The 54057-nt window shown below is 62.4% G+C and carries 54 protein-coding genes, 1 tRNA gene and 1 pseudogene (1 of these 56 cut by a window edge); 24 read left to right on the forward strand and 32 right to left on the reverse strand.

All coding sequences use genetic code 11. The features are described from left to right. Nucleotides 1-58 precede the first annotated feature (58 nt). From DDIC_RS03645 to cobT, 3 genes are all read right to left on the reverse strand, one after another. Complete coding sequence (locus tag DDIC_RS03645) at nt 59-481, reverse strand: hypothetical protein (protein WP_136399192.1); 423 nt, start codon at nt 479-481, stop codon at nt 59-61. Nucleotides 482-1980: 1499 nt separating this feature from the next. Further along, nucleotides 1981-2958, reverse strand: coding sequence for an ABC transporter ATP-binding protein (locus DDIC_RS03650; protein ID WP_136399193.1), 978 nt, complete (start codon nt 2956-2958; stop codon nt 1981-1983). Continuing rightward, a complete protein-coding gene (cobT, locus tag DDIC_RS03655; protein ID WP_136399194.1) occupies nt 2952-4058 on the reverse strand; it encodes a nicotinate-nucleotide--dimethylbenzimidazole phosphoribosyltransferase in 1107 nt (368 codons plus the stop codon). The genes DDIC_RS03650 and cobT overlap by 7 nt, the downstream gene beginning before the upstream one ends. Nucleotides 4059-4191: 133 nt before the next feature. On the opposite strand from cobT, the gene DDIC_RS03660 reads away from it, so the two are divergent. The 5 genes from DDIC_RS03660 (at nt 4192) to DDIC_RS03680 (ending at nt 8042) form a co-directional block, all read left to right on the forward strand. Next, nucleotides 4192-5622 (forward strand): trypsin-like peptidase domain-containing protein, encoded by a 1431-nt coding sequence (locus tag DDIC_RS03660; protein ID WP_136399195.1) that lies wholly within the window; start codon nt 4192-4194, stop codon nt 5620-5622. Nucleotides 5623-5838: 216 nt separating this feature from the next. Continuing rightward, on the forward strand, nt 5839-6027 hold the full coding sequence (locus DDIC_RS03665; RefSeq protein WP_136399196.1) for a ferredoxin: 189 nt from the start codon (nt 5839-5841) through the stop codon (nt 6025-6027). Nucleotides 6028-6329: 302 nt separating this feature from the next. After that, entirely contained in the window at nt 6330-7001 is a 672-nt protein-coding gene (locus tag DDIC_RS03670) for a YkgJ family cysteine cluster protein (RefSeq protein WP_136399197.1), read from the forward strand. Nucleotides 7002-7023: 22 nt separating this feature from the next. Then, nucleotides 7024-7416, forward strand: coding sequence for a hypothetical protein (locus tag DDIC_RS03675; protein WP_136399198.1), 393 nt, complete (start codon nt 7024-7026; stop codon nt 7414-7416). Next, nucleotides 7413-8042, forward strand: a complete 630-nt coding sequence (locus DDIC_RS03680; RefSeq protein ID WP_136399199.1) for a tetratricopeptide repeat protein — start codon at nt 7413-7415, stop codon at nt 8040-8042. Before DDIC_RS03675 ends, DDIC_RS03680 begins: the two co-directional genes overlap by 4 nt. A 146-nt stretch (nt 8043-8188) precedes the next feature. Here the strand turns inward: DDIC_RS03680 and DDIC_RS03685 are convergent, their stop codons facing one another. Together DDIC_RS03685 and DDIC_RS03690 are read right to left on the reverse strand one after the other, a co-directional pair. Continuing rightward, nucleotides 8189-8827, reverse strand: coding sequence for a YigZ family protein (locus tag DDIC_RS03685; RefSeq protein ID WP_136399200.1), 639 nt, complete (start codon nt 8825-8827; stop codon nt 8189-8191). Then, the gene (locus DDIC_RS03690; RefSeq protein WP_136399201.1) at nt 8824-9372 is read right to left on the reverse strand and encodes a cupin domain-containing protein; all 549 of its coding nucleotides are present in this window, start codon (nt 9370-9372) and stop codon (nt 8824-8826) included. Before DDIC_RS03690 ends, DDIC_RS03685 begins: the two co-directional genes overlap by 4 nt. Nucleotides 9373-9533: 161 nt before the next feature. On the opposite strand from DDIC_RS03690, the gene DDIC_RS03695 reads away from it, so the two are divergent. The 5 genes from DDIC_RS03695 to proC all read left to right on the forward strand — a co-directional run bounded on the left by DDIC_RS03695 (nt 9534) and on the right by proC (nt 14521). Continuing rightward, nucleotides 9534-10028, forward strand: a complete 495-nt coding sequence (locus tag DDIC_RS03695; protein WP_136399202.1) for a rubrerythrin family protein — start codon at nt 9534-9536, stop codon at nt 10026-10028. 452 nt (nt 10029-10480) lie between these two features. Beyond that, nucleotides 10481-11809 carry a S41 family peptidase gene (locus DDIC_RS03700; protein ID WP_136399203.1) on the forward strand — a complete coding sequence of 443 codons (1329 nt, stop codon included), beginning with the start codon at nt 10481-10483 and terminating at the stop codon, nt 11807-11809. A gap of 48 nt (nt 11810-11857) precedes the next feature. Beyond that, nucleotides 11858-13300, forward strand: a complete 1443-nt coding sequence (locus DDIC_RS03705) for a divergent polysaccharide deacetylase family protein (protein ID WP_136399204.1) — start codon at nt 11858-11860, stop codon at nt 13298-13300. A gap of 2 nt (nt 13301-13302) precedes the next feature. Beyond that, on the forward strand, nt 13303-13719 hold the full coding sequence (ndk, locus tag DDIC_RS03710; RefSeq protein WP_136399205.1) for a nucleoside-diphosphate kinase: 417 nt from the start codon (nt 13303-13305) through the stop codon (nt 13717-13719). A gap of 4 nt (nt 13720-13723) precedes the next feature. Then, nucleotides 13724-14521, forward strand: coding sequence for a pyrroline-5-carboxylate reductase (proC, locus tag DDIC_RS03715; protein WP_136399206.1), 798 nt, complete (start codon nt 13724-13726; stop codon nt 14519-14521). A gap of 158 nt (nt 14522-14679) precedes the next feature. Here proC and DDIC_RS03720 read toward each other — a convergent pair whose 3' ends face one another. Continuing rightward, a complete protein-coding gene (locus tag DDIC_RS03720; RefSeq protein ID WP_136399207.1) occupies nt 14680-15423 on the reverse strand; it encodes an AMIN domain-containing protein in 744 nt (247 codons plus the stop codon). Nucleotides 15424-15464: 41 nt separating this feature from the next. Continuing rightward, nucleotides 15465-16181 (reverse strand): tetratricopeptide repeat protein, encoded by a 717-nt coding sequence (locus DDIC_RS03725; RefSeq protein ID WP_136399208.1) that lies wholly within the window; start codon nt 16179-16181, stop codon nt 15465-15467. A gap of 294 nt (nt 16182-16475) precedes the next feature. Between DDIC_RS03725 and DDIC_RS03730 the strand changes: the two genes are divergently transcribed. Together DDIC_RS03730 and hypB are read left to right on the forward strand one after the other, a co-directional pair. After that, complete coding sequence (locus DDIC_RS03730) at nt 16476-16829, forward strand: hydrogenase maturation nickel metallochaperone HypA (RefSeq protein WP_136399209.1); 354 nt, start codon at nt 16476-16478, stop codon at nt 16827-16829. A 119-nt stretch (nt 16830-16948) separates the two neighbouring features. Then, complete coding sequence (gene hypB, locus DDIC_RS03735; protein ID WP_136399210.1) at nt 16949-17617, forward strand: hydrogenase nickel incorporation protein HypB; 669 nt, start codon at nt 16949-16951, stop codon at nt 17615-17617. A 129-nt stretch (nt 17618-17746) separates the two neighbouring features. On the opposite strand, the gene DDIC_RS03740 is transcribed toward hypB, so the two are convergent. Then, nucleotides 17747-18742 (reverse strand): peptidoglycan glycosyltransferase, encoded by a 996-nt coding sequence (locus tag DDIC_RS03740; protein WP_136399211.1) that lies wholly within the window; start codon nt 18740-18742, stop codon nt 17747-17749. Nucleotides 18743-18950: 208 nt separating this feature from the next. On the opposite strand from DDIC_RS03740, the gene DDIC_RS03745 reads away from it, so the two are divergent. Further along, nucleotides 18951-19709 carry an SPOR domain-containing protein gene (locus tag DDIC_RS03745; protein ID WP_136399212.1) on the forward strand — a complete coding sequence of 253 codons (759 nt, stop codon included), beginning with the start codon at nt 18951-18953 and terminating at the stop codon, nt 19707-19709. 20 nt (nt 19710-19729) lie between these two features. Here the strand turns inward: DDIC_RS03745 and DDIC_RS03750 are convergent, their stop codons facing one another. Next, nucleotides 19730-20269 carry a hypothetical protein gene (locus tag DDIC_RS03750; RefSeq protein WP_136399213.1) on the reverse strand — a complete coding sequence of 180 codons (540 nt, stop codon included), beginning with the start codon at nt 20267-20269 and terminating at the stop codon, nt 19730-19732. 28 nt (nt 20270-20297) lie between these two features. Then, the gene (locus DDIC_RS03755; RefSeq protein ID WP_136399214.1) at nt 20298-21749 is read right to left on the reverse strand and encodes a DUF1254 domain-containing protein; all 1452 of its coding nucleotides are present in this window, start codon (nt 21747-21749) and stop codon (nt 20298-20300) included. Between the two features lie 215 nt (nt 21750-21964). Between DDIC_RS03755 and hlyD the strand changes: the two genes are divergently transcribed. From hlyD to DDIC_RS03775, 4 genes are read left to right on the forward strand one after another with little or no spacing between them, the layout of a single operon-like run. Continuing rightward, nucleotides 21965-22957 (forward strand): secretion protein HlyD, encoded by a 993-nt coding sequence (hlyD, locus tag DDIC_RS03760; RefSeq protein WP_136399215.1) that lies wholly within the window; start codon nt 21965-21967, stop codon nt 22955-22957. A gap of 2 nt (nt 22958-22959) precedes the next feature. After that, entirely contained in the window at nt 22960-24831 is a 1872-nt protein-coding gene (locus DDIC_RS03765; RefSeq protein WP_136399216.1) for an ATP-binding cassette domain-containing protein, read from the forward strand. Nucleotides 24832-24881: 50 nt separating this feature from the next. Next, on the forward strand, nt 24882-26015 hold the full coding sequence (locus DDIC_RS03770) for an ABC transporter permease (protein WP_247647546.1): 1134 nt from the start codon (nt 24882-24884) through the stop codon (nt 26013-26015). Beyond that, nucleotides 26015-27157 (forward strand): ABC transporter permease, encoded by a 1143-nt coding sequence (locus tag DDIC_RS03775; protein ID WP_136399217.1) that lies wholly within the window; start codon nt 26015-26017, stop codon nt 27155-27157. The genes DDIC_RS03770 and DDIC_RS03775 overlap by 1 nt, the downstream gene beginning before the upstream one ends. 49 nt (nt 27158-27206) lie before the next feature. On the opposite strand, the gene DDIC_RS03780 is transcribed toward DDIC_RS03775, so the two are convergent. Then, nucleotides 27207-27953: a potassium channel family protein gene (locus tag DDIC_RS03780; protein WP_136399218.1), complete on the reverse strand. Its 747-nt coding sequence runs from the start codon at nt 27951-27953 to the stop codon at nt 27207-27209. Nucleotides 27954-28081: 128 nt separating this feature from the next. Between DDIC_RS03780 and DDIC_RS03785 the strand changes: the two genes are divergently transcribed. Next, nucleotides 28082-28570, forward strand: coding sequence for a hypothetical protein (locus DDIC_RS03785; protein WP_211088892.1), 489 nt, complete (start codon nt 28082-28084; stop codon nt 28568-28570). An 18-nt stretch (nt 28571-28588) separates the two neighbouring features. Next, nucleotides 28589-28681: pseudogene (locus DDIC_RS14125) on the forward strand (transposase); the annotation flags it as partial. A 174-nt stretch (nt 28682-28855) separates the two neighbouring features. On the opposite strand, the gene DDIC_RS03795 reads toward DDIC_RS14125, so the two are convergent. The 4 genes from DDIC_RS03795 to DDIC_RS03810 form a co-directional block, all read right to left on the reverse strand. Further along, a tRNA-Thr gene (locus tag DDIC_RS03795) sits at nt 28856-28931 on the reverse strand. A 107-nt stretch (nt 28932-29038) separates the two neighbouring features. Next, entirely contained in the window at nt 29039-29635 is a 597-nt protein-coding gene (gene yjgA / locus DDIC_RS03800) for a ribosome biogenesis factor YjgA (RefSeq protein WP_136399219.1), read from the reverse strand. Between the two features lie 10 nt (nt 29636-29645). Further along, entirely contained in the window at nt 29646-30539 is an 894-nt protein-coding gene (locus DDIC_RS03805) for a UbiA-like polyprenyltransferase (RefSeq protein ID WP_247647547.1), read from the reverse strand. A gap of 9 nt (nt 30540-30548) precedes the next feature. Continuing rightward, a complete protein-coding gene (locus DDIC_RS03810; RefSeq protein ID WP_136399220.1) occupies nt 30549-31382 on the reverse strand; it encodes a MogA/MoaB family molybdenum cofactor biosynthesis protein in 834 nt (277 codons plus the stop codon). 224 nt (nt 31383-31606) lie between these two features. On the opposite strand from DDIC_RS03810, the gene queF reads away from it, so the two are divergent. The 5 genes from queF to DDIC_RS03835 all read left to right on the forward strand — a co-directional run bounded on the left by queF (nt 31607) and on the right by DDIC_RS03835 (nt 37720). Then, a complete protein-coding gene (gene queF, locus DDIC_RS03815) occupies nt 31607-32110 on the forward strand; it encodes a preQ(1) synthase (RefSeq protein ID WP_136399221.1) in 504 nt (167 codons plus the stop codon). Nucleotides 32111-32177: 67 nt separating this feature from the next. Then, complete coding sequence (gene murJ / locus DDIC_RS03820) at nt 32178-33932, forward strand: murein biosynthesis integral membrane protein MurJ (RefSeq protein ID WP_136399222.1); 1755 nt, start codon at nt 32178-32180, stop codon at nt 33930-33932. A gap of 33 nt (nt 33933-33965) precedes the next feature. Next, on the forward strand, nt 33966-35126 hold the full coding sequence (locus DDIC_RS03825) for a hypothetical protein (RefSeq protein ID WP_136399223.1): 1161 nt from the start codon (nt 33966-33968) through the stop codon (nt 35124-35126). 25 nt (nt 35127-35151) lie between these two features. Then, a complete protein-coding gene (gene ftsY, locus DDIC_RS03830; RefSeq protein WP_136399224.1) occupies nt 35152-36525 on the forward strand; it encodes a signal recognition particle-docking protein FtsY in 1374 nt (457 codons plus the stop codon). 70 nt (nt 36526-36595) lie between these two features. Next, nucleotides 36596-37720 (forward strand): glycerol dehydrogenase, encoded by a 1125-nt coding sequence (locus DDIC_RS03835; protein WP_136399225.1) that lies wholly within the window; start codon nt 36596-36598, stop codon nt 37718-37720. A 101-nt stretch (nt 37721-37821) separates the two neighbouring features. Here DDIC_RS03835 and clpB read toward each other — a convergent pair whose 3' ends face one another. The 17 genes from clpB to DDIC_RS03915 form a co-directional block, all read right to left on the reverse strand. Beyond that, on the reverse strand, nt 37822-40425 hold the full coding sequence (gene clpB / locus DDIC_RS03840; RefSeq protein WP_136399226.1) for an ATP-dependent chaperone ClpB: 2604 nt from the start codon (nt 40423-40425) through the stop codon (nt 37822-37824). 76 nt (nt 40426-40501) lie between these two features. Next, nucleotides 40502-40819: a chaperone modulator CbpM gene (locus tag DDIC_RS03845; protein WP_136399227.1), complete on the reverse strand. Its 318-nt coding sequence runs from the start codon at nt 40817-40819 to the stop codon at nt 40502-40504. 104 nt (nt 40820-40923) lie between these two features. After that, nucleotides 40924-41898 (reverse strand): DnaJ C-terminal domain-containing protein, encoded by a 975-nt coding sequence (locus DDIC_RS03850; RefSeq protein ID WP_136399228.1) that lies wholly within the window; start codon nt 41896-41898, stop codon nt 40924-40926. A gap of 219 nt (nt 41899-42117) precedes the next feature. Then, a complete protein-coding gene (locus tag DDIC_RS03855; RefSeq protein ID WP_136399229.1) occupies nt 42118-42693 on the reverse strand; it encodes a hypothetical protein in 576 nt (191 codons plus the stop codon). After that, nucleotides 42684-43289, reverse strand: coding sequence for a GNAT family N-acetyltransferase (locus DDIC_RS03860; protein ID WP_136399230.1), 606 nt, complete (start codon nt 43287-43289; stop codon nt 42684-42686). Before DDIC_RS03860 ends, DDIC_RS03855 begins: the two co-directional genes overlap by 10 nt. 35 nt (nt 43290-43324) lie before the next feature. Next, entirely contained in the window at nt 43325-45367 is a 2043-nt protein-coding gene (locus tag DDIC_RS03865) for a hypothetical protein (RefSeq protein WP_136399231.1), read from the reverse strand. After that, on the reverse strand, nt 45358-45765 hold the full coding sequence (locus tag DDIC_RS03870) for a phage tail assembly chaperone (protein ID WP_136399232.1): 408 nt from the start codon (nt 45763-45765) through the stop codon (nt 45358-45360). The genes DDIC_RS03865 and DDIC_RS03870 overlap by 10 nt, the downstream gene beginning before the upstream one ends. Next, entirely contained in the window at nt 45753-47600 is a 1848-nt protein-coding gene (locus DDIC_RS03875) for a hypothetical protein (protein WP_136399233.1), read from the reverse strand. The genes DDIC_RS03870 and DDIC_RS03875 overlap by 13 nt, the downstream gene beginning before the upstream one ends. A gap of 41 nt (nt 47601-47641) precedes the next feature. Continuing rightward, entirely contained in the window at nt 47642-48232 is a 591-nt protein-coding gene (locus tag DDIC_RS03880; RefSeq protein WP_136399234.1) for a hypothetical protein, read from the reverse strand. A gap of 102 nt (nt 48233-48334) precedes the next feature. Next, a complete protein-coding gene (locus DDIC_RS03885; protein WP_136399235.1) occupies nt 48335-48778 on the reverse strand; it encodes a hypothetical protein in 444 nt (147 codons plus the stop codon). Between the two features lie 105 nt (nt 48779-48883). Next, nucleotides 48884-49873, reverse strand: coding sequence for a major capsid protein (locus DDIC_RS03890; protein WP_136399236.1), 990 nt, complete (start codon nt 49871-49873; stop codon nt 48884-48886). 67 nt (nt 49874-49940) lie between these two features. Further along, on the reverse strand, nt 49941-50468 hold the full coding sequence (locus DDIC_RS13860; RefSeq protein WP_211088893.1) for a hypothetical protein: 528 nt from the start codon (nt 50466-50468) through the stop codon (nt 49941-49943). Continuing rightward, nucleotides 50449-50805 carry a hypothetical protein gene (locus DDIC_RS03900; protein ID WP_136399237.1) on the reverse strand — a complete coding sequence of 119 codons (357 nt, stop codon included), beginning with the start codon at nt 50803-50805 and terminating at the stop codon, nt 50449-50451. Before DDIC_RS03900 ends, DDIC_RS13860 begins: the two co-directional genes overlap by 20 nt. Then, entirely contained in the window at nt 50805-52685 is a 1881-nt protein-coding gene (locus DDIC_RS03905) for a portal protein (RefSeq protein WP_136399238.1), read from the reverse strand. Before DDIC_RS03905 ends, DDIC_RS03900 begins: the two co-directional genes overlap by 1 nt. A 1-nt stretch (nt 52686) precedes the next feature. Continuing rightward, a complete protein-coding gene (locus tag DDIC_RS13935) occupies nt 52687-52896 on the reverse strand; it encodes a hypothetical protein (protein ID WP_247647548.1) in 210 nt (69 codons plus the stop codon). 16 nt (nt 52897-52912) lie between these two features. After that, complete coding sequence (locus DDIC_RS03910) at nt 52913-53467, reverse strand: GNAT family N-acetyltransferase (RefSeq protein WP_247647549.1); 555 nt, start codon at nt 53465-53467, stop codon at nt 52913-52915. Continuing rightward, a protein-coding gene (locus DDIC_RS03915; RefSeq protein WP_136399239.1) for a terminase large subunit domain-containing protein crosses the window boundary here: on the reverse strand, nt 53467-54057 show its 3' end. Its footprint extends 771 nt past the window's final position; only the last 591 of its 1362 coding nucleotides appear in the window; its start codon lies off the right edge, out of view; it ends in the stop codon at nt 53467-53469. Before DDIC_RS03915 ends, DDIC_RS03910 begins: the two co-directional genes overlap by 1 nt.

Genomic DNA, 54057 nt, shown 5'->3' on the forward strand with positions numbered 1-54057 from the left:
TGGGCCTGACTGCGTTAGAATCCTGTTTTTGATGCTCACGTACATGAGTACGCTGCGCTCAAAAACAGGATTTTTCCTTGTCAGGCCGAAAAATGCGTATTTTGCAAATAGCCCAACACCAGCCATCGCCTTCGCGTTGCTCCGGCGAGTATAAGGAAGGCGGCGCGACGACCTGCTTTTGATGGCGAACGAATTTTTCTAACTTGCCAGTTCCCCGCTGCTCATGGTTGAGCTGGGTGCAGGCCGGGGCAAATATCTGTGGGCAGATGGTAGAAAAAGACTGAGAAAGGGCAGGGAGAGCGTCATCAGCGGGTGTGTGAGCCCGTCGGGCCGATTTACGCAAACCCGACTTTTTTGGCCTGAACTGCGTTAAAATCCTGTTTTTGATGCTCACGTACATGAGTACGCTGCGCTCAAGAACAGGATTTTTCCTTGTCAGGCCGAAAAATGCGTATTTTGCAAATAGCCCAACACCAGCCATCGCCTTCGCATTCGCTCCGGCGAGTATAAGGAAGGCGGCGCGACGGCCTGCTTTTGGTGGCGAACGAATTTTTCTAACGTGCCAGTTACCCGTTGCTTATGGTTGGACTGGGTGCAGGCCGGGGCAAATATCCGTGGGCAGATGGTAGAAAAAGACTGAGAAAGGGCAGGGAGAGCGTCATCAGCGGGTGTGTGAGCCCGTCGGGCTGATTTACGCAAACCCGACTTTTTCGGCCTGAGCTGCGTTAAAATCCTGTTTTTGATGCTCACGTACATGAGTACGCTGCGCTCAAAGACAGGATTTTTCCTTGTCAGGCCGGAAAAATGCGTATTTTGCAAATAGCCCAACACCAGCCATCGCCTTCGCATTCGCTGCGGCGAGTATAAGGAAGGCGACCCGACGGCCTGCTTTTGGTGGCGAACGAATTTTTCTAACGTGCCAGTTACCCGTTGCTTATGGTTGGACTGGGTGCAGGCCGGGGCAAATATCCGTGGGCAGATGGTAGAAAAAGACTGAGGAAGGCCGGAGAGCGTCAGCGGCGGGGTGGGTGAGCCCGTCGGGCCGATTTACGCAAACCCGACTTTTTTGGCCTGAGCTGCGTTAAAATCCTGTTTTTGATGCTCACGTACATGAGTACGCTGCGCTCAAAGACAGGATTTTTCCTTGTCAGGCCGAAAAATGCGTATTTTGCAAATAGCCCAACAGCAGCCATCGCCTTCGCATTCGCTGCGGCGAGTATAAGGAAGGCGACCCGACGGCCTGCTTTTGGTGGCGAGCATCTTTTTTAACTTGCCAGTTACCTGCTGCTTATGGTTGAGCTGGGTGCAGCGAGAGTGGGAAAAGTCAAATTACTGCAGAAAAGGGTAGAGAGTCTTGCAGCGTGGGTGTCTCCGTCGGTTTGATTTGGGTTGGGCTGCGGGTAGCCGCGAGAGAGGTGCATGCCGCGTAGCTTTTTGCTCGTCGCTTGAAGATATATGTGTGACGCTAGAACGTAAAATGGAAGGGGCGGAGGGGGCGAAGCATTATTCTCAACCCGCCACTGCACCAATGGTATTCGGCTGAAGCGGACTTTGATCAGAGCGGAAGCAGGGTATGGCATTACGCGTCGCGGAGGGAGATCACCCGATGGAGCGTAGCGAGTAAGGGAAGCTCCCGCAGCAGAAGACGCGTGCCCTCGTCGTTTGGCGGCAATTGAAAACGCTCTTTAGGGGGTGCTTCGGGGGGGATGCAAGGGGGGCCGCGCAGGGGGCGTAGCCCCATAACCGGCCCCGCCTTGCCGCGCGCCGCGCAGGCGTCCCAACTTCGCCGGAGGGCGAAAAATGCCGTGCCCGAAGGGCGGCAAAAATTAATCAGCCCGCGCCGCGCAGGCGTCACTTCACCATTCAGACGAAATCGCGCGCCGCGCAGGCGTCCCAATCGCCTGTTAGGCGAAAAATGCCGTGCCCGCAGGACAGCAAATTCTAGTTAACCCCGCGCCGCGCAGGCGCAAATCCCAGTCCCTACGCCAACCAACACCTCACCCGCCAGCCGGAGCCAAGCTCCTTCCACTGCGGGGCTTCATGGCGACAAATATCCTGAGCCTTGGGGCAGCGCGGATGAAAACGGCAACCCGCGGGCGGCGCGAGGGGGCTTGGCAGCTCGCCTTCCAGAGCGGGAATGAGCTCGCCGCGCCGTTTGCCTGTGGGCATGGCTGCCATGAGGGCCTGCGTGTAGGGGTGGCCCGCGCCGTCAAAGATGGCTTCGGTGGGGCCTTCTTCCACGATTTGTCCCAGATACATGACCAGAATATGGCGGCACAAAAAGCCCACCACCGCGAGATCATGCGAGATAAAGAGATAGGCGGGGCCAAAGTGCTCCTGCACGTCGCGCAGCAGGTTGAGGGTCTGCGCCTGCACAGAGGCATCAAGGGCGGAGACCGGCTCGTCGCATACAACAACGTCGGGCCGGGTGATGAGGGCCCGGGCCACGGCTATGCGCTGGCGCTGGCCGCCCGAAAATTCGTGAGGGTACCGGTTGCCCATGCCCGCAAGGCCCACGGTCGCCAGCATGTCCTCGGCCTTGGCAGTGCGCTCTGCACGGGGGATGTTGCGGGCTGCCAGAGGTTCCGCCACCGAGCTGCCCACAGAGAGGCGGGGATTGAGGGAGGAAAAAGGATCCTGAAAGACCATCTGTATGCGCCCGGCTGCCCAGCTGTCGGCCCCGGCCGGAGGCAGGGGGCGGCCGTCAAGCAGCACCTGCCCCTGCGAGGGGGTCAGCAGGCCGCAGGCCATCCGTCCAAGTGTGGATTTGCCGCAGCCAGATTCGCCCACAAGGCCGAGGCTTGCGCCCTTGGCGAGGCTCAGGCTTACGTGGTCAACGGCGACAAGCGAACTCCTGTCGCCAAACAGACCGCGCTTGATGTCAAACACGCGCGAAACGTCCTCCAGCCGCAGCAGGACGGGGGCAGAAGATTGTTCCGGCGCAGGTTGGTTCAGCATGTTTTTTCCGCCACGCCCGCAGAGCTGAAGGTGGCCATGCCGTTGTACACGGCGGCGGCGCAGCGCAGCAGATGGTAGGCCACAGCGCCTCCCGTGCCTTCGCCCAGGCGCATGTTCAGGTGCAGCAGGGGGGTGTTGCGGGTGTCTCCGCCGGTCAGCCTGCGCAGGGCGCGCACGTGACCCGGCTCTGCCGAGGCATGCGAAAGCACGGCGTAGTCCGCCAGCTGGGGGCAGATATGCAGGGCCGCCACGTAGGCCGCGCTGCAGATAAAGCCGTCAACCAGCACGGGCAGGCGGCGCGAGGCGGCGCCAAGCATGAGCCCGGCCATTTCAACTATTTCAAACCCGCCCAGGGCAGCCAGCGTGCTTATGGGGTCGCCGTCGCGCAGCATGGGCTCGTTAACTTCCAGCGCCTTGCGCACAATGCCGGTTTTGTGGTGCACCATGTCGGCATTGGCGCCTGCTCCGGGGCCGGTAATCTGCTCGGGGTGAAGGTGCAGCAGGGCGCAGTACAGGGCCGTGCCCGAAGTGCTGTTGGCAATGCCCATTTCACCCACGCCAAGGCAGCGGTAGCCCTCGTCGGCAAGCTGTTGCGCCAGCTCAACGCCCATGCGCAGGCCCTTGAGGCAGGTTTCGCGGCTCATGGCCGGGCCCTGGCTCATGTCGGCCGTGCCGTCGCCAAGGCGGCGCTCGATCAGGATGGCGTGCGGTTCATAGGGACCGCCGTCGCAGCCTGCGTCTACCACGCGCAAATCCATTCCCGAAGTGCAGCACAAAACATTGACCGCCGCGCCGTTGTTAAAAAAGTTTTGCACCATCTGCCGGGTCACGGCCTTGGGAAAGGGCGAAACCCCCTGATCTGCCACGCCGTGGTCGCCCGCAACCGTCAGCATGATGGCCGGGCTGACGCTGATGGGCGTTTGCCCGCCGCTCATGGCATAGAGCTTTTGGGCGAGGTCTTCAAGGCGGCCAAGACTGCCCTGGGGCTTGGTGAGATCGTCCAGATGGGTCTGGGCGGCGTCCAGATCTTTTTCAAGCAGGGGGGCGATGCTCAGACCGGGCAAGATCAGTTCCAGCAGGTTGGATTGGGTGGTATTCATGCCGTTTGTTTATCCTTAACGGCCCCTGTGCGCAAGGCGGAGCGTCCCTTGTGCCTGCTAATGCGCCGTGGGGTACTTTACGATTTTTAGAGCGTGCTTATGTTAGCGGCTAGCTAACAAGCAAGGATGATGTATGAAGACCATACCCAACCATATACGCAATGGATATGCCCGGCCCCGCCCCCTGCGGGCCGCTGCGGCAGAGTTGGAGGGCGGGTTTGCCATCCGCCTGCTGTTTTTGGCGCTGGCAGCGGCCCTGCTGCTGTGTCTGCCCGGCAGGGCCGGGGCCGTTGCGCCCGACAGCCCTCGCATGACTCCCGTGGTGCGGGCTGTGCAGTCGGTTGCCCCGGCTGTTGTAAATATAACAAGCACCCATATTATTGAAGGGCAGAGAATTTCACCCCTGGAGCAGTTTTTTGGTCCGGGGTTTCCCGGCTTCCCCGGTTTTGAAGTGCCGGGATCGCGCAGCGTCAAGCAAAAGCGCGTCAGCCTGGGTTCGGGGGTTATTGTCGATGGCGACAAAGGCCTTGTGCTCACCAACGCGCACGTGATCGCCGGCGGCGACGAAGTAATGGTGCATTTGCTGGACGGCAGGGAATTTTCTGCGTCCGTCAAGGGTGCAGACCCCGATTTTGACATAGCCGTGCTGCAGATCAGGGGCGCATCCAAACTGCCTGCGGTAAAACTGGGCGATTCGAGCGACATTATGCCCGGCGAAACCGTCATCGCCATAGGCAATCCTTTTGGTTTTAACCATACGGTGACCACGGGCGTGGTGTCCGCGCTCGGGCGCACCATCCGCAACAAGGGCGGCGCGTTTACCGATCTTGTGCAGACAGACGCCGCCATCAACCCCGGCAACAGCGGCGGCCCGCTGCTAAATATCGAGGGCGTGCTCATCGGCATCAATACGGCGGTGGACGCCCGGGCCGAGGGCATCGGTTTTGCCATCCCCATCAACAAGGCCCGCCGGGTCATGCACGACCTCATGAGCGCGGGGCGGGTGGCCCCCCTGTGGCTTGGGCTTGACCTGCAGGACGTGGACGGGCGCACAGCCATGGCCCTGGGCCTCAGGGACGCGGGCGGCGTGCTGGTTACGGCGGTGTTTCCCGGTTCGCCCGCTGCCAGGGCGGGTATTGCGGCGGGCGATATACTTGAGAGCATCAATGCCTCGCCCGTGCGCGACCGGCGTGATTATCTCGACATATTGCGCAACCAGACGGCGGGTACGGCCCTGCGGCTGCAGCTGCTGCGCGAGGGCGGCCCGGTGCGTATCGAGGCGACGCCAGAACCCTTTGGCGATGCGGAGGCCCGCGCTTTGCTTGAGCGCAGGTGGGCATTCAGCGCCGCGCAGACCGCGCAGGGCGTGGTGGTGCGTCAGGCGCGCGCCGAAGGCCCCGCAGCGTTTCTGCGCCAGGGCGACCGCATAACGGCGGTGGGCTCTGCGGAAATACGCACCATGGACGATTTTTTACAGGCTTTCAGGCGCGAGCGCATGTCCGGGCAGGTTTTGCTGCAGGTTGTGCGCAACGGCAAGGGGTATTACGCGCGGCTGGTTCCATAAAACGGATTGTTGCGGGTAACATGTTGGCGAGGCAATATTTTTTTAAACAGACATTCCGTATGCCAGGGAAAGTCGGTGCGAAATCCTGTAAAAATTGTCTGGTTGCCTATTTCCGAACCGACACTTGACAGGGTGGGAGCCTAAAGCTATCCATTGCACAAGCGGAATTTAGCCGCTTGAAAAATCAAGCAAGTCAAAGCTAATTGGGAGGACACCATGGGTTATAATGTTAATGTCGACACCGACAAGTGCGTGGGCTGTGGCGAATGCGTGGACGTGTGCCCTGTTGAAGTTTACGAAATCAAGGACGGCAAGTCCGAACCCGTGAACGCCGAAGAATGCCTGGGCTGCGAATCCTGCGTGGAAGTTTGCGAAGTCAGCGCCATCACCGTTGAAGAAAACTAGGGATTGCATGGATGCCCGAGCGGCATTCCGTAGCTGACCCGTTCAAAGTTTTCATTGTGCCGCCCGGCGCGCACGCGCCAGGCGGCATTTTCATAAGGTACAGGGCGCTTTGCCGCTAGAGCATTCCGGCGTTGAGACTGTGCGTTCTCAAAGTTGCAAGACGTCCGCTACGGCGCGTGGCAGCGCGTGCAAATGGCGCTTGCGTCTTTGTGGCAAACGTCTGCTCATGCAGCCGGCAGAGCAGTTTCAAGGTGAAGTTGCTCTGTTCTCCCCCATGTCTTCCGCACTACCGCAGGATAACCATGATCCCTGATCTGAGTTCTATTTTTACCCGCTATGAAGCATTGCGGGCCGAAGTTGACGACCTTTTCGGCAGGGTGCGCGGGGCTTTTCCCCAGTGCGTAGTCTGCAAGGAAGGCTGCAGCGATTGCTGTCATGCGCTTTTTGATCTTTCGCTTGTCGAAGCCATATATATCAACAGGGCTTTTGAGTCCTCCTTTGGGTACGGGCCGCAGCGTTCCGGCATTCTCGAGCGGGCCTCCGAGCTTGACCGCCGCGCCACGCGCATCAAGCGCGAGCTGTACCGGGCGGAAAAAGACGGCGAAAGCCCCGAGGCCATCATGGAGCGCGCCGCGCAGGTCAAGCTGCGCTGCCCTCTGCTGGACGACAACGACCAATGCCTGCTGTACCACGCCCGGCCCATCACCTGCCGCGTGTACGGCGTGCCCACGGCCATTGCCGGGCAGGGGCATGTGTGCGGCTTTTCGGCTTTTGAAAAAGGCAAGCCATACCCCACCATCCATATGGACAAGATCCAGAACAGGCTTGAAGACCTGAGCAGGGATGTGGCCACCACCGTGCAGAGCCGTTTTAAAGAATTGCACGAGGTGTACGTGCCTTTGTCCATGGCTTTGCTGACCCGCTACGATGAGGCCTATCTGGGTATTGGCCCGGCCAAGAAAGAAGAGGCCTGATCGGGCGCGAAAGGAGTTTGAAATGTACGGCAGCATTCCCGCCACCGTCTTTCGCGATGGAACGCCGCAACAGCTTACTGATGAGCAGGAAGTGCTCAAGCGCGAAATTTATGACCGCATGAATCCGCGCCGACGCAAATTTGTGGACCGCATCGGCTACGACAACTGGGATCCATTCCAGAAGCCTAACGAACCACTTGATATGCGCACTGACGTGTCCCAGCGCACAACGCAGCAACTGGTTAACGCATTTTTGAAAGACGCGGCCCAAAAAGGGCCGTATGGCAATGCCTACAGCAAGGGTGCTACCGAATGCGCCCTTGGCGTGGTCAATAGGGACGAAAAGTACATGGGCATTTTTGACTTTTGCCGATGGTACTATGATCTTTTGAAAAAAGAGGGGCACATAGCATGAAAGCTCGCTACGATGACCTGGATGAATACATCGCCGACCTCAAGGCAGAGATAGCCCAGAACGAGCAGTGCGCAACGCACTACTACAATCTTGGGCTCGCCCTGCTGACCAAGCGCGACTTTGTGGCCGCCGAAGAGGCGCTGCTCAACGCGGTGCGCAATTCGCCCCACCTGGCGGAAGCCTACGTGCAGCTGGGCGGCATATGTCTTGAACGCGGCGACCTTGACGGCTGCCTGCGCTACAACGAAGAAGCCGCCAACTGCCGCGCCAAGTTCCCCGTGCCGTGGAGCAACATCGCCTTTGTGCACCTGCAGCGCGGCGAGCCCGACAAGGCCATCACCGCCCTGAACAAGGCCCTCAAGTGGGACCCCAATTTTGTGCAGGCTAAAAACGCCCTGTCCACCGCCCACTACATGAAGGGCGACTTTGCGGCCTGCGAAGCAACTTGCAAGGACGTGATCAAGCAGCAGCCCGGCTTTGCCCCGGCCTGGAACAACCTTGCCCTGGCCCAGTTTGAAATGGGCCAGTACGCCGATGCTGCGGAATCCGCCAAAAAGGCGCAGGCCCTGGGCTTTGAAGTGCCCGAAGGCTTTGTGGAAGAGCTCAAGACCAAGGGCGCGGCATAGCAGCCCCACAGGTGTCAATGTCCGTCAGGGCCGCTGGAGTTTTCCGGCGGCCCTGTTTTTTTGTGCGGCGAGCTGCGGGGCGTAAAAAAGGCCCTGCGAAAATTGCCGCCGGGCCTGGGTGCGCTTTTGCCAAAAACTGTGTACTGTCAGTCAGCCTCTTCATCCGTAAGCACACGGCACTGGGCCGCGCCGTTGCTTACGCCAGCGAGCGCTGCAGTAAAGGCCTCGATATGCTCCGCAGGCAGGCGCAGCCGCAGGCGGGCGTCTGCCTGATAGTCTTCGCTTTCAAGCCTGGCTTCAAAGGTGGGCAACATGCGGCGCAGGGCATCCAGGTGCGCATAGCCCACGGTAAGGCTCAGGCTGCTTTCCGGCACGCGCTGTCGCACGGCCAGGCTGGCCAGGTTTTCGCGCACGCAGTCCTGATACGCCCGCACCAAGCCGCCAGTGCCCAGTTTTACGCCGCCAAACCAGCGGCTCACGACCACGCACAGTTCGCCAATGCCGCTGTGCAGCACAATCTGCAACATGGGCCTGCCAGCGGTGCCGTGGGGCTCGCCGTCGTCAGACGAGCCTATCTGCGCCGTATCCCCCGGCGCGCCAGAGGCGTATGCCCAGCAGTTGTGCGTTGCATCGGCGTGCCGACGCCGTATCTGCTCAATAAAGGCGCGTGCGCTTGCGGGGTCTGGCGTGTGAGCGCACTGGGTAAAAAAACGGCTGCGCCGGATGACAAGCTCTGTGCAGTGCGGATGCTGCGGGGCAACATCGGGCACGGCATATCGGGTCATTCGTCGTCACCGCACCTTCTGCATGCCTCGCGCTGTGCATCGTTCAACGGGGGACAAAATTCGCGGATGCAGTCCTTGGCCATGGGATAGCGCAGGGTCAGCTCTTCGGGCTGGCCAAGGCGCAGGTCTTCCATGTCAAAACCCGGCGATACGGTGCAGCCCACCAGGGTAAACTGCGTGCCGGGCGCAGGGGTTGCGCCGAACCAGCACCCGCCGGGAACGGTAAACTGCACGTGCTGACCGGCAAGGATATCCTGCCCCAGCATTACCTCGCGCGGATACCCGTGCGTATCTATGCAGGCAAGGCGCAGGGGGCCGCCCATGTAAAAGTGCCACAGTTCGTCCTGGCGTATGCGGTGCAGACGCGAATAATGCCCCTGTTCGAGCAAAAAAAGTATGGCGGTGGAAACAGGGCGAGGCCCCATAAACCCGCAAGGCATTTCATCCACCGAAAGAATTTGCGGGGCTTCATAGGTGCGACGAAAGAACCCCCCTTCGGGGTGGGGACGCATGCCGAAATGGGATATGATTTCTTGGGCGTTCATAGGTACCTTTTAGCTTGTCATACGTTTCTGCGCAACGGGAACAAAGGGGGAAGGGCGGGTCATAAATCTTATTTTTTAAAAAAAGCTTTACAAGGGCAGTTGAATCCTTTAATTAGGAATTGTTACCAATAAGAATAACTTCTTTACCAAGGAGACCCAAAATGAGCACCACCCAGGAAAATCTCATGGCCGCTTTTGCGGGCGAATCTCAGGCCAACCGTAAATATCTTGCATTTGCCGCCTCTGCCGATAAAGAAGGCATGCATCAGGTTGCCAAGCTGTTTCGCGCTGCTGCTGCGGCCGAGACCGTTCACGCCCATGCCCACCTGAAAAACGCCGGCAAAATCGGCAACACAGTGGCCAACCTCAAGTCGGCCATTGAGGGCGAAACCTACGAATTCACCACCATGTACCCCGATATGATCAAGCAGGCCCAGGCCGAAGGTCAGGCTGCCGTCGCCAAGTACTTTGACTTTGCCAACCAGGTGGAAGAAATCCACGCCAGCCTGTACAAAAAGGCTCTGGAAAATCCCGCCGGTCTGCCCGCCACCGATTATTATGTGTGCAAGGTCTGCGGCTATACGCACGAGGGCCCTTGCGATGCATGTCCCGTATGCGGCGGCGGCGCGGCTGCCTTTTTTAAGGTTGAAGGCTAGCAGGTCGGGGCGTCCAGCCTAAGGAGGCAGGCCCTGACCGGGCATGCGTCTGCCGGGACAATACGGCGGCAACCAGAGCAATCGCCATCGGTCGTATTGCTATGAGGGGTTGAGATTCTGCACAAGCTGGGAGCCGCCGCGCTCATGCCGAGCGCTCCATGTGCGCCGGGCAAGCTGAAGATCTTTCGGCGGTTTGCCCGGCGCATATATTTTCTGCGATCCGCTGCGGCTCGGGCGGGAGAGGCGCAGCCCCATGACGCCGAAAAGCCGTGCCGCAATGGCCCGCCAGCGCGCAAGATGCGCCTTTTGGCGTTGCAATTTAGCGTGAAAAGGGTCAATATCCGGCTGGTGCGCGGCCCCCGCTCTGGCTGGCGCTGCTGCACCCCCTGCGCTGTGGCTTTTGGGCTTGCGGCGCTATATTTGTTCATTACGTCCGCGTGGAGATCGTTGTTATGCGTCTTCTTGTCCGTCTTTGTGTTCTCGTGCTTCTGCTTGCCGTGGGCGGCATGGTTGCCGCGCCGGGTGCGCCCCAGTGCGCCGAAAAAAAAGAAACGTCCAAGGAAGCCCCCAATAAGTTTGATGCGCTCAAGCGCTTCAGCCAGGTGCTTGATCTGGTTGAGCGTTATTACGTGCGCGATGTGACGCAGGGCGACCTTATCAACGGCGCGGTAAAGGGCATGCTTCAGGGCCTTGACCCGCACTCCACCTTTATGAACGCCGATGAATACAAGGAAATGCAGGAGACGACCTCTGGCGAATTCTTTGGCATCGGCATCGAAATTTCGATGGAAAACGGTCAGGTTACCGTGGTGACCCCCATTGAAGACACCCCCGCCTACAGGGCCGGGCTCAAGCCGGGCGACATCATCCTGTCCATCAACGGTCAGCCCGCGCAGGAGCTCTCGCTGCAGGAAGTTGTCTCGCGTATTCGCGGCCCCAAGGGCTCCGACGTGGAGTTGGCCATTCTGCACAGCGACGCCAAGACCCCCCAGACCGTGCGCATCGTGCGCGACGCCATCCCGCTTATCAGCGTCAAGTCCAAAAAGCTTGATGACGGCTTTTACTGGATACGCCTCACGCGGTTTTCTGAACGCACCACCGAAGAGCTGAGGGACGCCCTCAAGGCTGCGGATAAAGAAACCAAAAATTCCGGCGGCATCAAGGGCATTGTACTTGATCTGCGCAACAACCCCGGCGGGCTGCTTGACCAGGCTGTGAGCGTTTCCGACACGTTTTTGGACAAGGGCGTTATCGTCTCCATCAAAGGACGGCGCGACAACACCGACCGCGTATACGAGGCCAAAAAGCAGAGCGACGACGTCCACGCCCCCATGGTGGTGCTGATCAACGCCGGCTCCGCCTCCGCCTCTGAAATCGTGGCGGGCGCTCTGCGCGACCAGAAGCGCGCCCTCACTGTGGGCGAGCGCTCGTTTGGCAAGGGCTCGGTGCAGAACATCATTCCGCTTTCCGACGGCTCGGGCCTCAAGCTTACGGTTGCCCTGTACTACACGCCCAGCGGCAGCTCCATTCAGGCCGAGGGGATCGTGCCCGATGTGGAAGTGCCTTTTGAGGCTCCGCGCACAGACGACAAGGACAACGCCCGTCTGATGGTGCGCGAGCAGGATCTGAACCGCCACCTTGAAAACGGCAAGGACAAAAAGTCTTCCAAGGCCAAAAGCGGCAAGGAAGAAACCGCCGAGCAGCTCGCGCGCGACAACCAGTTGCGCATGGCCCTGCAGATGGTCAAAAGCCTGCCCAAGATGCGGGAAATCAGAAACTAACCCCGCACCGCTTCAGGGCGGACGGGCAAAAAACACAGGGTGTTGCCGTTGCGCGACACAAAGTTATCAGACAGCCCTTCGGCCAGACCCTTGCGGCCCGCCGAAGGGCTGTCTGCGTCTGGGCAGCTGGCTATTGGCGGCGTGCTGTGGCTCGTGCTCAGCTTCGCATTGTCCTGCTGGGTGTACTGGCGGTCGCTGGGGGCAGACCCGCAGCCGCAGCCTTTGTCCGGCGTCGCGCAGCCCGTGTCCGTGCACGCGCCGGGGCTTGCGGCTTCGCATGCTGCCGGGCCGTTTTTTGACAGGGCCCTGGCGCTGCAAACCGTTGACGCCCTGGTGGCGCACCTTTTGCCTCTCGCATTGCCCGAGGCCCAATGGCAGCTGGCAGCGCCGCCGTACGGCAGCGGCGACAGGACGGGGCAAAACCCGTATGTCCAGGCTGCGGCGAGCCCGGCAGCAGAGACTTCTGCTCTCCCTCCGGCGACAGATACCCTTGCGGCAACAGGGCCTGCTGCTGCGCCCGGCGACGACAGCCTTCGGCAGTATGTCGTCAGCGGCCCCTGCGCGCCCTTGCGTCTGGGGCTGGCCCTGCTTGAAGGGCTGCGCGCCCGGCAGGATGCCCTGCAAAGCGCCGGTGCGCGGGCTTCAGTGCGCTGGTCGCCACAGGCAACCCTTGAAGTTTTATTGAATAACAGTGTATGTTGCGTGTTCGCCTTTCCGGGGCGTGAGGGGCAGCTGGCCGACCTTGCCCAGCCCTTGCCTGCGGCGGCCCTGGCCGTGATTATCGACGACATGGGGCAGAAAACTGCGGCTGCGGATGAAGCCGCAGCGCTGCTGTTTCCCGTGACGTTCGCCATCTGGCCCAAGGCGCCGCACGCTGCGGAAACAGCTGATATCGCGGCCTCGCGACGGCTTGACTGTCTTTTGCATCAACCCATGGAAGCCCTGCCAAGGGCTGACCACCGGCGGCCCGATCCCGGCCCCGGAGCGCTGCTCACAAGCATGAGCGCGCAGCAGATCAGGGCGGTTGTTGAGGACAACCTGCGGGCGGTGCCCACGGTTATAGGGCTGAACAACCACATGGGATCGGCATTTACGGGCGATATTTCACTGTGCGAGGTTCTGGCGGGCATGCTGGGCGAGCGCGGCCTTGCCGTGATCGACAGCGTTACGCGGCCTGATCCGCAGCTGGCCGTTGCCGCCAGAAGGGCGGGGCTGGTGGCCCTTGCACGCGATGTTTTTCTGGATACGCGCCGCGACGCCGCAGCCATTAGCCTCGCACTTGACGCGGCGGCAGCCCGCGCCCGCGCACACGGCATGGCCGTGGCCATCGGTCACCCTCATCCCGAAACCCTGCGAGCCCTGCGTGACTGGCAGGACAAGGATGGCGTGGCGGTTGTGCCCCTGCGGCGCATTATCTGGAAGCTGGCCCAGGACAGCGCCGCTATTGCGGGCAGTCCTTATCCCCCCCACATCAACATGGAAAAGGAGTAAGCATGCAATCCACTTTCGCCATTATCAAGCCTGACGCAGTTTCGCGCAATCTGACCGGGGAAATTCTGGCTGCCATGGAAGCTTCCGGCCTCAAAATCGTGGCTCTCAAGCGCTTGCGCCTTTCCAAGACCCAGGCGGCCGGCTTTTATGCCGTGCACAAGGAACGCCCGTTTTTTGACAGCCTGACCGACTATATGTCTTCCGGCCCGGTGGTTTGCGTCGTGCTGCGCGGCGATGACGCCGTTCCCCGCTGGCGTGCCCTCATGGGCGCCACCAACCCGGCCCAGGCCGAGCCCGGAACCCTGCGTCACAAGTATGGCCAAAGCCTGGAAGCCAATGCTGTTCACGGCTCGGACGCCGCTGAAACCGCGGCTTTTGAAATAGGCTACTTCTTCAGCGGCCTGGAAATCACGGAGTAGTATTATGGCGCTCACTATCGGCTGTGTCGGATGCGGCAACATGGGCGGGGCCATTATGGCCGGTCTTGCCCGCAAGGGTGGATACAATCTGTGCGGTTACAACAGAACAGCCGCGCGCATGCGCCCGCTTGAAGAGCTGGGCGTGCGCCCGCTCGAAAGCCCCCTGGCCGTGGCGCAGGCCGCCGACGTGCTGGTGCTGGGCGTTAAGCCTTATCAGGCTGCGGACGTGTTGGGGCAGATGCGCCCGGGGCTGACGGCGGATAAAACCCTGGTGTCAGTCGCTGCAGGCGTGAGCCGGCAAAAGCTGACCCAGGCAGTGGAAAGCCGCTGCCCTGTGGTGCGCTGCATGCCCAACACCCCCGCCCTGGTGGGCAAGGGTGTTTTTGCCCTCTGTTTTGAAGATCCCGCCCTGCCCGATGCCCGCAAGGGCGACGTACTGGCGCTTTTTAACGCGCTGGGCGTGTGCGTGGAACTGCCGGAAAGCAAGTTTACGGCTTTTTCCGCCCTTATTGGCGCGGGCCCGGCCTATGTGTTTGCCATGATGCAGGGGCTGGTGCAGGCGGGGGTTACCCTGGGCTTTCAGCACCGCGAATCGCGCGAGATGGTCACGGCCCTGTTTGCCGGATGCGCCAAAATGGTCGAGCAAAGCAGCGCGCCGCTCATGCAGCTGCGCGATGACGTGTGCTCGCCCGGCGGGCTGACCATTGCGGGCGTGAACGTGCTCGACCGCGAGGGGCTAGTGGGCCTGCTGGTTGATTCCGTGCTGGCCGCCAATACCCGCGGCAAGGAAATGGAAAGCTGACCACATTTGCTCAAAACCGCCCCGGTTCGCCGGGCGCGGCATAAAAAAACCGGCTGTTGCGCAACAGCCGGTTTTTTTATGGTCTGTAATGGGGACCCTGCCCAGCAGGCCGTGTGTTCAGCTAAACGCCGTACCTGGCCGTTTGGTGCCGAACAGCGCTAGTGGTCCAGCCGGATATCCAGGGTGTGTCCATCCTTGGAAAGCGTAAACTTGGGCTGAATCTTGCCGGAAAGGTCAATGACAATGCGGGTCTTGTCGTCGCTTTTGCCGATGCGCACATTGCTTACCGCAGGGTTTTTGGGCACGCCCGGCGCCTTGACCTGCCATTTGCCGTCAAGGTCGATGACCAGCCGTTCAGGGCCGCTGAGCTGCATGTTTTTGTAGATAATGGGGGCTGCGCCGGTCAGGCGCACCGTTGCACCCTTGTCGCGGGCAAGCACCACAAACTTGGTGATGGTTTTGTGCTGGGGCGCGGCCTTGGCGGCCTTTTCCTTGCCTGAATCCGCAGCGGGGGCGGTTTTTTCCGTAACCGGAGAGGCGGGTTTGGGCTGCACCACGGGCTTGGCCACAGCGGGCTGCGGATCGGTGGCGGCAAGGTTGCCCGTCGGGGCGCTTTTTTCGTCCGGCTTCAGGCTGGGGATGGGCGCACGGGCGGGGGCTTCGCTGCTGGCGTTGGGGTCGGCAATGCCGTTCTGCGCCTGCGGGGGCAGGTGCAACTGCGACTGGGAGTCAACGGCGGGTGCCCCCCCGACAACCGGCGGGGCCGCATCCGGCGGGGTCACAGGCGCAATGATGCCTGCGGGAGTAGCGGGTTCAGGCTTGCGCAGGCGCTCGTTGAGCATGATAAGCGCCATGCCCAGAACGCAGACAGCCACAAGAAGACTGAGAATAACTTTGTTCATGCCGAAAGGCTCCTGCCAATTACTTGGGTTGAAACTGCCGCTTAACGCTTTTGCGCGGCCTTGGCCGCGTAACGCGCCTGTTTGAGCTCGCGGATGTGTTCCAACAACTTGAAGTAGAGAGGTTCTTCGCTGGACATGCTCATGGCCGTCGCTATATGGGCTGCGGCTTCGTCGTACATGCCAAGTGAACAGAGTATGCGTGCCAGATTAAAGTGGGCGTGGTCGTCCTCGGGTGCCAGCTCCACGGCCTTGCGTGAAAACAGCAGGGCAAGATCGGGCTGGGAATTTTGCCGCAGGCGCACGCCGAAATCGCGAAACATGTGCTTGTGCGAAGACGTGATGCCTTCCTTGGTCTGCGCTATCTGCTCAAGGGCGAGCAGGGCGGCTTTGCGCTCTCGCGGGCGTTTGAGGCGCAGCAGCGTTTGCCTGAATGTTTCCCGCAGCTTTGTCTCCACCACCTTGGCCTTGCGCGAGGCCTCAAGGTCGTAAGCGCGTTTGGGCGCGGGCGTCGGGCCTTCTTCATAATGAACGGCCGTTATGCCGGTAGCGGTGCGGGAGGGTGCGCCCACCCCTTGGGGGGCCACTTCGACAGACTCGGGTAGTTTGTGCTTGGGGCTGGTCATTTCAAGCGGGGCAAAACCGGGGCCGGCTTTTGCCGCCGTGGGGGCTGGCTGGGGCGGCTTTGCCGCGCCGCCTTCGGGCGGGGGCGTGACCATGCCCTGCTCAAAATGGCTGAGGTCAGGCGTAATTACAGGCATAGCCAGTATGTTAGGCTCTGCCTTGAATTCGCGGAGAAAAGATTTGGCGCTTATGCGTTCCACTTCTGAAACGGGCTGGAACGCGGCGTTGAGCTCTTGCACCGCATATGCCCCGTCAGGAAGCTCCCAGACAAAGTAGTGCGTTTTGCTGCGGCTCCCTGTCCAGTTGGCAGAGAAGGAGAAGACGCCAGTAAATTTTGAGCGACGCATGCGTAAAATGTACATTATTTGCGTCGAATAGCAAGATTCGCTTCTGGCCTTTACGGGGCCGGTCCTTTGAGCTAGCATGACCCCATGCACGAAATGTCCATAGCACAAAGCCTGTTGCAGATGGCCGAGGATGAAATTGCCCGCCAGGGTTGCACCCGATTGGAAGTTGTCAGCGTTACGTACGGCTCCCTTTCTGGCGTTGTGCCCGAGTCGCTGCAATTTTGTTTTGAGACCATGGTGTACGGAACCCCGCACGAGGGGGCGCGCCTGGAGCTCACCGAGCTGCCATTGCGGCTGCGCTGTACGGCATGCGGCAAAGTTTTTGGCGGGGAGGGGCAGGATGCACTCTGGCTTCCCTGTCCCGGTTGCGGCGAGCAGTTTGGGCATGTGGTCGAGCAGGGCAAAGAGCTGTACCTCAGCCGTCTGGAAGCCAGCTAGCCCTTGCACGCCTGAGTTTTGTGGGCCGCAGGTTTGCCCCTTTCAATACCGACTTGACCCCTGTCTTTTTGTTTCTGGCTCATGACCGCGCCGCGCTTGCGGCAAGCAAGGAGAACTGAATGCAAATTCCTGTGGTTCGTAACGTTTTGGAAGCAAACGAAAAAATGGCCGGGCACGTGCGGCGGCTGCTCTCCGAAAAAGGCATACTGGCGCTGAACCTCATCAGCTCGCCCGGCGCGGGCAAGACCACACTGCTTGAGCGCACCCTGAGCGATCTGGCTGGCGAATTTCGCATGGCGGTGGTGGAGGGCGACCTGCAGACCGACAACGACGCCCGCCGCGTTGCCGCCACCGGCGCGCAGGCCGTGCAGATCAATACCGACGGCGGCTGCCACCTTGACAGCAACATGATCCTAACTTCGCTGGAAAGTCTCGACCTTGCTGGCGTGGACATCCTTTTTATCGAAAACGTGGGCAACCTGGTGTGCCCGGTGGAATTTGACTGCGGCGAGGACGCCAAGGTGGCGCTCTTGAGCGTGACCGAGGGCGACGACAAGCCGGAAAAATACCCCCTGCTTTTCAATCTTGCCAAGGCGCTGGTGCTCAACAAGACAGATCTGCTGCCCTATGTGGATTTTGACCTTGCGCGCGCCCGCAATTTTGCCACCAAGCTCAACAAGGAGCTTGATATATTTGAAGTCTCCTGCAGCAAGAGAGACGGCCTTGAGGGCTGGTACAACTGGCTGCGCAGCATGCGCGCGGCCAAAAAGGAAGGGCGGCTCGCATAATCTGCCCCCGCTGCCGTCAATTGCAAAAGGCATCCCCAGCCATGAGCCGGGGATGCCTTTTTTATCTCTGTATTGCCAGCGCGTGGCGGGCCCGCAGCCGTATTTGACAAGCTTTTTTGCCGGTGAGAGCTAGCGGGCCTCCTCGCTCTCGCGGTAGGCGGCTACGTCCACCACGAGATTTTTTGAAGCGGGCCGCAGGGTAATGGTAAACAGCTGCACATCGCCGTTGGGCGCGTCTGCGTCGGCAAGCTTGGGCAGAATGTCTGCCGGGGCCAGCATGATTGTCGCCTCGCCCTTGCCCGCAGCCAAAAAGTACTCAAGCACCTGCCGCAGCATTTCCTTTTGCTTGGCAAGATCCATGGAAGGCATCTGGGTAAAGTTGATGTCCAGACCGGGCAGCTCGGCCTGCCAGGGGCTGTACTTCTGCTCATAAAGCGAGTTCATGAGCTTTTCAAGCGTTTCGGGGTCAAGCTTGCGGCGCAGCTCCATGTGGTCGAGCACCAGCGCCGCCTTGCTCGCAGTCTTGCCCTCGGGCTGGGCCGGTTCAAGCCGCGCTGCCCAGACCATGCCAGCAAAGCCAAGGCTGGCAAGCACCGCATCGTTGTCGTCGCGTTGCGGGGTTGCGCTCAGCAGGGAGCACACATCCTTCATGGGCATGCCGGGGCGAAAGCGGTCAAGCGCACATACCGGGCCTGCATCCGGTCCGGGCAGAAGGCTTTGGATCTCGCCCGTAACACGTTGCGCTTCGCCCTTGGGCACAGAGATTTCAACCACAGGCTTGTCGCCGGGGCGCAGGGTCAGGCTCTGGGCCTTGGCCAGAGGCACATCCTTGAACAGCCAGAGGGCAAGGCCCGTGTCCACGCGCAAGTTTGCTGCGCCGCCGGGGTTTTCAATGTCGTCCCGACCGCCGGGGGGCATGTCGAGCCGAACAAAGTTCGTACTGCGGCCCGTCTGAAAACCTATGCTCAGCACGTCTTCAGCGGTGCCGTTAACAATGGATAAAATCTGCGGTTCAGGGCCGGGCTTGGCAATATGCGCGGCATGCGCCGCGTCGCAGGCAAAAAACCCGGCCAGAACAAGACATACGGCCGCATATATGCGAAAGAACCACAAGGCCTTGGTCATGGCGTCACTCCATTTTTGTTGCTTGAAGCCATACTAACAGAGCGCGGGGCTGGCCCGCAAGCGGCGCGGCGCCGTGCGGTGGTAATGGGCAGAGAGGGCGCGGCCTTTACTTTACGCATGTCGCCAGCATTGGTATGGTTGCTGGCGCACCGGCTTTTTATCTGCCCCTGCACGTCTTGAACAGCAAACCAAAGCCTCAGGAGATTCCATGCCTCCCCTTACCCGTCAGAATTCATCGGATCAGGCGCCTGAAAAAAAATGCCTGTGCCTGCGCCCCTCATCCTTGCTGGCGGCGTGTTTTCTGGTGGTGGCTGCGGTGGTGCTGGCCTATCTGGGCGGAGTGATGAGCGGCAGGGCATACTGGCGGGCGCATCCTCAGCCGGTGGTTGCCAGGCCCGCCGCACCTGCGGGCGGTGCCGTTGCTTCGGCCACTGGCCCTGACGACGACGGCCCCTCGGCTGGCGAAGCAGCGGCTGGCGCTGGCGATGACGCCGCCGAGCCCAAGCAAAAAGTTTTGGCGGCGGAAGAACTGCGTTTTTCCCGGGTGCTCCGCAATGACGCCGCCACCGGCGACGCCCCTCTCAAACCATTGCCGTCCATGACCCCGGTGCAGCCCAAGCCTGCGGGCGTGGTGCAGGCCGGGGTACCCCAGACGGCGCAGGGCGGGCAGACCGCACCTGTCGCCGCGCAGCCCGGCGGCGTGGTCAAGGCCCCGCAGGTTGCGGGAATGTACGACTACGTCTTTCAGGTGGGGGCCTTCAAGGAGGCTGACTCCGTGGATTCCCTGCGGCAGCGGCTGGAAGGCCGGGGCATGCGCACCAAGATGGAGCGGTCGGGCAAGCTCTATGTGGTGCTGGTTCTGCTGCGCGGCGACGAAGCCCGTGCGGCGGAGGTGGTGCGCGCCACCGAGGGCCTTGGGCTGGGCAAGCCCATACAGCGCAGCCGCAAGCCGGTGCTGCAGCAATAACAGACCGCAAGGCCGGCAACTTATTGCGTCGCAGGCATAAATCGCGGCTCAAGGCTGCCGCGCGCCGCATGGCGCACGGGCCGCATGGCCGGGTTTGAACCTCCCCGCAGCGCGGCCAGCAGGGCTTCCGCCCTGTCTACCTCGCCGCTGCACAGCACCGCCATATACAGGCCCGCCTCAGGGTCGGCCCCCACAACCCCGGCGCTGTCGCCGCCAAGGGCATCCTTGCCCCTGAAAACATACTGGCTGTCGGCCCGCCGCAGGGGGTCGCGCACGCCTGCCGCCGCGCGCAACAGGCCCGCCACATCGGCCGCGTCCGGCGGCCCCGCTGTTTTACCTACCAGCACCCGCACGTGCACGGCGTCGTCCGGCCCTGTCAGCGAGAGTATCCAGGTTCCGGCCATGTCGGCGGGAGCCTCTGCCTGCCAACCCTGGGGCAGGTCGAGCGAAAACCAGCCGTAGTCTTGCGCCAGCGCGTACCGGGGCGCTGCGGCCAGCACGAGCAGGGCCGCAAGGGAGCATGCCGCCGCAGCCTGACGGCAGGTAAGGAAAGAAAACATGGTAGTCCTTTAGCCCTGTACGGTGCGTCTAGTCGTTCAGTTCCACTCGCGGCGGCTGCCACGTGCCCTTGCCAAGCGGCAGTACCGAGAGCCCTTCGGTTTGAGGCCAGTACAGGCGCATGACAAGAAAGATGGGACCGTCCGGCGCGGGCAGCCAGTTGCTTTCAAACTCCTTGCCGGGCGAATCGCGTTGGATCAGTATGGTGAGCGACCCGTCTGCATTTTTGCGCATATTCGGCAGCATGGGCGAATTGATCAGGTAGCGGTCAATGGGATTCTTGATGAGCAGCTGGGTTTTGCCATCGTACATGGTCACAGACCAGAAAGCCTTGGCCGGAGGGTACTGCCCGGCAGGGATGGTCAGGCGGTACTTGTGCTTGCTGCCGTCCAGAGCCGTGCCGTCGGCCAGGGTTTTGGTCATGGGGTACACGGCTTCGCCCGCGTCGTTGCCGTAAATGCCCGCGCTGGCTCCGCCCGCCCGCATTATCCAGTTGCCGTTGAAAAATTCGCGGTTGCCAAAGGGCGAGCTCATCTTCCAGCCGTTTACGCGTATGCCCGGCCTGTTGACCGCCGCATCCACCATGGCCTCGCCCTTTTTTATGCCCCGCAGCAGTGCCGCCTGGCTGTCCTTGGGCAGAGCGTCAAAGGCAAAGTGTTTGCCCGCCACCACGCCGATGCTGGCAAGCTGCGCACGGATGGCGGTTTCCTCCGGTCCGGCGGGGGCAAACTGCAGGGCAAAGGCGAGATAGTCGAAAAATTCGGGCTTCTGAAAGTCCTGCCCGATGTTGGGAAAGGCCGGCATGGGCAGCGCCTTGGGCGGCTTTTGCCCCAAAAAGGCCGAGAGCGGCTGCACGGCGTAGCCTGCCTGAAATTTTTTGACGTTATCAATATCCGCAGGGTTGAAAAGCTGGGTGCGGAACAAGGCCAGCGCAAACTGCGCATCAGAGCGGAATACGCGCATGCCTGCAGGCGTTGCGCCCTTCCATCCCGGCCCGGCGACCAGGTAGCTGCCCCCGCCGTTGCCCGTGGTACGGCTGCCGATGTAGCCAAAGTTAAAGGTATTGGCATCCACCAGTTGCACGCTGAAATATCGCCCGTCCGTCGTCGCCGGTACGCTGATGACCACCGGCTCTGCCCGCAGGTCAAGGCAGGCAAAAGAGTAGGGCGTGTCGCTGTTGGGCGTGATTACCACCGTATCCTTGTAGGTAAAAACCTGCGCGACATTGTGGATGGCGTTGAACGGCGCTTTGTACTGCGGCGAATGCGTGTCCACGGAATACTCGTAGGTGACGGCGTAGTGCATCACTATGGGCAGGCCGTACACGTAGCCCTGCGCGGCAATGTTTTCTACGGTTGCGGCATCGGGAAACGGTTTCGCCTGTGGGGCGTCAGCCGCCATGGCTGGCGACTGGAGCGCCAGAGCCAGAAAAAACGCCGCCCAGAATCGCGCCGCAAACGCAGCAGAAAAAAATTTGTTCATACAGCCTCACCAACTGTTAAAAGCTCGCGGGCAAAGAGTTGCCTCAGGCTTTTGGCTTGCCCCACTTGCGCGGTAAAAGCAACCTCCGCACTGTTTGTGCGCCCCGGCATGGACAAGGTGCTCGCCACTGGCTATCCTTTGTGGGCCGGGTTTGCCCCTGGCCGGAAATTGTGTGAAACGGCAACCGCTTGCGGCGATTGCCTGTAGGGAGGAATATGACTGTCCCCCGTAAGATGGTAGGCGTTGGCGCGGTGTTGGCCGTGCTGCTGGCGGTTGTGTTGCTGTGGCAGTGGTGGCTTCGCCATGACGGCGACAGTCTGGTGCTGTACGGCAATGTGGATATCCGGCAGGTGGACCTGGGCTTTCGCGTCAACGGGCGCATTGCAAAGGTGCTGGTGGACGAGGGCGACGCTGTTGCCCCCGGTCAGCCCCTTGCCCTGCTGGATAACGACCTGCTGACGCAGCAGCGCGATCAGGCCGCGGCGGAACTCGAAAAACAGCAGGCCTCGCTGCTGCGGCTAGAACGCGGCTACAGGGTGGAAGAAATCGCCCAGGCCCGGGCGGCCGTGAGCGGGTCAGCCGCGCTGGCCGAAAACGCGCAGATCAATTTTAACCGCGTGTCCGCCATGCGGGTCTCCAACGCCATTTCGCAAAAAGATCTGGACAACGCCCGCGCCCAGTACCGCGAGGCCCGCGCCAAGCTGCGGTCCAATCAGGATCAGCTCGACATGTTGCTTGCCGGTTACCGCGAGGAAGAAGTGCTGGCGCAAAAAGCGGCTGTGGCCGCTGCCGCCGCCGCGCTCAACCATGCTGAGATACAGCTGCAGGACGCAACCCTTGTGGCCCCGCAAAAAGGCATAGTGCTTACCCGCGCCCGCGAGGCCGGGGCCATCGTGCAGGCCGGGCAGGCCGTGTACACGCTTACGCTTACCGATCCCCTGTGGCTGCGGGCCTATGTGGACGAACCCAATCTGGGGCGCGTCAAACCCGGCATGCCGGTCAATGTTCTGGTGGACGCAGCGCCGGGCAAAAAATTTCCCGGCACGGTGGGCTTTATCTCGCCTACGGCGGAATTTACCCCCAAGACGGTTGAAACGCGCGAAGTGCGCACGGCTCTGGTCTACCGTCTGCGCGTGCAGGCCGAGGACCCGGAAAACGTCATGCGGCAGGGCATGCCGGTAACCATCATCCTGCAGGATGCTCCCTAGCCATGACCGCTGTCGCCGCCGACGGGCAGGCCGTCCGCCTTGAAGGGCTGGTCATGCGCTTTGGCAAGGGGCGCGAAGCTGTGACGGCTCTGGACGGTGTAAGCGCACGCATCCCCGCCGGGCGCATTACAGGCCTGGTGGGGCCTGACGCTGCGGGCAAAACCACGCTTATGCGCATCATGGCCGGGCTCATGCCGCCCAGCGAGGGGCGGGCCGAGCTTTTTGGGCAAAGCCCGGAGGAGCTCATGCGCAGCCAGCCCAACAGCATCGGCTACATGCCGCAGCGCTTTGGCCTGTACGAGGATATTTCCGTCATGGCCAACATGCGCCTGCACGCCAGCCTGCGCGGGCTTGAAGGGGCGGAGCGCGACCGTGTTTTTGAAAAGCTGCTGGGGTTCACCAGCCTTGCTCCTTTTACCGACCGGCTTGCGGGCAGGCTTTCGGGCGGCATGAAGCAGAAACTGGGCATTGCCTGCGCCCTGCTGGGGTCGCCGCGTCTGCTGCTGCTTGACGAACCGGGCGTGGGCGTTGACCCGCAATCGCGCCGCGAGCTGTGGCGCATGGTGCAGGACCTGAGTCAGGATGGCATGACCGTGGTGTGGTCCACAGCCTATCTGGACGAGGCCGAGCGCTGCCCCGGCGTGATCATGCTGGATAATGGCCGCGTGCTGTTTGCCGGGCCGCCGCAGGAGCTTACCGCCAGAGCCGAGGGACGGGTTTTTTTGCTGCGCGCCGACGCGAGCCGCCGTAAAAAGGAGCTGGCCCTCTGGACCATGCGCCACGGCATTGAAGACGCGCTTATCCAGGGCAGCCGCATCCGCCTGGTGCTGGCTGCGGACGCCCCTGAGGATATGCGCCGCGAGGTGCTGGACAAGGGCGGCGAGCCGGTCGCCCCCCGGCTGGAAGACGCCTACATGAGCGCCGTGGGCGGCATAAACCAGAGCCCTTCGCCCTACGGCAAACTGCATGTGGCGCACAACGGCGGCATTGACCCGATTGTCGCCGACGCAGGTAGCGGCCCTGCGCCTGTTGTTGAGGCCCCTGTTGTCGCCTCGTCCCCTGCCGCCGCGTCCGGGACGGCCCCGGCAGCGGATATGGCCGCCATGCCCGCTGCGGATTCTGCTGTGTGTTCCATTGCGGCTCGCAACCTTACCAAGCGGTTTGGCGCTTTTGTGGCTGCGCGGGACATTTCCTTTGATGTGCACCCCGGCGAAATTTTTGGTCTGCTTGGGCCCAACGGCGCGGGCAAGTCCACGACCTTTCGCATGCTCTGCGGGCTGTCGCGGCCCACGTCGGGCAGTTGCGCCGTGGACGGGGTGGACCTGCTGCGGGCGGGCAGCGAGGCCCGGTCGCGTTTGGGGTACATGGCACAGAAGTTTTCGCTGTACCCTGATATACCTGTGCGTGAAAACATCACCATTTTTGCCGAGCTGTACGGCCTGTCCAGCGAGAGGCGCAAGCTGCTGCTGCCCGAGCTGGCCGAGGCGCTGGAGCTGCAACCGTACCTGCGCAGCCGCACTGGGTCGCTGCCCCTGGGGCAAAAACAGCGGCTGGCTCTTTTGTGCGCCACGCTGCACGAGCCGCCCGTGCTGTTTCTTGACGAGCCTACATCGGGGGTTGACGCGCGCACCCGCAGGGACTTCTGGAAGCATATTTCGGCCATGACCACGGCGGGGGCTGCGGTGCTGGTGACGACGCACTTTATGGAAGAGGCGGAATACTGCGACCGCATCGCCCTGATTTATCGGGGAGCCATGATCAGCATGGGGACGCCCGACGAGCTCAAGGCCTCGTGCACCGGGGTGGAAGACCCCACGCTGGAAGAAGCCTTTATCGCCAGCATTGAAAAATACGACAGGGAGCACCCGCAGTAGCCGCGCTGGCTGATGGCCCGCGCCCCCCTATTGCTCGCAACAGGCGGCCAATGACTATGCAACGCAATATCTGGTTACGACAGCTGTTTGCCCTGGTGGGCAAAGAATTTCAGCAGATTGTGCGCGATCCTTCGTCCTATCTGGTGGCCGGGATTTTGCCGTTTATCTTTCTGCTGCTCTTTGGCTACGGCATCACGCTGGATGCGGGCGTGCTGCGCCTGGGCGTGCTGGACCAGAGCGGCGGGCAACATGCCCTGAGCCTTGCGGCCGACTTTGCCCACTCGCCCTGGTTTGCCACGCGCCCTGTGGGCAATATGGCGGAGGCCGGGCGTCTTATGCGCGACTCTGCCGTGCAGGGCGTACTTGTAATCCAGCAGGATTTTGACAGGCAGCTGGAGCGCGGCAGCGCTGGAGCCGTGCAACTGCTGGTTGACGGGTCGGAGCCGAACACGGCCCAGTATATCCAGAATTACAGTCAGGGGCTGATCATCTCATGGCAGCGCACGGCCCTGCCTGGCGGTACGGCTGCGGCTCTGCCCATCAATATCCAGCCCCGGTTCTGGTACAATCCTGCGGCCAAAAGCGTGCAGTTTCTTGTGCCGGGGGCCATCACGGTCATCATGACCCTCATCGGCACGCTGCTTACCTCGCTGGTGTTTGCGCGCGAGTGGGAGCGCGGCACCATGGAGGCCATGTTCGCCACGCCTGTCAGCCGCATGCAGCTGCTGCTGGGCAAGCTGATTCCGTACTTCTGCATGGGCATGTTCAGCATGGCCCTGTGCGCTTTGGCGGCGGTAACCCTGTTTGCCGTGCCGTTTCGCGGCTCTTTGTGGGTGCTTGTGCTGCTGGCGGCTGTATTTATGCTGAGCGCACTGGGGCAGGGGCTGCTTATTTCCGTGACTTTGCGCGGACAGCTGGTGGCTGCGGAGGCCGGGTTGTTTTCCGGCTTTTTGCCTGCCTTGCTGCTGTCGGGCTTTGTGTTTGACATCAACAGCATGCCCCCCGTGCTTCAGGCCCTGACGCGGCTTTTGCCCGCAAGATATTTTAACACCTGTCTGCGCACCATATTTCTGACCGGCGACGTGTGGGCGGTCTTTGCCCCCAGTCTGCTCTTTATGGGGCTGCTTGCCGGGCTGCTGCTGGGGCTTGTGTACCGTAACCTTGTCAAAAGGCTGGATGCGTGATGGCAAGGATAGCCCTTCCCCGTCTCAACCTGCGGCGCATGGCCACCATTGTGCGCAAGGAACTGCTGGTCTTGCTGTGCAACAAGGTCTCGCGCATGCTCATCATTGTGCCGCCGCTCATGCAGATTGTCATTTTTGGCTGGGCGGCCACCATGGAGGTGCGCAATGTGGACGTGGCCGTGCTCAACCGGGACAGCGGCAACTGGAGCCGCGAGATCGTGCGCAGGCTGCAGGGGTCGCACACCTTCAGCAGCGTGACCTTTCTGGATGGCGAGGCGGATATTCGCCCGACCATCGAGCGGCAGCAGGCATTGTTTGTCATGGTCTTTGACGAGGAATTTTCCCGCCGGGTGGATGCAGGTCTGCCCGCGCAGATGCAGGTGATTCTTGACGGCAGGCGCTCCAACGCGGCCCAGATCGCCTCGTATTATCTCGAAACCATCGTGCGCGGCATTGGTGAATCCACGCCCGCAGGGGCCGCCGCCCAAAGCGCAGCCGCACCCCGGCTTGATGTTCGCGTGCGCTGCTGGTTTAACCCCAATCTTGAATTTCAGTGGTTCTTTTTACCCAACCTCATCGGCATGCTGAGCTTTATGCTGGGGCTGGTGGTGACGGGGCTTTCCGTAGCGCGCGAGCGCGAGGTGGGCACGTTTGACCAGCTGCTGGTTTCGCCCGCCACGCCTACCGAGATAGCGCTTGCCAAGCTGGTTCCGGGGTGTCTGGTTGGCCTGGTGCACGGAACCATCTTTCTGTTTATCTCTGTTTTTGGCTTTGGCGTGCCGTTTACGGGCTCGCTGGTGCTGCTGTATGTGGCCATGCTGGTTTTTGCCATGGCCTCGGGCGGGGTGGGGCTTATGGTGTCGTCGCTGTCGGCAACGCAGCAGCAGGCCTTTTTGGGGGCCTTTACGGTGGGGGTGCCGTGCATCCTCATCTCCGGCGCAGTCACGCCGGTCATCAACATGCCGCCGTTTTTGCAGTACGCCAGCCAGCTCAACCCCATGCGCCATTTTACCACCATTGTGCAGGGCGTGTTTCTCAAGGACATCACCGTGGCGGCGGCTGCCGTCAACCTGGGCAAGATTGCCTGCATCAGCGCGGTGGCCGTGAGCGTTGCCGTGTGGATGTTCAAGCGCAAGGCCTGAGGGGAGGCCCCGGCGGTCAAAGCCTGCCGGGCGGCTGCCGGGGCGGGCGTCAGCTTTCGGGGTTTGCCGGGGGGGCTGCTGCTGGCTGCTGCTTGCGCGCGGGCGTCGGGGCCGGTTTTTTTATGGAAGAAACCACGGCACGGGGTGCACGGTGCGCTCTGCCCACAATAAGTGCAATAACTACGATAGAATAGAGATATCCCGTAAAGCCCACCAGCACTGTGGCGTTTTTGGCTATCCAGGTTTTGGGCGTGATGTCGCCGTAACCGATGGTGAGGATGGTCACGTAGCTGAAGTAAAACAGGTCGTTAACGGCCTGATCGCCCGTTCCCAGACCGTTGAATGAACCGGGATGGTAAAATTCGATGCCCAGAAACAAAAAATAGCCGCAATATCCGATAAGCAGCAGGCCGCATACCGCCGCGTAGACGATCTTGATGGTGATCATCTGCGCGTGCGCGATCTGCCGGAATACCTCAAACATGATGCTGCCAAAAAAGCACAGATAGAGCAGCAGCATTTCTTCCTTGAGGCTTTTGATAAAAAACAGATCCATGGCTCTGCCCACAAGCAGCAGCGCGCCAAACAGCAGGGCCAGCCGCAGGATGCGCGGCCTGAACTCAAAAAGAACCATGGCCGCCAGCAGCTGGATGGGCAGATAGATGGCCTGCGCGTAGCCCCGGTAAATATTGTCGGGAAACAGAATGTTCAGAACAAACACGCACCACAGCGAGAGCATGAGCAGTTCAAAACGGTGTTCGTAAAGGCGGGTGCGGAGTGCGCGAATTTTTAGCATATAATCCTCATCCCTTGCATACTACAGGCAGGCGGGCGGCTCGGCAAGCGCCAGCGCCGGACAGCGCTGTGGACAGACTGGCTGAAGCGCCGTACCCTGCGCCGATACGCGATTTTACGGAGAATGCCATGCTTCAAAGCTTTAGCCGTGCTTTTGCGCGGGCGCTGCCCCTGCTGTTGCTGGCGGTATGCGTCGCCGCGCAGGCCCACGCCGTGCCCCTGACCACAAAATACTACGGCCTTGACCTGCCGCAGGACTGGGTGGTGGTGAGCGGCCCGGTCAAGGTTCAGGAGGCTATACAGGTTGTCATGGGGCAAAAGGACCACAAAAGCTCGGCGCTTATCATCGTGGGACCCGCCAATGCCGGTGAAGCGGAGCAGGCCGCCAGGGGCAACGCCAAACGTCTGGGCGGTACAGCACCAGTGCTGCGCAACGGTCAGTGGGAATTTACCTTTGAGCAAAAGGGGGTAAAGGGCTACGGCATTGTGCGCGAGGATGCGCAGTCCAAACTTTTGCTCATGCTTGTGGTCAGCGGCGATCTGCGCATGGCCAGCTTTGTGTATAACATGCGCGGGCCGTATCGGGCCTTGATGCCCCAGCCCCCGCAGTTGCCCTGATTTTGGCGTAGAGCCCGCTTTCATCGGGAAATGAAGTTGATTCAACGGCGTGCGTATGGCTTTCGCAACTTCGAAAATTACCGATTGCGAGTGCGCGTTTTGTGCTGCTGAAATGGCTGGGGAATCGTTCAGAAACCTGTCGGGAAAACTGCCCGTTGAAGGGGCTTGCCCCCGTCTTTGGTGTAGACCCGGCTTGCCCCCGTCTTTGGTGTAGAGCCTTGAATGTCGGCTTTTTTGTACAAAAAAAGGACTTGCGGAGTATTCCGTAAGTCCTTTAATTCTTTGTGGAGCCCTTGATCAGGATTGAACTGATGACCTCATCCTTACCAAGGATGCACTCTACCGACTGAGCTACAAGGGCGTAGCAACGAAGAAAGCTTCTATCCTAACCGTTGTGGATCGTCAAGCATTCCTTCACAATTTTTTTCTTTTTTTAAAAACACGCAGGTCTTGGAATGCCCGGCCCCTTTAGTCGGTCAGCATTTTGTGGATAGCGCGGAACAGTGCCCTGCGGGCGTGCGGGGCGCTGTTGCCGGCGGCTTCCTTGCGCGCGGCAAGGGCCATGGTGCGCAGTTCGCCCGCCTCAAGCGGCTTTTCGCCTGCCGCTACGGGCGCGTCTTCCGCAGGCTGGGCGGCCTTTGGCCTGGTTGCCAGCAGGGTTTCCACCAGGTCTGTCAGCTCCTCCTCGTCGGCGGAGAGCAGTCGGTCGCGCCACTGCTCGGCCTTGTGCAGGGCGGCGGTGGCGGCTGCGGAAACCTCGCGGCGCGCATCCAGCATCGCCCGAATGGGCGCGGGGTCGATCTCGCGCATGACGCGGCCGATAAACTGCATCTGACGGCGGCGGCCCTCGTGATCGCCAATGCGCGAGTAGAGCGTCAGCGCCTCCTTGAGATCGGCTGGCAGGTCAAGGCTTTTGACCTCCTGGGGTCCAAGGCGCGTCAGCTCCTCGCCCATGTTTTGCAGGGCAATGCTCTGACGTTTTTTTTCAGAGCGGCTGGGCGTCAGGGAGTCGAACCCATCCGCCTCGTCGCTGGATTTCCATTGATACTGATTTTTGCGCGGCATGCCGTCTCCGTCAGATGTAAATGCCCAGCAGCACGCCGATCAGCACGACCGGCGAAATGATGCCGTTGAGTGTAAAAAACGCCGTGTTCACGTGGCGCAGGTCCTGGGGTTTCATGAGCCTGTGTTCAACGAGCAGCATGACGCTGATGCCCAGCCACACAACGTACCACGGCCACGAAAGCCCGGCGGCAAAGCCCGCCAGCAGCAGAAATATGGACGTCATGGCGTGCGAAAAAGCGGCCACAGTCAGCGCCGTATCCGGCCCCAGCGAGGCTGGCACGGAATGCAGCTCAAAGGCCACGTCAAAGTCCATGTCCTGAAAGGCATAATAGATGTCAAAGGCAGCCACCCAAAAGGTCACGCCCCAAAACAGCAGCACCGGCGCAAGCCCCAGGCTCGTTGGGTTGACCGAAAGCCAGCCCGCTAGCGGTGCAAGCCCCAGAGTCGCCCCAAGCCAGAAGTGGCAAAGGGCCGTAAAGCGCTTGAGCACGCTGTAGATGGCTGCAAACAGCAGCGCAGGCACGGAGAGCCACAGGCATACGGTGTTGAGCGCTGCGCATGCGGCAATAAAAATAACGGCCATCAGCGCGCAAAAGGCCCAGGTTTGTCCCTTGCTGATGACGCCTGTAACCAGGGGGCGCTGCTGCGTGCGCGGGTTGTCGCTGTCAAAGGGCAGGTCGGCCAGCCGGTTGAAGGCCATGGCAAACGAGCGTGCCGCGATCATGCCGATGGTCAGAAAAACAAGGCTGCGGGCAGAGGGAAGCCCCCGCGCGGCCAAAAAAGCGCCAGCCCAGGCGTAGGGCAGGGCAAAAACAGAGTGCTCGATCTTGATCATCCGGCAGATGTCGCCAAACTGGCCAAAAGGCGTGGAAAGCCTCATGCCGGAGAGCGAAAAAAAACGCATGTGTTCTCCTTAACCGCCGCAGTCGGCGGGGTCGCCCTGCAGTTTGGCAAGGGCGTGGGGCAGGGCGGGCAGCACGGCGGCAAGGTTTTCCACAACGGCCTTGCGGCTGCCCGGCAGGTTGATGATGATGCTTTGCCCCAGCGTGCCTGCGGCCGCGCGCGATATGACCGCGTGCGGCGTTTTGGCAAGGCTGGCGACCAGCATGGCCTGTGTAAAGCCCGGCAGGGGCGTATCAAGCAGGGCGGCGGTGATTTGCGGCGTTATGTCCCGCGGCGAAAGCCCCGTGCCGCCGGTGGTGCAGATGATGTCAAAACCCATGCTCAGGGCCAGGTCGGTGAGCAGGGCGCGCAGCTGGGCCGGTTCGTCCGGCAGCAAAAAACCCTGGCTGTGGCACAGCGGCATGGCGGAGCCAATCATCTCGGCAATGGTCGGGCCGCTCAGGTCAAGCCTCTGGCCGCGTGCGCCCTTGTCGGAAAGCGTCACCCAGGCAAGGCTGTGCCCGGTCTTGCGCGCAGTAACTTCAAGCGGCCCCTCTGGCAGGTCGGTGAGCGCGGTCAAAAACAGGCACTGGGCAGCATGGGCCGCCTGCCAGGGTTCTTCTCCATTGCCGCCGAGGGCCGACATTCCCGGAGGCAGGGGCATCCAGGCGCGCCCGGTAACCTTGAGCAGGGCCGTGCCGCAGGCTCCGCAAAAACATGTGCCCACCCTCAGGTGCGGCACAGCCCACGGTTCGGGCGTCATGAGGCCGTGACTGCGGCAAAAATCTGTATCCGTGGCGGCGACTGGCAGCAGGGGCAGACATTGGCCCCGCTTGCAGGCGTGGACGTGCAGCAGGATATTCATACGTTGCTCCGAAGGGCTGACCGATGGGATGCTATCGGATTGGAGTGGGCAATAGATTATTGTAGCCGCAAGCGCAATGGGTTACAAGTCCGATACGCGCCCGGCTTGCGCGACCTGCGCGTTGTGAAGTTTTTTCTTTGCCTGCGCGCAGCCCTTGCTGCCCCGCGCGGGCGGCCCCCCCACGCTGCCGTGCAGCGTCATTTTCGTGTATCAAGGAGTATCCCATGAGTACCCGCAGCCAGGATCAGACCCAGGACCTGAAGGTTCTCGGCACAGGCCGGCTTCAGTCCCCGGAAGGCGGCCCCAGCGTAGCCTTGCTGGAGGCCTTTCCCAACTGCTTTCCCCAGCGTCCCTATGTGATCAGCATCAGCTTTCCCGAATTTACGTCGTTGTGCCCGGTGACCGGCCAGCCCGACTGCGGCACCATCACCGTGGAATATATCCCCGACGAACTGTGCGTGGAATCCAAGAGCTTCAAGCTCTACATGTTCGCCTTCCGCAATCACCAGTCCTTTATGGAAACCATCACCAACAATGTGCTGGAAGACCTGCGCACCCTGCTTAATCCGTGCTGGTGCAGGGTCAAGGGGCTGTTTGCGCCGCGCGGCGGCACGCGCATCCACGTGTTTGCCGAAACGTTCAAGGACGGCATGCCCGAAGAGCAGAACCGCCTTGTGCGCGAAGCCGTGGCCGCGTGGAAGTCAGAGCCTGATCCGCACCGTCCGTAGGCGCGTCTGGCGTCGCCCCCGGCGGTGATGGATGCCCTGAACTTTTGCAGGACTGCAACGAGGAACAATGATCGCTTCTGACAGCGGCGGCACACAAGGGCAGCGTAGCGAGGCCCCGGATGACGCTTCCGGCGCAGCCGGAAACGGCTCTCGGCCTGCGGGCGGCTTTGCCCGCACGGCGGCCCTGCTGGGCGGTTTTGCCCTTGTTTCGCGGGTGCTCGGGCTGTTGCGCGACATGAGCATGGCCTGGCTTGTGGGCGGCGGCGCTGCCGCCGACGCGCTGGTGGCGGCCATGCGCCTGCCCCATGTGCTGCGCCGCATGCTGGGCGAGGGGTCGCTTTCCATGACCCTGACGGCCAGTCTGGTGCACCTGGAGCGTCATAGCCCAGCCCCTGGGCAGGCCTTTTCGCAGGCTGGCCGCAACCGGGGCATGCGTTTGCTGGCCCGTGCCCTGGCCATAAGGCTGGGGCTTGTGCTGGCGCTGCTTACCGCGCTGGGGCTGGTTGCGGCGCCGTGGCTTACAGACGTGCTGGCCCCCGGTTTTTACGGGCCGGAGCGGCACGAGGCCATACATCTGCTGCGCATCTGCCTGCCCTATACGCTGGCGGCGGGCATGGCGGCTCTGGGTATGGCCCTGCTGCACAGCCTTGGGGTGTTCTGGCTGCCTGCGGCATCTCCCGCTCTGTTCAACATTGTTATTCTGCTGTTTGCGGCTGCGGCTGCGGTGGGTCTGCTGCCCGCCGCGCCCGCGCTGGCTGTGGGCATGCTGTGCGGCGGCCTTGCCCAGTGGTTTGCCCAGTGGCTGGCTGTGCGGCGGCTGTTGCCTGACCAGACAGACGGGCAGCCGGAGTGTCGAAATCAGCATGAAAATCAGGATCTGGCGACGCTGCGCGCGCGGGCGGCGTCCCTTGCCTGGGGCTGCCTGCGGCGTGTGCCCGCCGGGCTGCTTGGCGCCTCTGCCCCGCAGCTGGCCATGCTGGCCGCCATGTCGCTGGCATCAAGCCTGGGGCGGGGGCAGGTGGCGGCCCTCTATTATGCCGAGCGGCTTTTGGAGCTGCCCCTGGGCCTGGTGGGCGTGTGCCTGGGCATGGCCAGCCTGCCTACCTTGAGCCGGCTGGCAGCGGCAAGGGATTTTTCGCTGTTTTCTGTCCAGCTGGGCACGGCGTTGCGGCTGACCCTGCTGCTGAGCCTGCCCGCCACCGCCGGATTGTGGGCCGTGGGCCCGCGTCTGGTGGAAGGCCTGCTGCGTCACGGAGCCTTTGGCGACAGCGCCGCCTACGAAACGGGTCTGGCCCTGTGGGCGTACCTGCCGGGCCTGCCCGCCTTTGCGGTCAACCGTTCGCTGCTGGCGGCCTGCAATGCCCTGGGCGAGGCCCGGCGCACTGCGGCCAGCGCCGTTTGGGCCGTGGCAGCCACACTTGCGGTCGGGGCGGCACTGGTCCATAGTTTTTCGGGCAGCCTTGGGGTCATGGCCCCGGCTCTGGCTGTGAGTCTTGGTTTATGGCTGCAGTGCGGTTTTTTGCTATATGTGCTGCGCAGCGGCTTGAAAAGAAATTTTTTACACGCTTCTGCGGGCTGGGCCTGCCTGCCTGCTGCGGGCGCAGTAGCGCGGCAGCTGGCGGCTGCCGCAGTCACGGCTTTGAGCGCATGGCAACTGCTGGAGCTGCTGCGCGGGCGCGGCGTCTGGCTTGAGCTGGCTCTGGCCATCCTTGGCGGCGCGGCGGCCTGGCTGGCGTGCCTGCTGATTATGCGCGACGGCGATGCCCTTACGGCTGCCCGCGCAATGGTGTACCGTCTGCGTGGCAGACCCCACAAACAGTAAGGAGCGCGGGAACGTGTTCTCGCGGCAATGTATATGCCTCATATAAACCACGTTCTGCGCCGCAGGCTGGCCCTGATTGTATGGGCGGCCGCACTGCTGCTGTTTTTGCTCATGGGCTTGTGGAACGTCAACGAGGACAGGCAGGAGGCGGAAAACCGCCTCAGCAGCGAGGCCGGGCGCACGGCGGCCCAGCTGGCGGCCCTGCTGTCGTTGCCCGCGTGGGAGCTGGACGAGCTGGCAGCCCGCACCATTGTCATTGCCGCCATGGCGGACGAATCCATTTACGCCGTCAAGGTGCAGACAAACCGGGGGCTGCTGGAAGGGCAGAGGCGCAACTATCAGTGGGAACCCGTGCCCTGGGACGATGAAATTGCCGAAAACAGCGTGCAGGGCATGAATCCGCTCAAGATGGAAGGCCGCCCCGTGGGTTCGGTGGAGGTTTACCTTTCGCCTCGCCTCACGGACGAAGACCTTGCCCAGAAGGCCCGCCGGGAGGTGGCGCGGTTCTCCCTGTCCGCCGCGTTCTGCACGCTGGTGCTGCTGGCCCTGCTGTGGCACTGGGGCGACCTTGCCCGGTTGCGGCTTTTGCTGTTTGACCGCAGCCCGGGCCTTCTTGACGCGCCGGTTGCAGGGCGGGGAGATGCCCCGGCCAATACGCCGGGCGATGCCCCGGCCAATACGCCGGGCGATGCTTCGGCCAGTACCGCTGGCGGCGCGAGTTCTCCCACTGCTCCCGCAGTTGCCGACGGCAACGCCGCTGTGGCGGCAAGCCCGCAGGCCGTCCCCGCTGCGCACGTTGCCGCGCCCGCTCCCCAGAGCGACGGCATCACCGCCGGGGCCGTCATAAGCGCCGAGCTTGGGCATTCTTTTTTGCTGCGTCGGCCTGAAGCCTGGCGCATTACAGCAGGGCTGTTTGGCAGAACCTTTGCCCACGCGCCCAACCTGATGCTGCGGCTCTACGCGGCTGAAGACGCGGAAAACCTGTGCCGCCTGGGGCGGATTCTGGAAAAAGCCGCGCCCTGCGTAGGGGCGGAAAGGCTGACCTCTGCCGCGCACGCCGTACAGTGGGCCATTAATGGCGCGGATGCCGCATCTGTGGCGCGGACGGTGGAAGAGTGCGTGCTGGCGCTGCGCGAAGTGCTTGACGCGCTGGAAGTGCAGCCGCCTGCCAAGGAACGTAGGCCCTCAGTATAATTAGGGTGGAAGATAAGGAGAATATATGGGTTTTTTTTCAGCCATCAAAAAAATATTTGGCGGTGCCGAGGGTGCGGCCGCGCCTGAGACGCAGGCGGACATAAACGCGGTTGCCTCCGCGCCGGAAGGCGGACAGACGGCGCCAACCCCTGCGGACGCGTCTTCCGCATCCCAACCCCTTGCCGCCAGCCCCGCCGACGAAGCTCTTACCCTGCGCCTGCGCGAGGCGGAACCCCGGCTCTCCGTATGGCTTGGCATTGTGCTTGAAGACGTGGACGAGGCGGGCGATCTGCTGTGGCAGCGTCTGTCCTTTTTGCTGCGCGCCCTTGATGCGCCAGAGGCTGAAGCGCAAAATTTCGTGCGTGATTTTCAGGGCTGGCTCGCCCGCATGGATTATCGGCAGGTGGAGGAATTCCGCTCTGAACTCCAGTACCGGCTGGCTCTTGCCCTCGACATGGAAGATGAGGAGGACGAGCGCAACCGCCTGTTTCTCAAAATCAGTCAGGGGCTTTCGCGTACGCGTGAGCAGTTTGCCAAGGGGCTGGACGCGCTGTTTGCCGGGCATGGCGAGCTCAACGACGCATTCTGGGAAGAACTGGAAGAACTCTTTATCATGGCCGACCTTGGCTACGAGCCCTCCATCGAGCTGGTGGAGCGCCTGAAAGAACGCGCCCGCAAGGAAAAAGTTACGCAATCCGTCAAGGTGCGCGAGCTGCTCATGGCCGAGGTGGAAGAGATTTTTCGCGCGCCGCGCCGCATCGCAGCCGTTAACCCGCCTGAGGTCGTGCTGATGATCGGCGTCAACGGCGTGGGCAAAACCACCACCATTGCCAAGCTGGCCCATCGCGACCGCATGCAGGGCAAAAAGGTCATGATTGCCGCAGCCGATACCTTTCGCGCTGCCGCCATCGAGCAGCTGCAAGTCTGGGCCGAGCGCGTGGGGGCGCTGTTTCATGCGCGCACGGCCGGGTCGGACCCCGCAGCGGTTGCCTACGAGGCCATGGACCGCGCGCTGCAGGAAGGCGTGGACGTGCTCTATGTAGATACGGCGGGCCGCCTGCAGACCAAGGTCAACCTGATGGAAGAACTGAGCAAAATACGTCAGGTGCTGGGCAAAAAGCACGCTGGCGCACCACACCGCACCATACTGGTGATCGACGCTACCACCGGGCAGAACGCCCTTTCGCAGACCAAACTGTTCAAGGAGGCCGCAGGCATTGACGAGCTTATCATCACCAAGCTCGACGGCACGGCCAAGGGCGGCGTGGCCATTGCCGTAGCCATGCAGCACCACCTGCCCATCACCTACGTGGGGCTGGGTGAAAAAATGGAAGACCTGCGCCCCTTCAGCGGCGAGGACTACGCCCGAGCCCTGTTGGGCGCAAAGGCCGACGCCTAGGGCCAAGACCCTGGGCCGCTGCCCGTACAAAATTGCAAGCCCGGTCCAAGGGCCGGTAGCGGAGCATGCCATGAGAAGAGCGTTTATCTGTCCGTCCAAGTATGTGCAGGGTGAAAACGAACTGTTCAATCTTGGATATTTTGTAAGGCAGTACGGAACGTCGGCCCTGCTGGTCGCTACAAAAACCAGCGTCAAGCGCGTGCGCGAGGCGCTGGACGCCACAGCTGCCAAGTTTGGCGTTACCTTTGTGGAGACGGATTTTCAGGGCGAGTGCTCGCGCAACGAAATCGCCCGCCTGAGCGAGCTGGCCCGCAAGCATTCCTGCCACTGCACCGTGGGGCTTGGCGGCGGCAAGGCGCTGGACACGGCGCGCTGCGTGGCCGCAGGGCACGGGCTTATTGTGGTTCCCACCACCGCCGCCACCGACGCGCCCACAAGCCACTCGGCGGTCATCTACAAGCCCAGCGGCGAGATGGAAGACTACGCCTATTTTCTCCGCAACCCCGACGTGGTGCTGATGGACGTTTCCATCATTGCCGCCTCGCCCCTGCGGTATCTGGTTTCGGGTATGGGCGACGCACTTTCGACCTATTTTGAGGCGCGCGCCAGCCAGCGCTCGTGCGCTCCCGTCAACGCGGGGCTGCCCTGCGGCGCGCGCACCGGCGACTGCGCCCCCGCCAGAGGCACCATGGCCGCCCAGGCCCTCGCCGCCGCCTGCTACCGCACCCTGCTCGATGACGGCTACAAGGCCGTGCTGGCCTGTCAGGCCAAGCTGGCAACCCCGGCTCTGGAAAATGTCATTGAGGCCAATACCCTGCTCTCGGGCCTTGGCTTTGAGAGCGGCGGCCTTGCCGCAGCCCATGCCATCCACGACGGCCTCACCGCGCTGGAAGAGACCCACGCCTATCTGCACGGCGAAAAAGTGGCCTTTGGCACCCTGGCCCAGCTGGTGCTGGAAAACGCGCCCACGGAAGAAATTGACGAAGTGCTGGAATTCTGCACCTCCGTGGGCCTGCCTGTCTGCCTCAGGGACATCGGCGTTGTGGACATAAGCGCCGAAGACCTGCGCAATGTGGCCCGCAAGGCCTGCCTGCCGGAGGAATCCATCCACGGCATGCCCTTTCCCGTTACGGAAGAAAGCGTCGCCGCGGCCATTATGTCGGCGGACGCCCTGGGCAACGCCTACAGAAGTTAAGCGCAGTAGCGGATCAAACCCGCAAGGCTCAACTGGCGACAAAAAAGGGGGATTCCTGCTCAGGAATCCCCCTTGTGTTTGGCGTATTGTTGCTTGGCCGCTTATGCGGTGCGGAACTGCAGCTTGTCGTCTGCCGCGTCCACAACCACGGTCTGGCCGTCGCGAATCTTGCCGCCCACCAGCTCCTTGGCCAGCGGGGTTTCGACTGCCTGCTGCACGTAGCGCTTGAGGGGCCGCGCGCCGTAGACTGGGTCGTACCCGGCGTCGCCAATAAACTTGCGGGCCGCGTCGGTAAGCTCAAGCTTTATCTTGCGGTCTTCAAGCCGTTTGCGCAGGCGGTTGACCTGCAGATCCACGATGCGGGCGATCTGGTCGCGCCGCAGGGGCAAAAAGACCACGGTTTCGTCCACCCGGTTGAGAAACTCGGGGCGGAAGTGCGCCCGCAGTTCCTCCATGACCCTTTCCCTCGCGCCTTCCTTGAGCATGCCTTCGGCCGAGATGCCGTCCAGCAGGTGCATGGAGCCGATGTTGGAGGTCATGATCACTATGCAGTTGCGAAAATCCACCGTGCGGCCCTGACTGTCCGTAAGGCGGCCATCGTCCAGCAGCTGCAGCAGGGTGTTGAACACGTCGGGGTGCGCCTTTTCTATCTCGTCAAACAGAATGACGGAATAGGGCTTGCGGCGTACGGCCTCGGTAAGCTGGCCGCCTTCGTCATAGCCGACGTAGCCTGGAGGCGCGCCGATGAGCCGCGATACGGAGTGCTTCTCCATATATTCGCTCATGTCGAGCCGCACCATGTTGTCTTCCGTATCAAACAGGGCCTCGGCCAGGGCCTTGGAAAGCTCGGTTTTGCCCACGCCCGTGGGGCCAAGAAAGATGAACGAACCCGTGGGCCGCGCCGGGTCGGAAAGCCCCGCGCGGGCACGCAGCACGGCATCGGCCACTGCGGTAACGGCCTCGTCCTGACCCACCACGCGCTCGTGCAGCTGGTCGCCCAGGCGCAGCAGCTTTTCGCGTTCGGATTCAAGCAGCCGCGTCACGGGTATGCCCGTCCACTTGCCCACAATTTCGGCCACGTCGTCGGGGCGCACTTCTTCCTTGAGCAGGCGCGGCCCTTCGTTTTCGGCTCCTGCGCCGGATGCGGCAGCCAGCTTCTTTTCCAGCTCGAGCAGCTTGGAGTATTTGAGCTCGGCGGCCCTGTTGAGGTCGTAGGCGCGCTCGGCCTGCTCAATGGCAAGCTTGGTCTGCTCGATCTGCTCCTTGATCTGGCGCACATGGTCGATGGAGCCTTTCTCGCTCTCCCACTGTTTGCGCATGTTGGCCTGCTGCGCGCGCAGGTCGGCCAGCTCGTTTTCAAGCCTTTCAAGCCGCTCGCGCGAGGCGGCGTCTGTTTCGCGGCGCAGGGCTTCGCGCTCGATCTCAAGCTGCATGACCTTGCGGTTTACCTCGTCCAGGTCGGCGGGCAGCGAATCGATCTCGGTACGGATCATGGCCGCGGCCTCGTCGATAAGATCAATGGCCTTGTCCGGCAGCTGGCGGTCGGTGATGTAACGGTGCGAAAGGACAACCGCCTCAACAATGGCCGAGTCGCTGATACGCACGCCGTGGTGCACCTCAAAGCGCTCCTTGAGCCCGCGCAGGATGGAGATGGCGTCCTCCACCGTGGGTTCTTCAACCATCACGGGCTGGAAGCGGCGCTCAAGGGCCGGGTCCTTTTCAATATACTTGCGGTACTCGTCCACAGTGGTCGCGCCGATGCAGTGCAGCTCGCCTCGGGCCAGCATGGGTTTGAGCAGGTTGCCCGCGTCCATGGCCCCTTCGGTTTTGCCCGCGCCCACGATGGTGTGCAGCTCGTCGATGAACAGGATGATCTGGCCTTCGCTTTTTTCCACCTCGTTGAGCACGGCCTTGAGGCGCTCTTCAAACTCGCCGCGATACTTTGCGCCGGCAATGAGCGCGCCCATATCAAGGGCAAAGAGCTTGCGGCCCTTGAGGCCCTCGGGCACGTCGCCCTTCACTATGCGGAAGGCCAGACCTTCTACAATGGCGGTTTTGCCCACGCCAGCCTCGCCTATGAGCACCGGGTTGTTCTTGGTGCGGCGCGAGAGAATGCGGATAACGCGGCGTATTTCGGCATCGCGGCCAATGACCGGGTCCATCTTGCCCTGGCGGGCTGCTTCCACAAGGTCGCGGGCGTACTTGGTCAGGGCCTCAAAGGTGTCCTCCGGGGTTGCGCTGTTAACGCGCGCGCCGCCGCGCAGCTCGTCCATGGCTGCCACAAAGCGGGCACGGGCGATCTTGTATTCCTTAAAAACTTCGCCAAGGGGCGAGGAGGGCGAAACATCGGTAAGCGCGGCAAACAGGTGATCTACGCTTACGTATTCGTCCTTCATGCGGTTGGCTTCGTTTTGGGCGTCGCCCAGAATTTTCGCCAGCCGCTGGGTAATCATGATCTTGTTGGGATCCATGCCGCCGCCGGAGACCGAGGGCCGCTTGCGCAGGGCTCCTTCAATGGCCACGCTGAGGGCCTTGGGCTGCACGCCCATTTGCTCCAGAATGCGGGGCACGATGCCGTTTTCCTGCTGGGTGAGGGCCAGGGCGAGATGCTCGGCATCCGTCTCCTGATGGCCCATGCCTGCGGCAATGCTTTGGGCCTGCCCCACGGCTTCCCTGGCTTTATCCGTAAATTTGTTGATGTCCATAAGCTTCCTCCACCTTGTCCGCGCAAGGGCGGACGAAATGTATTTGGGGGCCGGGAGTCGGCATGCGCTCTACCGGCTAGTCTTCTTCAAAATGCTGCAACCGTTGCACCCTGCGCTCCAGGGAATCAATGCGCTCCAGCAGATCCACGATGATGGTGCCGCCAAGCACGGGCAGCTCAAAATCACAGCAGATGCGCTCAAGCTTGCGCACGCGGTAAATATCCACATCGCGAAAAAGGAAATTCTGCGCCGCGCTGGTGCGGGCTTCAATCCAGCCGAGGCCCAGCAGTTCCTGTAGCCTCTCGGGCGCAATGCCCGTGGCTTCAATAAACTCCTGCCAGACCATGACCGTTGAAGGCACGGGCAGTGAAGATTTTTTTGGGGTCATGCTCATTTGTGTCCTCCACCAGTAACCGTATCGGTTGCCGCCTGCGGCGGCGCCGCTGGAATACGCATGCAAACCCTGTGTGCAGCCGCCGGACGACTGTCTGGTGCTCCTTATGAGCGGGCCTTGAAAGCCGAAACCTCGGCCAGCTTGGTCCACAGGTCGCGCTCTTCGTCCGTAATCTGGGCGGGAACCCGGATCATGACTCTTGCAAGCAGGTCGCCGCGTTTGTCGCCCGCTCCAAGGCCCTTGCCGCGTAGGCGGAACTTGCGCCCGGAGCTGGAGCCAGCGGGAATCTGCATCTCTACGCTGCCTTCAAGGGTCGGAACCTCAACCCGCGCGCCAAGTGCGGCCTCCCAAGGGGCCAGTGCCAGGTCGCACTGCAGGTTGTCGCCGTCCATCTTGAAAACCGCGTGGGGCAGGTAGCGCACCCGCAAAAAAAGGTCGCCCGGCGTGCCGCCCGGCACAGGGTCGCCCTGCCCGGCGAGGCGCAGTTTGGCCCCCTCGCGGATGCCTGAGGGCACATTGACCTCAAGGGTTTTTGTGCCTGCGGGCATGGTGATGGAGACCGAACGCGGACCGCCGCGCAGCACTTCCTCCAGGCTCAGCGCCAGCTCCGCCTCCACGTCGCGGCCGCGCCGCTGACGGGCGGAAAACCCGCCGAAGGGGTCAGGTCCAAAATTGGCCCCGCGCCCGCTGGCCTGCCCGCCAAAGGGGCCGCCATATTGACCACCAAATTGGCCGCCGCCTCCAAACAGGGTTTCAAAAAAGTCTGAAAAGCCTGAACCGTCAAAATTTTTGCCGTTGAACGTAAAATGTACATTCTCAAAGCCCGGTTCACCCTGAAACTGCTGGCCGTGCTGCCAGTTGGGGCCAAGCTGGTCATACAGTTTGCGCTTTTCCGGGTCTTTGAGCACTTCATAGGCTTCGTTGATTTCCTTAAACTTCTCCTCAGCCTGCTTGTCGCCGGGGTTGAGGTCGGGGTGGTATTTGCGGGCAAGTTTTTTGTAAGCCTTGGATACCTCCTCGGCCGTCGCTCCGCGTTCCACACCCAGAAGTTTATAATAATCCTTGTACGATACTGCCATGATGCGTGCTCCCCCGTCGGCTCGTTTCCTTGACGTGCGTTCAGATTACACCTGTTCGCACCGTCTGCCCATAAAAAGTAATGTCAGGCCGCGCGTCGTCAATAGGTAAATGCCGTGTTTTTATCTGGCATTACGCAGGGGTTTCCACAGATATCAACAATAAGGCCCCAGCTGCCGCAAATGCGACGGCTGGGGCCTTATTGCGGCGGGTGGCGCTGTCTACGGCAGCAGCGGCCCTCGGGAACCAATGGTGTAAAAATTACGGCCGACGCGCGTCGCGCCGTTGAGCAGGGTGCTGCTCAGGCCAAGGTAGTCGGTATCCGCCCGCGACCCCGCAAAGTCGGCGGTAGATGCCGCCTCTGCCGACTGGTTGCGCAGGCTCCAGGCGCGCATGTCTTGCATGTGGGCTCTGCTTTGGCCCTGTTGCTCGGCGGAGAGGGCGTCCAGCTCGCCTTTCTCGGCGGTGTCCAGATTTTTATCCAGGGCGGAGCCAGCATCGGTCTGCGCTCCTGAGGCCCCGGCCTCAGCGCGTTGCGAGCCTATGATGCGGGCGGCCTCCTGTCTTTTGGCCTGAGCCGCTTCATAGCCCGCGCGGCGCTCCTGCCGGGCTGCATCGTCCGCAGCCTCGGCGCTCAGCTCGGCCTGTTGGGCGTTGTGGGCCGCCAGCTCCGACTGGTATTCCTCCTGCTGGCGGCGGTTTTCGGCCTGCTGCACTGCGCCTGCCGTTCCGGCTGCGGCCCCGGCAAGGGCCACTGCGGCGCTGATCATGGCGGCTGTGCTGGTTGCTATGGCCATTGGGTCTCCTCCTGTCTGTCCGCTGCGGCAGTGTTGGCCTTGAGCCGCAGCGTCTTGTGCCAGATGGTTTCTGTGGGTTGTGCCCCAAGGCGGCGGTAGAGCGCATGGCATGGGCGGGAGGCTGGCGAGCTGTATTGCACAAGTTCCACCCCGCGTGCGGCAAGGGCCGTCTCCGCATGACGCAGCAGCCGCAGGGCAAACAGACCGCCGCGTGCCCAGGGGGCAAGATACAGGCCGTCCAGCGCCGCCAGCAGGGTTTGCTGGCGGTGGGGGCAGGCCACCAGCGTAAAGGCGGCGTAGCCTGCCAGCGGCCTGCAACTGCCTGGTGTTTGCGGGATGCTGCCCCGCCCCTGTAGCGCGTGGTTGCCGTCGGCGGCTGGGCCCTGACTGTCCGGGCACGTTGCCGCGTCAGTATGGCCGCGCGCTGCGCTGATATGCAGCATGCCCAGCCTTTCAAGGGTAGCGTAGCGGGTATGGTCAAGGGCGTAGGTTTGCTGCCCGTGCAGGGGAGCCTCCACTTCGTCCCAGTGCGCAGCCGCCAGATGACTGGCCTCGTGCGCCAGCTGCGAAAAGGTTTCTGTTGCAATGGTCAGCATGCGTGCTCCTTGCTGGGGCGTAACGGGTTGATTCGTCAGGCAAAGGTGATATCCAGCGTGAGCGCCAGAATGCGAAATGGCAGGGGCCGTTGCTGCACAAGCCAGATGCTCGCCTGATTGTCCCATCCGCCGCAGGGGGCGCAGGCCAGATCGCCGGAAAAAGGCTGTACGGCCTCTGACCAGCGCTCCGGCATAAAAGGCAGGTCGTACAATTCTGTGCGGCTGGGGCCGTACTGGCCGCCCACGCTGCGGTAGAGTCGCAGCGAGCATGAACCGTAGGCGCGTCCGTGCGCCAGAGTTGTGCCAGAGGTGAGGTCGCTCTCTACCGGCAGGGGCGAAAGCACGGAGACATAGGGCAAACCGGCCTGTACTGCCGTGGCGGCGTAGGGCAGCTCTATGCGTCCCCCGCGCACCACGCAGCCTTCAACCGGGCTGCCGTCGGCCAGCACGGCCAGCGAGCAGCCTTCCAGGTGTTCGAGCCCGGCCACTTCCCTGGTGGGAGAGGCGGCGCGTATGCTCAGGCCGCAATCCACAAAATAGGCGTCGGCAATGGGCTGGCTGTCTGTCCAGACCGGGGCCAGCCGCTCAAGAAAATAGCGTGTCTGTCCCGCTATCTTTCGCTGCACCACCATGGCCAGCGCATCCCCGGTCTTGTCGGCCACAGCCGCCACTGAGAGCACCTTGCCGTCGGTGATGTGGCGCGACCAGCCCCAGATGTCGTGCTCCTTCATGTAGGTAAAGGCCAGCAGCAGGCCGTCGTCGCGCACGCACCAGATGGTTGAGCCTGGCGTCTGCTGGTAGGCCCACTGCTTGACGGTGTGGCCCTCAAACAGATGAGGCGCAAGGATGGAAAGGTCGTTGCCCGCGTAGCCGTCTTTTTCGAGTGAATAAAAAAGGTCGCGCACGCGCGAGCCGTGGCGCTGCACGTGCAGCACAGAATTGCCGATGATGATGGGCGCAAGCCCCGCGCTGCCCCAGTACGATTGGGCCGTGATGCTGACCTTTTGCGGCGTTATGGCCGTGCCGTCGCCGCCGCTTGCCTTGTACTCGCTGCCCGCCGTGCCCACCAGCAGATCGCCGAAGCTGGCGACCCATGTGACGGAATCGATGGAGCCGGAGGCAATGAGGTATTCCACGGGGTCGTCGTCCTGCAGCGGACGTGACTTGCGAAACGACTCAAAATCGCCCGTGCGCGACATGTAGAAAGCCTGCGGCGTGGCAGGCGTTGCGGCCAGCACCATTCGCTGCTGGTGAAAGGCCACCACGCCGGGATTGTTGCCGTCGGCAAAGGGATTCCAGTCTTCGCCGGGGGTGTCGGTGGTGTCGGCTTTGTAGTTCTGATCGCTGAAGCTGGTGGAGGACGATACGCCGATAAAGCCAAAATAGCCCGCTTCTTCACGGTAGATGTTGTATTCTGCCGCGCCGTCCACGGCGGACCAGCTTATGTTTGTGCTGTTGCCCACCACCCAGTCGGATGGGTGGCGCGCCGAGAGGCACTCCCCGGCGGGGGATGCCAGCGACTGCCTGCCGTTGGCGTCCACCGCCGTCACCTTGTAGCGCAGTGTGTAACTGCCGCCGCTGCCCGTAAACGACAGGCTTGGCGCGGCGGGCGCGGGCAGCGAGGTGTTGAGCTCCACCTGCTCTAGACTCCAGGCGTAGGAGCCGCCTGCGGCCTCGCGCCGTATAATTTTGTGCAGGGGGTAGGCCGGGTGGGCCAGGTAGACCACGTCGCCCACCTGTGCGTGGCAGATGGCAAGCAGATCGTCCGCCGCATAGGGCGTGGCAATGACGCCCGCGTCGGTAAACCCCTCGATGGTGGCGATACGCAAGGTTTTTTGGCCCAGTACGAGAACAAAATTCTGCGAGGGCAGAGCGCTAAAGCTGAAGGGCAGCAACACGGCGCTGGCGTCAAGCTCGGCCAGAAATTGGGTTCCGGGCCTTCTGGCCACATCGCCGTGCAGACCGGGCAACATGTTTTCCATGCAGGCAACGCAGTTGCGGTAGCGGGAGAGGTCGTATCGGGCTGAAAGCGTGGGCGCGATTTCGCCGCCGGTAAAGTTTTGCAGGGCTACGCGCATGGCTGCTCCGCCTGTGGCTTACTTGGGGCGGCAGGCCATGGCGTCGCCGCACCGCCCCCGTCCCACGGCGCGCCGGGTTGCTCCGGCAGGGCGCGCAGGGCGGCGCGGTAGGCTTTGACCTGCGCCAGCGTCTCCGCCCCGATGGGGTAATCGGGCAGCAGCATCTTGTCCGTATCAGCAAGTCGTGCATCACGATCCGCGCGCAGGGTGATGAACTGCGCTGCAGTTGTGGCCGAGGCATGTGCTGCGCACAGCTCGCCCCACGAGGGCTTGGGGCGCTCATCCTCCCACGCTGCGGCGTCCCATGCCTCCTGCGTGCCCGCCGTTACCGAGCCGCCAAACTGCCAGCCGGTTCCCAGCTGCTCAAGGGCTATGCGAATGTCGATTACATTTTCCATATGCGCAGCTCCGAGAATACTTCGTTAATATTTGCCACACCTGCGGCGAATCCGAGTCCGTATGAACTTATTGCGCTGCCTGTGTACATTCTGAGTTCAATTGTCGTTTGCGCCGCCAACGTAAATTCGCCCTCCACTTCTGGGCAAACGTAGCCATAGTACGACTGATTTGCAGTCATGGAGTTTCCATGCAGCAGATATGCAGCGTTTGTAGCATCGTATATTGCGCACCGGGTATTTGACGCGGCGTACGCCGGAGCTTTGCCCCGCACATAATACCGTCCGGCAGGGAGTGTAACCCTGTTGTTCGCCAGCGACGCGCCACTCTGGCTGTTGTTTTTTACCGTGTTAAGGTCGCGTGTTTGCCACGCGGCAGCAGCGGACGTTCCCCCATGCGTTCCCGATGCCTTTTCATCCCTGACGTACAGGTACAGGCCAATCGCGTTGCCCGTGGCGTTGCTCAAATCCACGTTGGCCTTGCCAGCGAGCGCAGCCATGTAGTTCGACCAGTCGAACACGCTGGCGCTGTTCTGCGCACTGGCGAGAACCACAAAGTGCCGCAGGCGCACCTGCTCGTCGGTGACGGTGGTGGAGTTGCCGTAGATGGCATTTGCCCCAGAGGCATCGAAGGCCAACGCATAGGCTGCAGCAGTGGTGCCCCCTATAATATTGGCGACAGCACGCCCTTTTTTGAAAACGCCTGTGGGGGCTCCACTTGTCCAAAAAAAGCCAACGTCCCCCTCAGCCGCACCTCGTGATGCATCACCCGTAAGGTTTGGCAACCCTGCCTTGTAACTTTTTCCAAGCTCTGCGGCGCTGGCGGCCTGCGTGATGCTGTCGCCGTCCTTGAGCAGGGGAACCTTGAATTTCTGGTTATCAGCATCCAGCGCAAACCTGGCGCAGTTGCCCGTCAACCCGACCTGTGTGGCCCATGCGGCGTATGTGCACGTGAGCAGTTTTCCGCCAGCAAGATAGGCGTCATACAGGTTGGGGAACTGCGCCCGCGTGTACTCGCCGCCGTTGGCCGGTACGCAGCCGTTAGGCACGTAGCCGTCGGCGCAGAGCAGGGTTTGTATGCTGCCGATCAGGGTTGCGGCTACTGCGGCAACACCGGTTTCCACAGCATCCAGGCGGTTGTCCTGCTGCGTGTTCATCTGCTCCACCGCATCCATGCGCGGGGCAATGCCGCCCGAGGCGGCAGCGGCATCCTCTGCAGATTGCGCCGCCGCAGCGGCGCTCAGTGCTGCCGCGGCGGCCTGCGCCGTGGCAGCGTTTACGGCGTTGGCTGCTGCTGTCTGCACTGTCTGCGCCGCCGTGTCTGCGCTGTTGGCGGCCGACGTGGCGCTGGCCGCTGCCTCCTGCGCGCAAACCGCAGCCGCTGCGGCATGATGCGCCGCCTCGTCGCGGCTGCTGTACACGGAGCGCACCACATCTTCGGGCGACTGGTCGCTGGTGGCCGGCAAAATGACGGCGCGGGTAATTTTTTCGTTGAGCTGCTGCAATTCGGCAGTGGCCTGATCGAGCCCGTCCTCGATCACCTGCGGATCAAAGCGCGAGGCCGAAACAAGGTCTATGCCCTGGGCAAAGGGCATGTCGCGCATGATGGCCAGCCGCCAGCCCGCGGGCAGCGGCGCGCCCTCGTGCAGATAGGTCAGCGTGCCGCCGCATTCGCCAAGGCTTGCCGTCCAGCCCTGCGCCGCAGCGGTGAACCCGTCGGGAGAAGTGACGCTGACGCTGAGCTGGTCTGTGCTCCAGACCTTGAAGGCAAAAGGAAAAGCCGTAGCCGCCCCGTTGCCTTGGTACACGGCGCGGCTTGGGCTGTAGGGCAGGGTCATGCCTGACTCCTTGCTGGGTTAAAGGTGTTGCTGCGCCTGACTCAGCGCGCGGCAATCCAGGGGTCTTCCGTAGGGCGGTCGCTGCGCTCCGAGGCGGCGGCGCTGCGGGCCGGGGGAAGGCTGTCGGCATAGAGCTGCTCCAGCTCGGCGGCCTTCTGACTGCTGCCCTTGAGCAGCGGCGCGGCGATGAGGGCCGCCAGTTTGCGCGAGAGCATGTGCGCAAACAGGTCGTCAAACAGGCGGCTGTTGCGCACATCCTCGGTGTACAGGGCGAGGGCGCGCGCCGCGTCGGTAAGCAGCAGCGAGCCGTCGCCAGCCGCGTTCTGGGCCAGGCAAAAGGGACGGGAGGCGATACCCTCGTGGCGCACCTCATGCACCTTGAGGCAGTCGTCGGGCAGGGCGTAGGCAAAGCGAAATTCCGGTGCGTAGCCGTCGGGCAGCGGCACAAGGGGCATCCAGGCCCGGCGCTGGGCAAAGCTCCAGGGAAAATCCCGCAGCACCTGCCGCCTGGCGGAATCCCAGTACAGGCGGCACTGCAGGGCTTCGGGCGTATTTTCCTGCTCGGAGGCAACGCTGCGCGTACCCAAAAAACCAAGCGCCCGGTTCCACACGCTTATCTGGCTGATGGTCATAACGAATCCTGTGCTGAAGTGGGATGACCGCAAACCTTCCGGGAGGCAGACCAGCCCGGAAGGTTTGCGAAGGCGCGAGAGCAGGCTACCGCCTGCGGAAGGCTAGCCTGCCATGATGGCGGGCTCGTAGGGCAGGTCTTCCTCACGGGTAAGGGCGGCAAAGATGCGCCCGGCGCTGACGGTTTTGCCCACTACCGGGGTAAGGGTAAATGAAAGCCGCAGCCAGCCGCGCCGCGCGCCCTGAGGCAAAAAGCGCAGGTAGGGGCGGGCGCCCAGGGCAAGGCCCGGAGCTTCAGCCGTGTTGGCGATGGTCACGCTGGCGTCGGCAACGGCGGTCCAGGGGCCGTCGGCGCTGTCGGACTGCTCCATGCTGATGGTCAGGCCCTGCGTCTCTGCGGGCAAGAATGCCTCGGTGACAGACAGGCGCAGGGGTATGGGTTCCATGCGGCCCGGAATTTTAAGGCCGGTGAGGGGCACAGGGTTGCCTGCGGCGTTGGCGGTAAGGGGGCCTTCAAAAAAAACGCTGTTGCGGTCAATGATGGACATGGTGGCTCCTTTGACTGACGTTTGGGTAAAAATTGGGGGCCGAAAGCGTGATGTTTTGCGGGGCAGAGGCTCTGGAAACCTCTGCCCCCGCTCATGACCCGTGCGCTACAGCACGGCCTCGCTGGAGAGAATGGCGTCGCACTGGCGCACAGGCCGGCCATGCAGCACGGGCACGGCCTTAGAGTCGAAAAATTCGCCGTACTGCAGCTGCACGTTGCCCGCGTCGGAATTCTGCAGCTCAAGGGCGGTGAGCACGTCGGCATTGGCGTACCACACGGCCTTTTGGCGCAAATGCTGGGGCATGAGGTTTTTGGCTTCGATGGTCAGCTTTTGCAGATCCACAAATCCGCTCTGCCCCTTGCGTTTGCCAAGCGCGGACACCGGCAGGTTGGCAATGCGCACGATGCCGCGCCAGTCGCGCACCGCAAGGCCGCAGCGCCAGTTGTACTTGTCGCCCACCACCTGATATTTGCGGCCATCCGGGTCCTGGGCCATGTAGGTTTTGAGGTCTTCGTGCGAGAGGCCGCCGTTGCTCTCCTTGGGGTAGATGCCGTGCACCGACTGCGCACCCCACGAAATAAGCCACAGCGAGGTGCAGCCGTCGGCGTCGCGCCCGCCAGCATCAAGCACGTTTTTGGCGTCTTGCGCCGGATAGCGCATGGAAAGACCGTTGAATTCGTCGGGGTTGATGTTGCTGTTGCCATAAAACAGCGTGGTGGCGACCTTCTGGCGCATGGCCTCGGCAAAGGCCACGCCCTCGCTCATGCGAAATACCTTGTCGCGGCTGCCGTAGAGGCGCAGCTCTTCCACGTCCAGCTCCATGATGGCCTCAAGGATGCCGCAGCCTTCCTTGACCTGGCTCCACTGCGACTTGGAGGGCGGCGTGCCCTGATAGAGCCTGCGCCAGTAAACTTCGGGCAGGCCTGTGCGGATGCGGGTGAGGTGGCCGTCGCTCTGGTTCGATTCCATCCAGAGCACATCGTCCATGATGTCGTTGGTCTTGTTCATCAGCTCGATGATCTGCCCGGCCTTGTCGCCGCGGTAGAACTGTTCCATTTCAGCCAGGGACACCACCAAACCCATGGAATTAGCCATAATACCCTCGTGTGTTAGTGCTTTTTGCAATGTGCGTCAGTGAAAGCCGCGTTGCGGCGGGTACTGCTCAGGCCCTGCCGTTGCGCGAGCTCCAGCCCGCGTACATGCGCTCCTCAAGCGGCGGCATGCCGCCGCCCGCCTGCCCCTGCACCAGCCCGTCCTCCATGAGGGCGTCGGCAAGGCGGTTGAAAAATCGCAGCACGTCGGGGTTGTTGCCGTAGCCCGTCTGCTCCAGCAGCTGACCAATGCGTTTGCCCTCGTCAAAGCGGTCAAGGGCAAGCTGGGCGCGGGCAACAGTTGCGGGCAGGTTTGCGCCGCCCAGCTGCGGGTCTTCCGTGACCTCCTTGCGCCACTGGCCGAGCTGTTGTTGCCAGTGCTGCCGCTGGCTGGCCTCGTGCTCGCGCAGGCGCAGGGCAAAGGGGTCCTCCTGCGGGGGCTCCTGGCCGGGGGTTGCCTCGCCTTGGGGCGGGGTCTGCTGCGCTGGTGCGGGTGCGGAAGCGTTGCTGGCGCTGTTGTCCGCCGTTTCATGTTGCGTGTCGCCCGCCGGGGCAGTGTCGCCCTGGGGCATGGCAAGGTCAGAAGGTGCTGAGATCATGTGCGTCGTTCTCCTTGGTTTGCAGCAGTAAGGGGAGGTGGCCGGGGTTGGCCTGTTGCAGCAGCCGCATAAGGCGCATGCCCACCATGCGGCGGCCCTCGGTATAAAAAAGTCGGGCGCTTTCCGCCTGCTGGGGCGCGTCGCCCACATCCTCGGCGTAAAAGTTGCGGCACAGATGCAGCAGCCAGCGCAGCAGCAGACGGCCCTGAGGCGTGTCCATAAGCCCGTCCACCGCCATGCGCATGGCGCGGTCGAGGGCGACGGCCTGACTGGCTGGCTTTGAGGGATTTTTCGCCTGTTCGTATGGGGCAAAAACGTCCATCAGGGGGGCATCCATCAGCAGCTCCTTTTGGGCTGGAGCTCATGCCCGGCCCCCGGTGCGGGGGGGGTAGCCAAAGCATTTTTTCTGAAGGCTGGCGGTTCAGGCCGCGCCTGCTGCGCAGGGGCATCCTTAGTGGCATCATGCGCGGCAGAGCCCGGCCATGCGCGGCGCAGCAGCCGCGCAAGAGCGTCAAGCACGCTGCCCTGGCTGCCATCGGGGCCGGTCAGCGTGCTTTGTGAAAGCTCGCGCACCATGCCCACGCCTTTTTCCACAGCCTGGGTTACTGCCTGCGCCTGCGCGGCCTCGGCCCGGGCGTTACGCAGCTGCGCGCGTTCCTCCGCCGAGCGCGTGAGGCTCACGGGCAGGCCAAGGCTTTCGGCATAATTGTCCAGCAGGTGATCGACGTTGAGGGTGTCCAGGGCTTCCGGCCAGGCAGCCGAAGCCCTGAGTGTAAGGGCCAGGTACTGATCCGCCGCGCTGATGCCCACGAGCTTTTGCGCCTGGGCCAGCAGCGACACAAACTCCACCCTCAGGCGACGGCCAGCCAGTTCCGGCGGGCAGGGGGGCAGCATGTCGAGGTCGCGCATGCACTCAAAGGTGCGGTCCATCAGCGGGATAAACAGCTCGTCGTGCAGGCGTTCCAGCACCGGCCCCACAAGAATGAGTTTTTCTTCTTCCCTGGCGGCTATTTCGCTGGCGGTAACGCCGCTGCGCCCGTCCAGAATGAGCTTGAACAGATCGTTGTAGAGCCCCTTGCGTATTTGGTCCTGCACCGATTCCATGGCCTTGCGGGCTGTGGCCAGATCGGGGTTGATCTGCAGCAGGGGCGTGGCCGCCTGGGGGCTTTGCCCCGGTGCGCTGTCCACATAGTTGACGCCGCCGGGCGTCAGGTCGAGACCCACGGAGCGCAAGCCTGCCGCCACGCTCATGGGCGGGTCCACGGACTTGTGGATGGCCTTGAGCGTTGTGACGCCCATCTGCTGCAGCATGCGGCAGTCGGGCAGGGAGTCCATGGCGGGCGAGCGCCCGTACACGTCGTTGCCCGCCACGTCCCAGCGCGGCCCAAAACCGGGAAACGACCGAAAACCCGAAACCCGCAGAGCCTGACGGTTGCCGTCGCGCCCTTCCAGCCAGTAGACCGAGGCCACGGGCATGCGGGCCGGGTCTTGCTGCGATAGGCGCTCAATTTCGCGCGGGTATACCGCCTGGATGACGTTGCGCCTTTCTTCGGGATTACGCCGCGCCGCCTCCCTCAGGGTGTCGGGCATGGCCTCGGGGCCGAATGCCTGGGTGATCTGGCGCAGGGTCATGGCGCTACGGCGAAAAACCGTATCCACCCTGCGCGCGGCGTCGCAGTCGAGGGCGTATTCACCGGCGCACAGAGGGATAAATCGAAATCCATGCACGGGGTCGGCCAGTTCAAAAACAAAGGCGGTGCCAAAGGTGCCCAGCTCTCCGTACAGGGTGTGCATGGCGTTGTAGAAGTTGGAACGCTGAAAAACCGAGCGCATGCGCGTGGCGACTTCGTCGAGCCATGCCTGACCCGCACGGCTGCGGGCAAGCTCCACATCATCAAGGCTCAGGCGAAACCACGGGCGCGCGGGGCTGGTCAGCCCGCCCTGCAGGCCAGCCGCCAGAGTGCGCATGGCCAGAATGCCCGTGGCGTCCACAAGCCCCCGGTTGAGCATGGGGCCTTCTTCCGTCGCATCCGTCTGCGGGTTGAGCCGGCAGCGGGTGGGCAAAAAATGGTCCGCCAGACTTTGCCATGCTGCGTCCCATGGGGCGCGGCGCTGCAGCAGGGCATCGTGACGGCGCGACAACGCCTGCACGTCCTCTGGGTTTTGGTCTGCTGTCCGGGCGTCCGGCTTTGCCGCAATATCGGGCGAGTCGGTCATATTACTGCCCCAGCAGGGTTTTGGTGGTGGCGTCTCCACGGCTGAGCGGGCTTGTGTACACCGAGCCGTTGATGCCTGCGGCCTTGGCGGCCTTGTCCTTCTGGTTTTGACGCGCCGCCGAGGCGGCCTCGGTTACGGGTTTTTCCACTTCCGGTTTGGGCACGGGCGCAACTGCGGGCACGTCGGGCGTGCCGCCTCCTCCAAATCCCATGATAGGCTCCTTGCGGCTAAGGTTGTTGAAGATCACAGTCGTCGGCTGCTGTCAGATATTGCGGCGTGCAGAGCACCAGCATGCCGTCGACCCACGACCTTTTGCGGGCGTGCAGACATGCTCCGGGCAAGCGCCCCAGCAGGCGAAAACCGCAGCTTTCGGCCAGACGCCACGCGTGGCGGTTGGGGGCGGGGCACAGACCCATGACGGCAGAGCAGTCAAGGTGCTCAAAGGCCCAGCCCAGAACTCCGCGAGCCATGGGGACAGCCAGACCCGCCGTCTGGCGGAAGGTCGTGAAGTCAAATTCCCACACCCGCCCGCGCCGGGGGCTGAACATGGCGCAGGCCAGCAGGTGCGCTGGATCTGCAGGGGTTGCGGCGGTCTGCCCCCTGACAGTGGCGTAACAACCCGCCAGTACGCCGCGCGTGGGTGCGGTAATGTCCTGCCATTGAGCAAGCGAGGGGCTGGCCAGGGAACTCATGGCGCAGGCTGTGAGCCCCTCGGCCTGCATGCGGAGAAACACCGCGTCGCGGGCGGGTTGATCCGCAATGGGCGCGTAGCAAAAGCGCATCAGTTGCCTCCAAAAAAATCATAATTGGTGCGGGCGCGGCGAGCGCCGGGGGCTACCTCCTGCTGCGGGCGAAAACCAGTGACGGCATAGCGCAGGGCGTCCGCCGCGTGGCTGGCCCAGTCGTGCAGAGGGCCAGAACCCGCCTGCTCGCCCTGGGCCGCGCCAGCCCGCCAGCGGCGCCGGTAAGCACGCAGGGCCTTGAGCCCCCGGGCGCAGGCCGCCGCATCAAACCAGAATCGCGGCAACTGCCTGCGCAGGGCGTCTATGCCGTCGGCCAGCGACAGTGCCGGAGCCATGGTAAAACGGATGCCCAGCCGGGCGGCGCTCTCCCACCTGCTCTGGCCCGTACCCAGCTCGCGCACGCGGATGTCGTGCGGGGCAATGTGCGTGCCGTACACAAATCCCCGTCCGGCAAGGCCGCCCTCCGCAGTCAGCTGCGTCCCGGCCCCATCCGCCGGGCGGGCCTTGGCGGCCAGCACCTGCGCATAGTGGGACAGGCCCTCGCCCGAAGCCTCGTAATAGTCTATGATGCGCCAGCAGCCCGAAGGCTCGACCTGAAAAAACCAGATGGCCGTGGCGTCATCCATGCC

The organism is Desulfovibrio desulfuricans (assembly GCF_004801255.1).
Lineage (GTDB): Bacteria > Desulfobacterota > Desulfovibrionia > Desulfovibrionales > Desulfovibrionaceae > Desulfovibrio > Desulfovibrio desulfuricans_C.

Excerpts from the sequence above, each read along its gene's own strand:
- DDIC_RS03645 (WP_136399192.1), bottom strand. The coding sequence starts at position 481 with ATGGCTGGTGTTGGGCTATTTGCAAAATACGCATTTTTCGGCCTGACA.
- DDIC_RS03650 (WP_136399193.1), bottom strand. The coding sequence starts at position 2,958 with ATGCTGAACCAACCTGCGCCGGAACAATCTTCTGCCCCCGTCCTGCTG.
- cobT (WP_136399194.1), bottom strand. The coding sequence starts at position 4,058 with ATGAATACCACCCAATCCAACCTGCTGGAACTGATCTTGCCCGGTCTG.
- DDIC_RS03660 (WP_136399195.1), top strand. The coding sequence starts at position 4,192 with ATGAAGACCATACCCAACCATATACGCAATGGATATGCCCGGCCCCGC.
- DDIC_RS03665 (WP_136399196.1), top strand. The coding sequence starts at position 5,839 with ATGGGTTATAATGTTAATGTCGACACCGACAAGTGCGTGGGCTGTGGC.
- DDIC_RS03670 (WP_136399197.1), top strand. The coding sequence starts at position 6,330 with ATGATCCCTGATCTGAGTTCTATTTTTACCCGCTATGAAGCATTGCGG.
- DDIC_RS03675 (WP_136399198.1), top strand. The coding sequence starts at position 7,024 with ATGTACGGCAGCATTCCCGCCACCGTCTTTCGCGATGGAACGCCGCAA.
- DDIC_RS03680 (WP_136399199.1), top strand. The coding sequence starts at position 7,413 with ATGAAAGCTCGCTACGATGACCTGGATGAATACATCGCCGACCTCAAG.
- DDIC_RS03685 (WP_136399200.1), bottom strand. The coding sequence starts at position 8,827 with ATGACCCGATATGCCGTGCCCGATGTTGCCCCGCAGCATCCGCACTGC.
- DDIC_RS03690 (WP_136399201.1), bottom strand. The coding sequence starts at position 9,372 with ATGAACGCCCAAGAAATCATATCCCATTTCGGCATGCGTCCCCACCCC.
- DDIC_RS03695 (WP_136399202.1), top strand. The coding sequence starts at position 9,534 with ATGAGCACCACCCAGGAAAATCTCATGGCCGCTTTTGCGGGCGAATCT.
- DDIC_RS03700 (WP_136399203.1), top strand. The coding sequence starts at position 10,481 with ATGCGTCTTCTTGTCCGTCTTTGTGTTCTCGTGCTTCTGCTTGCCGTG.
- ndk (WP_136399205.1), top strand. The coding sequence starts at position 13,303 with ATGCAATCCACTTTCGCCATTATCAAGCCTGACGCAGTTTCGCGCAAT.
- proC (WP_136399206.1), top strand. The coding sequence starts at position 13,724 with ATGGCGCTCACTATCGGCTGTGTCGGATGCGGCAACATGGGCGGGGCC.
- DDIC_RS03720 (WP_136399207.1), bottom strand. The coding sequence starts at position 15,423 with ATGAACAAAGTTATTCTCAGTCTTCTTGTGGCTGTCTGCGTTCTGGGC.
- DDIC_RS03725 (WP_136399208.1), bottom strand. The coding sequence starts at position 16,181 with ATGCCTGTAATTACGCCTGACCTCAGCCATTTTGAGCAGGGCATGGTC.
- DDIC_RS03730 (WP_136399209.1), top strand. The coding sequence starts at position 16,476 with ATGCACGAAATGTCCATAGCACAAAGCCTGTTGCAGATGGCCGAGGAT.
- hypB (WP_136399210.1), top strand. The coding sequence starts at position 16,949 with ATGCAAATTCCTGTGGTTCGTAACGTTTTGGAAGCAAACGAAAAAATG.
- DDIC_RS03740 (WP_136399211.1), bottom strand. The coding sequence starts at position 18,742 with ATGACCAAGGCCTTGTGGTTCTTTCGCATATATGCGGCCGTATGTCTT.
- DDIC_RS03745 (WP_136399212.1), top strand. The coding sequence starts at position 18,951 with ATGCCTCCCCTTACCCGTCAGAATTCATCGGATCAGGCGCCTGAAAAA.
- DDIC_RS03750 (WP_136399213.1), bottom strand. The coding sequence starts at position 20,269 with ATGTTTTCTTTCCTTACCTGCCGTCAGGCTGCGGCGGCATGCTCCCTT.
- DDIC_RS03755 (WP_136399214.1), bottom strand. The coding sequence starts at position 21,749 with ATGAACAAATTTTTTTCTGCTGCGTTTGCGGCGCGATTCTGGGCGGCG.
- hlyD (WP_136399215.1), top strand. The coding sequence starts at position 21,965 with ATGACTGTCCCCCGTAAGATGGTAGGCGTTGGCGCGGTGTTGGCCGTG.
- DDIC_RS03765 (WP_136399216.1), top strand. The coding sequence starts at position 22,960 with ATGACCGCTGTCGCCGCCGACGGGCAGGCCGTCCGCCTTGAAGGGCTG.
- DDIC_RS03770 (WP_247647546.1), top strand. The coding sequence starts at position 24,882 with ATGACTATGCAACGCAATATCTGGTTACGACAGCTGTTTGCCCTGGTG.
- DDIC_RS03775 (WP_136399217.1), top strand. The coding sequence starts at position 26,015 with ATGGCAAGGATAGCCCTTCCCCGTCTCAACCTGCGGCGCATGGCCACC.
- DDIC_RS03780 (WP_136399218.1), bottom strand. The coding sequence starts at position 27,953 with ATGCTAAAAATTCGCGCACTCCGCACCCGCCTTTACGAACACCGTTTT.
- DDIC_RS03785 (WP_211088892.1), top strand. The coding sequence starts at position 28,082 with ATGCTTCAAAGCTTTAGCCGTGCTTTTGCGCGGGCGCTGCCCCTGCTG.
- yjgA (WP_136399219.1), bottom strand. The coding sequence starts at position 29,635 with ATGCCGCGCAAAAATCAGTATCAATGGAAATCCAGCGACGAGGCGGAT.
- DDIC_RS03805 (WP_247647547.1), bottom strand. The coding sequence starts at position 30,539 with ATGCGTTTTTTTTCGCTCTCCGGCATGAGGCTTTCCACGCCTTTTGGC.
- DDIC_RS03810 (WP_136399220.1), bottom strand. The coding sequence starts at position 31,382 with ATGAATATCCTGCTGCACGTCCACGCCTGCAAGCGGGGCCAATGTCTG.
- queF (WP_136399221.1), top strand. The coding sequence starts at position 31,607 with ATGAGTACCCGCAGCCAGGATCAGACCCAGGACCTGAAGGTTCTCGGC.
- murJ (WP_136399222.1), top strand. The coding sequence starts at position 32,178 with ATGATCGCTTCTGACAGCGGCGGCACACAAGGGCAGCGTAGCGAGGCC.
- DDIC_RS03825 (WP_136399223.1), top strand. The coding sequence starts at position 33,966 with ATGCCTCATATAAACCACGTTCTGCGCCGCAGGCTGGCCCTGATTGTA.
- ftsY (WP_136399224.1), top strand. The coding sequence starts at position 35,152 with ATGGGTTTTTTTTCAGCCATCAAAAAAATATTTGGCGGTGCCGAGGGT.
- DDIC_RS03835 (WP_136399225.1), top strand. The coding sequence starts at position 36,596 with ATGAGAAGAGCGTTTATCTGTCCGTCCAAGTATGTGCAGGGTGAAAAC.
- clpB (WP_136399226.1), bottom strand. The coding sequence starts at position 40,425 with ATGGACATCAACAAATTTACGGATAAAGCCAGGGAAGCCGTGGGGCAG.
- DDIC_RS03845 (WP_136399227.1), bottom strand. The coding sequence starts at position 40,819 with ATGAGCATGACCCCAAAAAAATCTTCACTGCCCGTGCCTTCAACGGTC.
- DDIC_RS03850 (WP_136399228.1), bottom strand. The coding sequence starts at position 41,898 with ATGGCAGTATCGTACAAGGATTATTATAAACTTCTGGGTGTGGAACGC.
- DDIC_RS03855 (WP_136399229.1), bottom strand. The coding sequence starts at position 42,693 with ATGGCCATAGCAACCAGCACAGCCGCCATGATCAGCGCCGCAGTGGCC.
- DDIC_RS03860 (WP_136399230.1), bottom strand. The coding sequence starts at position 43,289 with ATGCTGACCATTGCAACAGAAACCTTTTCGCAGCTGGCGCACGAGGCC.
- DDIC_RS03865 (WP_136399231.1), bottom strand. The coding sequence starts at position 45,367 with ATGCGCGTAGCCCTGCAAAACTTTACCGGCGGCGAAATCGCGCCCACG.
- DDIC_RS03870 (WP_136399232.1), bottom strand. The coding sequence starts at position 45,765 with ATGGAAAATGTAATCGACATTCGCATAGCCCTTGAGCAGCTGGGAACC.
- DDIC_RS03875 (WP_136399233.1), bottom strand. The coding sequence starts at position 47,600 with ATGACCCTGCCCTACAGCCCAAGCCGCGCCGTGTACCAAGGCAACGGG.
- DDIC_RS03880 (WP_136399234.1), bottom strand. The coding sequence starts at position 48,232 with ATGACCATCAGCCAGATAAGCGTGTGGAACCGGGCGCTTGGTTTTTTG.
- DDIC_RS03885 (WP_136399235.1), bottom strand. The coding sequence starts at position 48,778 with ATGTCCATCATTGACCGCAACAGCGTTTTTTTTGAAGGCCCCCTTACC.
- DDIC_RS03890 (WP_136399236.1), bottom strand. The coding sequence starts at position 49,873 with ATGGCTAATTCCATGGGTTTGGTGGTGTCCCTGGCTGAAATGGAACAG.
- DDIC_RS13860 (WP_211088893.1), bottom strand. The coding sequence starts at position 50,468 with ATGATCTCAGCACCTTCTGACCTTGCCATGCCCCAGGGCGACACTGCC.
- DDIC_RS03900 (WP_136399237.1), bottom strand. The coding sequence starts at position 50,805 with ATGGATGCCCCCCTGATGGACGTTTTTGCCCCATACGAACAGGCGAAA.
- DDIC_RS03905 (WP_136399238.1), bottom strand. The coding sequence starts at position 52,685 with ATGACCGACTCGCCCGATATTGCGGCAAAGCCGGACGCCCGGACAGCA.
- DDIC_RS13935 (WP_247647548.1), bottom strand. The coding sequence starts at position 52,896 with ATGGGATTTGGAGGAGGCGGCACGCCCGACGTGCCCGCAGTTGCGCCC.
- DDIC_RS03910 (WP_247647549.1), bottom strand. The coding sequence starts at position 53,467 with ATGCGCTTTTGCTACGCGCCCATTGCGGATCAACCCGCCCGCGACGCG.